Here is a 56863-nt window from a genome sequence, read left to right as displayed (position 1 = left end):
GCATGGGCGCGGACTCCGACGCCTTGTCCTTGTCCTTGTCCGTCGGGGGATGCGCGTTCCCGGCCTGCTTCGGCGCCGGCTCGGGGGCCGGTGCCGCGCCGGGGGGCTGGGCGACCGCCGTGCCGTAGCCGCCGTAGGGCTGGTCCGCCTGTGGCTGCCGGGGGATCTGGGGCGGGTACTGGGCCTGGGACTGCCCTGGCTGCTGCGGGATCAGCTGCCCGACGGACTGCTGGGGCGCCGCGGGCGGGTGGCCGTACTGCTGTCCGTACGTCTGCCGCTGTTCCTGTTGTCCGTACCCCTGTTGCCCGAATGGCTGCTGTTCGTGGCCGTCAGGGCCCGGGTGTTCAGTGGGCGGCTGACGATGCATGGGGTACTCCAGAGTGAGCGGCGGCCTGCGCGGTGCAGGGAGTCGGGGAAGCGGAGGTCCGGACGCCATGGGCCGGCAAGTAAGCTCCGCAGGCGATGCGCAGACCCGGCGGGAGTTCGTTGCCCTCGGCCACCCGGGCGCCGTCGCCGACGACGACGGCGTCCAGCACGCTGTCCTCGCCGATCACAGCGTGGCGTCCCACCACAGAGGCAGACAGATGGGCGCGGGCGGCGACCCGGGCGCCGGTCAGCAGCACGCTGCCGTCGACGACCGCGCCCGCGCCGACCTCGGCGTCGGGGCCCACCACGGTGCCCCCGATGAGCACGGCGTCGGGGTGCACCCGCGCGCCGGGCAGCACGAGGGCCTCACCAGTCGGGCCGGGCAGCGCCGGAGAGGCGACGCGACCGCGCACCAGGTCGGCCGAGCCCTGGACGAACGCGGCAGGAGTGCCCAGGTCGAGCCAGTAGCTGTCGTCGACGACTCCGCGCAGCAGGGCGCCTGAGGCCAGCAGTTCGGGGAAGGTCTCGCGCTCTACAGAAACGTTTCTGTCGGCCGGGATCCGGTCGATCACGGAGCGAGTGAAGACGTAGCATCCCGCGTTGATCTGGTCGGTGGTGATCTCCTCGGGCGTCTGGGGCTTCTCCAGGAAGGCCCGGACACGTCCCTCGGTGTCGGTGGGCACCAGGCCGAAGGCGCGCGGGTCCGCCACGTGCTTCAGGTGCAGGGTGACATCGGCCCGCGAGGCGACATGGCTGTCACGCAGCGCGGCGATGTCCACGCCGGAGAGGATGTCGCCGTTGAAGACCAGTACGGGCCGGTCGGGGGCGCTGCGCAGTCGCCCGGCCGCGTTGCGGATGGCTCCGCCGGTGCCGAGGGCCACCTCTTCGGTGATGTACTCCAGCTCCAGCCCGAGGCGGGAGCCGTCGCCGAACTCCTCCTCGAACAGCTCGGCGAGGTAGGAGGTGGCGAATACGATCCGGGTGATCCCCGCGGCCGCGGCTCGTGCCAGCTGGTGCGTGAGGAACGGGACTCCGGCCACGGGCAACAGTGGCTTGGGAATGTGGCTGGTCAAGGGCCGAAGCCGGGTGCCCTGACCGCCGACGAGAAGGATCGCTTCAGTCATGTGGTGTCCGCCTTGGGTCGCGGGGACGGGTCATGGATGCGTGGGGGGATCTCTCCATCACTGGGTGGCCGCGCTGCCGGGCCCGGCGTAGGCGGAGGTGAAACAGGTCTTGACGGCCTTCTCGGACTTGGGGCGCCCGGCGAAGTCCAGGCGGGAGGCCGTCTTGTCGTCCGGTGGGGTGTTGGGGTCGTCGTCGAAGTAGATCGACCACCAGTAGACGCCGCTCATCCGGCGCTCCTGGACGACCTTGCAGACGGCCGTGTACCAATTGGCCTGCACCTGCGGGTTGACGGCGTTCTTCGTGTAGAAGTCGCCGGGTGCCTTGTACGCGCCGTTCATCGCGCCGATTCCGGCCTCGGCGAGGGTGATGTTGGGCAGGTCGCCCGTGGACTTCTTGTCGAGCCAGGTGTTCCAGCCCTCCGCCAGCCGGTCGACGGAGGCGTTGTCGGGCACCTTGACGGGGAAGTAGGCGTCGACGCCGAGGTGGCTGACCGGCATGTCGATGCGGCCGGAGACGTAGTTGTCCCAGTTGGCGTCGTAGGCGACCTCACCGGAGAACGCCTTCTCCGCCGAGGCCACCAGGGAAGCCCAGCCCGGGGCACCCTCCAGGGAGTTCAGCTCGGTGCCGATCACGAAGGTGTTCGCCTTGTCCTGTTCGGCGACTTTGAGATACGGGGTGAGGAGCTTCAGGTAGGAGGCGAACCAGGCGGAGCGGGAGGCGGGTTCGATACTGCCGCGCCAGCCGGTCGGCGGGTTGAGCGAGGCCTCGTCCATGATCGGCCGGACCGTGGTGCGGAAGCCGGCGTCCTCGAACACCCTCAGCACCTTCTGCACGCGCACCGGGGACGGCGTCTTCGCTCCGGCCATCAGGGTGTTGGACGTCGGGCCCCCGGTGTAGAAGGGGAACGAGAGCGACACCGAGTTGGCGCCCAGGCCGATGAGGTACTTCGCGTGCTTGCGTGCCTGCTGGATGATGAAGTCGTCCGACCGCTTCTTGGTCTCCTCCTCCCAGTAGAGCTGCACGCCCCACTGAGGCATGCCTTCCTTCCAGGCTTTGGCGACCTTGAGGGTGTCCTCGGAAGCGGCGGCGGAGGAGGACGGGGACTCGGAGTTCTTGATGCCGGTAGCCGGGGCGGAGTCCCCGGAACCGGAGCCGTTGTCGCCGAAGACGAGCCGGGGCAGGGCGGAACCGGCGTCCCAGCGCACCGGCTGATTGCCGACGAACAGGGGCGTGCCGACCACGAGGGCGAGGACGGACAGGGGAAAGACGGCCAGCATGGGCAGTCGCGAGCGCTTCATCACGGGTGCTTTCGTGCGGTCAGGCGGGCTTGGCGATCACGACGAACTTGTTCTCCTCGCGCCGGAGGAACTTCAGGAAGCCCTTGAAGCCTCCGAGTCCTTCCAGAATGGAGAAGACGGGGATGAGGCCGATCACGACGACCGGCTCCCACCACTTGCGCCGGCCGCTCGCCGAGGCGATGGCGTTGAGGCGCAGTCCTTCCCAGTAGGTCCAGATGACGTAGGCGAAGTTGAGAGCCCACAGGATGACGACGGACTGGGTGACGGGGGAGGTGTTGAGGTCGCCGACGAGGAGTCCGATGCAGAGCACCGCGACGATGTGCTGAAGCGGGCCGAGGATCCAGGTGGCCACACACACGGAGAGGAACCAGCGGTAGCGCCACGGGATGGTGCGGTTGAAGCAGAGCGCCACCAGGCCCCAGGCCCAGCGGTCGCGCTGCTTGACGAAGTCCTTGGTGGTGGCCGGGGAGGCGCCGTAGCAGCGTCCGTTGAACCAGTCGCTGCGGCCGGGGTAGCGACGGCAGAAGCTGAGGGCGAGCTGGGCGTCCTCGACGATCGCCTTCGGCCCGAAGTCCCAGCCGATGGTGGCTTCGATGGACGCGCGCAGCACCAGCAGCTCGCCGTGGACTCCGGCAGCCGGGGTGCCCATCCCGGTCAGCGCCCGGAAGCGGGCGATGTCGTCGGCGGGGCGCACCGCGTCGGCGAGCCAGGTGAAGCGGTTGACCGCCGCCTCGCGGGGATACGTGAGGATGCCCTGGGCCATGTGCTTGGCCTCGTCGGGGTGGGCGCGGCGCTGGCGGTTGATGAACTGGGCGAGCGAGGCGGCCGTGTCCGGACCGACGCCGGTGTCGTCGTCCATGTGCAGCACCCACACGTGGTCGAGGGCCTCGCCCTCCTCGATCCGCAGCTCGTGCGCGTAGTTGTTGGCGCGGGCCTTGAAGCGGGTCCCGTTGGCGGTCACGTATGCCTTGGGGGTCTCCACCACGCGGATGAGCGGGTTGGAGGCGGCGAGGCGGTTGATCGTCTCGGTGGCCTCGCAGCCCTCCTCGGTGAGGACGTCCACGCGCATGTAGGGGAAGTACTCGGGGAGGTGCTCGACGTAGGAGAGGACCGAGCGCTCCAGCGCCGGGTAGGTGTCGTGGCGGCCGATCGTCGGCACGAGGACGATCAGGAAGTCCTCCTCGACCGGGGCCGGCGGGACCATACGGGCGCTCTGGCGTACCCGGCGCCGGATGAGCAGGGCGCCCTGGATACCCACCATCACGCCGATCACCGGCAGCGACCAGACGATGGTGAGCGCCCAGCTCAGGGGCGAGGAGCTGGGGCGATAGGTGTACAGCCCGAAGAACAACAGCAGCACGAAAGGCAGGAGGAACGGCAGGATGCCGGGTCTCCAGGCTTCAGTGCGCTTCGCCAGTTTCGCGTTGTGACGAGAGTGCGAGGCACTCCCGTCGACCATTGTCGACGCCATGACGACTGCTCAGCTCCCGTGAAATCAGTGGCGCGTCGGAGCAGTGGCGATTTCACGGCATGACTCAGAGGGCGCGCGTAGGCGCGACTCTGTCCCCGGGCCCCCGCCCTCCAACACCTTCTTCGGTGCGTCGGCCTCTCAGATGCCCCCCCAGGCGCCCGAAGCTCAGGCCGAACAGAAACATGAGTCTGCCACGCAAGTCATTGATTATGGAACTACTGTGAGTGTGATGTGTTCAAGAAGTAACAAATCTAGGTCTTGTGCAGTGATCTCCAGTCGAAGTCGGACCCAAGGCCTCTCCCGCCACCGGTGGTGATCCTTGGTGAGCCGTAGGTGAGCTTCACGTCGGCCGCGGTGTTCTTCCCCCGCGGCGAGGAGACGTTGTCGTACGTCAGCGCCTGGCCCCACACCGTCCACATCGTCCACGGCGTCCTGCTCAGGGTCGCCGGCTGGGCCGCGTTCAGCGGTACGTGGAAGGACTCGGCGAGGACGCGCGGCTTGCGGTACTCCTCCAGGCCGCGGTACCAGACCTCGGTCCAGGCGTGGTTCCCGAAGGGCTTCGCCGGGCCGTCGCTGTAGTCGTCGACGCCCACCACGTCGACGTACCGGCTGCCCGGGAAGTAGGCCCGCGGCTGCTTCCCGTAGGACCCGTCCCAGGAGTGCGGGGCCCAGACGAGGATCAGGTTGTGCAGCCTTCTCCGGTGCACGAGGAAGTCGTACGTCAGCCGCCACAGCTTCCGGTACACGGCCGGATCCTGCCCTGCCCACCAGAAGCCGTGGCCGGGGGCCGTGTTCATCTCGTGGTAGGGGCGCAGGAGGACCGGCACCCCGCGGTCGGCGAGGTAGCCCAGGTGGTCCGCGAGATAGCCGAGGTCGTGCAGCAGGTCCCGGTGCTCGGAGCTGCCCTCGGTGACCACGCGGCCGAACCACCCGGGGTCCTTCGCGGCGGGCGAGTTGCGTCGCAGTGTCTGGGCGAAGCCCTTGACGGGGCTCCCCGGGTAGGGCTGATGGAAGGAGAAACCGACCAGGCCCGCCGGGCCGCCCCCGTTGTGCGGCAACGAGACCTCGGTGCCGGAGGAGCAGTCCGCACGGGTGCCGGACGGGTGGTACGAGCCGTCGTCCGCCCGGGGCAGGCCCGACCACACACCGACGGCGAGATCCACGGCGTCCTCGGCGTATCCCCACTGTTTGCGGCAGCTCGGCCAGGCCCCGGAGTAGGAGCGGGGCTCGCCCACCGCCCAGCCGGGCCGGCCGTAGCCGGGGCCGAGATCCAGTTCCACGAAGCCGGGCAGCCGGCCGGTGATGTCCCGCGCCTTGCGGTAGTAGTAGCCCGGCTGCTTGGTGCCCTGGAAGTCGCCGTACCGCTCGTTGTAGCGCTCGTTGTGCAGCTCCACGTGCTGGCCGATCACCGTGCGGCCCGGACGGCCACGGCGGGCGTCGTTCTCCAGGCCCGCGAGCAGCGCGTACACGCGGCGCGCGGCGGGCGTGGCCTCCGGGTCGCGCCCGCGCAGGTCGACGGGGACGGTCCCGGGGCCGTCCCCGTCGGGCCAGGCCCACACGGCGAGGGGCGACAGCAGGGCCGTGCCCGCCGCGGCGGCGAGCAGCCGGGCCCGCCCTCGCATCCGCACGACCCGCGCCCTCGGACTATTCGCCGGCTGCCGCGGCCGAAGCCTGGGCCTCGCCGCGCCTGCGGATCTGCTGGAACGCGAACTGGGCGAGGTCGTCACCGGCGCCGAACACCTTGGTGTCCTTGGTGGTGACGTCCTTGCCGGCCGGGAAGCCGGCGATGGTGAAGTAGGCGTAGCGGCCGTAGGCGTTCGTCGTGGAGCGGCAGACGGCGCCGCTGCAGAAGGCCTTGACGCCCTTGCCGGACAGCGCCTTGACGATGCTCTTGCTGTCCGCCTGGACCTTGGCCTTGGTGGCCTGCGCCTCGGTGTCGAAGACGGCCACGCCGACCGTCACCGCGACGTCGTCCTTGGTGTAGGTGACGCGCATCAGCCGGGTGCAGCCGTTGGCCGTGAGGATCTTCGGCAGCGTGCCCTGGGCGTCGGCGGCGCACTTCTTGTTGTCGGCCGTCGCGCTCTTCTTGTACACGGTCGCGTTCATGGTCAGCTGCGTGCCCGGGAAGAGGATGTCCGGGCCGAGCGGTGCCGTGTCCTTCTTGGCGCTGGCGACGAAGTCCTTCGGGTCCAGCGGGGGCGGCGCGGTGGTCGGGGCGAACGACGGCGTCGACGAGCCGTCGCTCGGTATGTCCGCGGTAGCGGGCAGCTGCGAGGACGGTTGGTTCGACGCCTTGGAGTCGCCGTTGGCGGAGACCACGCCCATGGCGACGGCGGTGCCTATGCCGACCGTGGCCAGGACGCCGCCGGTGATGAAGAGGACCCGCCGCCGTTTGTTGCGCGACTCCGACGCCTCGGCGAGCGCCGCCCAGTCCGGGGAGTGCCCGTCGCTGCCGGGGGTCCACGGCTGATCTGAATTCGGTTTCCAGGGATCCCACTGGGACTGGGGTCCCCCCTGCCCATAGCTCATGGGGCGCATCTTAGACGGGAGACGGGGTATGCGGTCCCGCCCCAACGGGCCCTGGAGTCACGGCCGTTCGGGGTGTATCAAGGGATATGGGCGACATGTCGGAGTGATCCGCGCCGAGTGGGGCGGGCCCGACCTGCGGTGACGTGAAGGCGACTACGGAAAGTCACATGGCGTGTGCAGACATCCGGCCGTCCGTCGGGCGCACCGGAGGCCCGCGTGCCAGGCTGTGAGTGAGTGAGTGAGGGTCGAGATGAGGAGTGGCCCGTTCCTCGCCGGGTTCGGTGGGGTGATGTGATCCACTCCTGCGGATCGGCCCCCGTGATTCCCCCTGTGGACCGGTGCGGCCCGGCCGGAGTGCCCGATGTCACATCGGCTGCCGTGGCGGTTCCCCGGATCCGGGCGTCGGCCCGTGTGTGGCACGGTGCCGACCAGGTGACGGTGGGGTGGCGAGTGGGTTGCCGGCGCCGGAGCGGGGCCGTGCAGGGGGCGCGCGAAAGGTCTGTGCGCCCTCGTTTTGACCCGCCCATGGAAGCCCGGGTATTCTGACTCTTCGTTGTGTATTGGCTCGCTCATTCTCACGGGAGTGGCCTCTACCTAGGTTCCCTGGAGCAGTTACCAGTGGGCGGCATACGGGCAGCGTCCCCGGCATTGTCGTCCCGAGCTGCACGATCGCTTCAGTGATGCCATGTGTCAGCACCCATCCACTGAAGAAGAAGGCTGCGAAGTGCGTACGTACAGCCCCAAGCCCGGCGATGTGACTCGCCAGTGGCACGTCATCGACGCTCAGGACATCGTCCTGGGTCGTCTCGCCACCACCGCCGCGTCCCTTCTGCGGGGCAAGCACAAGCCGATCTACGCCCCGCACGTCGACACCGGTGACTTCGTCGTCATCATCAACGCCGACAAGGTGCACCTCTCCGGTAACAAGCGGACCCAGAAGATGGCGTACCGCCACTCGGGTTACCCGGGTGGTCTGCGCTCCGTCCGCTACGACGAGCTGCTCGCCAAGAACCCCGAGAAGGCCGTCGAGAAGGCCGTCAAGGGCATGCTCCCCAAGAACACCCTGGGCCGTCAGATGCTCTCGAAGCTGAAGGTCTACTCGGGCGACCAGCACCCCCACGCTGCCCAGCAGCCGGTGCCGTTCGAGATCACCCAGGTCGCGCAGTAGTTCCGGCCACCCCCTAAGACGAAAAGAAATCTGAGGAGAATCGTGGCCGAGACCACCGTTGAGCAGCCGGTCGAAGAGACTGAGCTCGTCGACATCGACAGTTACACCACCGAGTCCGAGGTCCCCGTCGAGGGCGAGTACACCTCGGAGTCGATGGCGTCCCGCTTCGGCGACCCGCAGCCGGCCGCCGGCCTGGGCCGTCGCAAGAACGCCATCGCCCGCGTCCGGATCGTCCCGGGCACCGGCAAGTGGAAGATCAACGGTCGCACCCTTGAGGACTACTTCCCGAACAAGGTGCACCAGCAGGAAGTCAACGAGCCCTTCAAGGTGCTCGAGCTCGAGGGTCGCTACGACGTCATCGCCCGCATCGCGGGTGGCGGTGTCTCCGGTCAGGCCGGCGCCCTGCGCCTCGGCGTGGCCCGTGCCCTGAACGAGGCGGACGTGGACAACAACCGCGGCGCCCTGAAGAAGGCCGGCTTCCTCAAGCGCGACGACCGTGCGGTCGAGCGCAAGAAGGCCGGTCTGAAGAAGGCCCGTAAGGCCCCGCAGTACAGCAAGCGTTAATCGCCAGCTGCCTCTGCACGTACTCCGAACGCCCCGGCGGCACGCCATAGTGCCGCCGGGGCGTTCGTTTATCACAGCCTTCGGGCGTATAACGGCACAAGACGCTCAACAGCTTGTGTTATCGGATGTTCAGGCATCGAATGTCTGGGACGCGGAAGTCCCGTGCGTGGGCCGCACCGGCACACGGCTTCCGTGACTGAAGCTTCCTCAGGAGGACACGTGGGACGACTCTTCGGCACGGACGGTGTGCGCGGTGTCGCCAACGCGGATCTGACAGCCGAGATGGCGCTCGGTCTGTCCGTCGCGGCGGCACATGTACTGGCCGAGGCCGGTACGTTCGCCGGTCACCGCCCGACAGCTGTGGTCGGACGGGACCCACGCGCGTCCGGGGAGTTCCTGGAGGCCGCGGTGGTCGCGGGCCTCGCGAGCGCGGGCGTGGACGTGCTGCGTGTCGGCGTGCTGCCGACGCCGGCCGTGGCGTACCTCACGGGCTCGCTCGGTGCCGACCTCGGCGTGATGCTGTCCGCCAGCCACAACGCCATGCCCGACAACGGCGTCAAGTTCTTCGCCCGCGGCGGCCACAAGCTCGCCGACGAGCTGGAAGACCGCATCGAGACCGTCTACGAGGAGCACCGCACCGGCGCTCCCTGGGAGCGGCCGACGGGTGCGGGCGTCGGCCGGGTGCGGTCGTACGACGAAGGGTTCGACAAGTACGTCGCGCACCTCGTGGCCGTACTCCCGAACCGACTGGACGGTCTGAAGATCGTCCTGGACGAGGCGCACGGCGCCGCCGCCCGGGTCTCGCCCGAGGCGTTCGCGCGGGCCGGCGCCGAGGTGATCACCATCGGTGCGGAGCCGGACGGGCTCAACATCAACGACGGCTGCGGCTCCACCCACCTGGGTCCGCTGAAGGAAGCCGTCCTCGCGCACGGCGCCGACTTCGGTGTCGCCCACGACGGCGACGCCGACCGCTGCCTCGCCGTGGACCACACCGGCGCCGAGGTCGACGGCGACCAGATCCTCGCCGTGATCGCGCTGGCGATGCGGGAGCGTTCCGCACTGCGCTCCGACACCGTCGTCGCGACCGTCATGTCCAACCTGGGCTTCAAGCTGGCGCTGGAGCGCGAGGGGCTCAAGCTCGTCCAGACCGCGGTCGGCGACCGCTACGTCCTGGAGGAGATGAAGGAGCACGGCTACGCCCTCGGCGGCGAGCAGTCCGGGCACGTGATCATCCTCGACCACGCGACGACCGGTGACGGCACGCTGACCGGGCTGATGCTGGCCGCGCGGGTCGTCGAGACCGGGCGTTCGCTGCGGGATCTCGCGTCGGTGATGGAGCGGCTGCCGCAGGTGCTCATCAACGTCCCTGACGTGGACCGGAGCCGGGTCGGCACGTCGGCGGAGCTGGCCGCGGCGGTGACCGAGGCGGAGCACGAACTCGGCTCCACGGGACGGGTGTTGCTGCGCCCGTCCGGTACCGAGCCGCTGGTGCGTGTGATGGTCGAGGCGGCGGACATCGACCAGGCGCGGTCGGTGGCGGGGCGGCTCGCGGACGCGGTGAAGTCGGCGCTGGGCTAGGCCGGTCACCGCCCGAACACGCCGGACGTGCCGTACGTCTGACGGACCTTACCTTCGGCGCCGCCCACCTGGTGGGCGGCGCCGAGGGCTTTTTCGGGGCGGGCGGTCGTCCTCCGGGGCGGGCGGCGCTTTCCGGAGGCGGGCCGTCGTCAGAGTTTGCGCAGGCTGAGCCGCTGGACCTTGTGGTCGGGGCCCTTGCGCACGATGAGGGTCGCGCGGCCGCGGGTGGGGGCCACGTTCTCCACGAGGTTGGGCTTGTTGATGGTGCGCCAGGTCGTACGGGCGTAGTCGAGGGCCTCCTCCTCGGAGACCTGGGTGTACCTGCGGAAGTACGAGGACGGGTTCTGGAAGGCGGTCGCGCGCAGCTTCTTGAACCGGTTGAGGTACCAGCGTTCGATGTCCTCGGCGCGGGCGTCGACGTACACGCTGAAGTCGAAGTAGTCCGCGAGCCCCACCCGGGTGCGGCCGTCCTTGCCGGGCAGGGCGGGCTGCAGGACGTTCAGCCCCTCGACGATCAGGATGTCGGGGCGGCGGACCGTGAGCCTTCGGTCGGGGACGATGTCGTAGATGAGGTGCGAGTAGACGGGGGCCGTCACCTCGTCCTTGCCGGCCTTGATGTCGGCGACGAAACGGGTCAGGGCGCGGCGGTCGTAGGACTCGGGGAACCCCTTCCGCGACATCAGGCCGCGGGCCTCCAGCTCCCTGGTCGGCAGCAGGAAACCGTCCGTGGTCACGAGTTCGACGCGCGGGTGTTCGGGCCAGCGGGACAGCAGCGCCTGGAGGAGCCGGGCGACGGTCGACTTGCCGACGGCGACCGAGCCCGCGACCCCTATGACGAACGGGGTGCCGGCCTGCGACCCCTGTTCGCCGAGGAAGGTGTTCAGCGCGCCTCTGAGGCCGTCGGTGGCACCGATGTACAGGTTGAGCAGCCGCGACAGCGGGAGGTAGATGTCGCGCACCTCGTCGAGGTCGATGACGTCACCGAGACCGCGGAGCTTCTCCACCTCCTCGGCGGTGAGGGGCAGCGGCGTCTTCTCACGCAGCGCGCTCCACTCGGAACGGGTGAGGTCGACGTAGGGAGTCGCCTCCGGCCTGTGCCGGTGGGCGCTCCGGGGCATCGAGGAGACCGGAGAGATCACAGTCCATTGTGAACGGAGTTTGAACGGGGTGGGGGGTGGGGTGCGTCACGCCACCCCGTGCGGGATGCGCGCGGACGGCCGAATCACGCCCCCGTCACGATCGGATGTCGAGTGATCTTCGTGGGCGGGGCGGGTTGATCTTCCGCGTAGCGTGCTGGGGATGTGCACAGCCTGTGCACAAGAGACAGAAAGAAAGAGTTTCCTTCGTGACAGCCACCGCCGTTCGCCGTACCGCCCTCGTCGCCTCCGCGGCCGCCCTCGCCCTGTTCGCCACCGCGTGCGGTGGGGACGACAAGGCCGCCAAGGCCGACGGTGAGAACAAGGGCGGCGCGACCGCCGCCTCCGCCCCGGCCGCCAAGGCGCTCACCGCCGCCGAACTGGAGAAGGCCGCGCTGACCCAGGCGGACGTCAAAAGCGGCAAGGTCACCGAGAAGGTGCCGGCGGCGGACCTGGTCACGCCGGACAAGGTGAAGGTCGCCGACGACGCGGCGTGCGCCCCGCTCGCCCACCTCCAGATCGGCTCCTACGTGGGCAAGCCCGCGGCCACCGCGACGCGTGAGTGGAAGGGCGACCCGAAGAAGCCCGCCGCGGGTGCGAGTGACGAGGAGAAGTTCCTCGCCGGTGTGGACGCCCCCTCGGTCCTGGTGACGCTGGCCACCTACGAGAACGGCGGAGCCGAGCAGGCGATGAAGGACCTGACCGCGGCCGCCACGAAGTGCGCCGGCGGTTTCACCTTCACGGTGGCCGGTGACACGACCAAGAACCTGAAGGTCGTCACGACCGACGCGCCCAAGGGTGCCGACGACGCGATCGCCCTGACCACCACCTTCGAGGCCGACGAGGGCATCGAGGCGCCGGTCAAGGGAGTCGTCGTCCGCAAGGGCGCCACCCTCGCCTACCTCCCCGCCATCAACATCGCCGCGGCCGCGTCCGGCAAGGACTTCGACTTCCCCACGGAGATCGTCGACGCCCAGCTCGCCAAGCTCGGCTGACGTCGCATCAGCGCACCGGGGCCTTCGTGCCCCGGTGTGAATTTCCGATTTCGGGCACGCTTCGGCTCTTTTCGGCGGGCCCCGGCGCTTAGGCTGCCGGGCATGTGCGGAATCGTGGGATACGTGGGGTCGCAGTCGGCGCTCGATGTCGTGATGGCCGGACTGAAGCGGCTGGAGTACAGGGGGTACGACTCGGGGGGCGTCGCCGTGCTGGCGGACGGCGGCCTGGCCGCGGCGAAGCGGGCAGGGAAGCTGGTCAACCTGGAGAAGGAGCTGTCCGAGCGGCCGTTGCCGACCGGCACGACGGGCATCGGACACACACGCTGGGCCACGCACGGCGGGCCCACGGACGCCAACGCGCATCCGCATCTCGACAACGCGGGGCGCGTCGCGGTCGTCCACAACGGGATCATCGAGAACTTCGCCGCCCTGCGCGCCGAGTTGGCCGAGCGCGGGCACGACCTGGCCTCCGAGACGGACACCGAGGTCGTCGCCCACCTGCTCGCCGAGGAGTTCTCCTCCTGCGCCGACCTGGCGCAGGCGATGCGACGGGTGTGCGGCCGTCTCGAGGGCGCGTTCACCCTCGTCGCGGTGCACGCGGACGAGCCCGACGTCGTCGTCGGGGCGCGGCGCAACTCCCCGCTCGTCGTCGGCGTCGGCGAGGGCGAGGCCTTTCTCGCCTCGGACGTCGCCGCCTTCATCGCCCACACCCGGGCGGCGATCGAACTCGGTCAGGACCAGGTCGTCGAACTGCGCCGGGACGGCGTGACGGTGACCGGCTTCGACGGCCGGCCGGCCGAGGTGCACGCTTACCACGTCGACTGGGACGCGTCCGCCGCCGAGAAGGGCGGCTACGACTACTTCATGCTCAAGGAGATCGCCGAGCAGCCCAAGGCGGTCGCCGACACCCTGCTGGGCCGTATCGACGCGGCCGGCTCGCTGACCCTGGACGAGGTGCGGATCCCCCCGAGGGTGCTGCGGGAGATCGACAAGGTCGTCGTCGTCGCCTGCGGTACGGCCTTCCACGCCGGGATGATCGCCAAGTACGCCATCGAACACTGGACCCGCATCCCGTGCGAGGTGGAGCTCGCGAGCGAGTTCCGCTACCGCGATCCGATCCTCGACTCGCGCTCCCTGGTCATCGCCATCTCCCAGTCCGGCGAGACCATGGACACCCTGATGGCTCTCCGGCACGCCCGTGAGCAGGGCTCCAAGGTCCTCGCCATCTGCAACACCAACGGCTCGACGATCCCCCGCGAGTCCGACGCCGTGCTGTACACGCACGCCGGTCCCGAAGTCGCGGTCGCCTCCACCAAGGCGTTCCTCACCCAGCTCGTCGCCTGCTACCTCGTGGCCCTGTACCTGGGCCAGGTACGCGGCACCAAGTGGGCCGACGAGATCCGGGCCGTCGTCCGTGACCTGGCGAGGATGCCCGCCGAGGTCGAGCGGGTCCTGGAGACCATGCAGCCGGTACGGGAACTCGCGCGCACGCTGGCCGACAAGAAGACCGTGCTCTTCCTGGGGCGGCACGTGGGGCACCCGGTCGCCCTCGAAGGCGCGCTGAAGCTCAAGGAGTTGGCGTACATGCACGCCGAGGGCTTCGCGGCCGGCGAGCTCAAGCACGGACCGATCGCGCTGATCGAGGAGGACCTGCCGGTGGTGGTCGTCGTGCCGTCGCCGCGTGGCCGGTCCGTCCTCCACGACAAGATCGTGTCCAACATCCAGGAGATCCGGGCCCGGGGCGCGCGCACGATCGTCATCGCGGAGGAGGGGGACGAGGCGGTGGTGCCGTACGCCGACCACCTGATCCGCATCCCGGCGACCCCGACCCTGCTCCAGCCGCTGGTGGCCACGGTGCCGCTCCAGGTCTTCGCCTGCGAGCTGGCCACGGCCCGGGGCAACGAGGTGGATCAGCCGCGCAACCTCGCGAAGTCGGTGACGGTCGAATGATCCGCTGCCGCTGAGGCCCTCGCCGCCGCGGGAGTCGGCGCGGCCGGGAGGGTGGAGGCCGGGGCCGCGCTGGGGGCCGGGCAGGGTGTCGTACGCTCTGGCTGCCCCCCTCGACTGAACGAGAGAAAGCGCCGCTTGTCATGGCCGAGAGACCGTCCGACGCGTCCAGACCCGGAGACTCCGGTTCGGGTTCCATATCCGATGCGGAATGGGCGAAGTTCATTCAGGACAGCGAGGGCGCGATACGCGACTCCGCGCCCAAGGAGCCGTCCGCGCGAGCCCGTATGGTCACCGAGCGGCTGCGGCGGCAGGACGCGCAGGGCGGGGCGCCCGAGGGGTGGCGGACCGGGCCCGCGTGGCGGGAGATGGACGGGCGGGCGGCCCGGCGGCGGAGGTTGTGGGCCGTCCTGGGGGTGCCCGTGGCCATCGCCGTGGCCGTGGTGGCGGTGCGGCCGTCGTTGATTCCCGGTGATCCCTTCCGTACGGCGCGGGAGCCGGACGCTGTCGCCGCCTCACCGCTGCCGGCGGAGACCGCGGCCCCGACCGCCGCCCCGGAGGCCGTGGATCCCGATGTGCCGACGCTGGACCGGCCGTTCGCGGGTTCCCCGGCGCTCGCCTGGGCCGACGGCGCCAAGGGGATCGTGCTGCCGCAGGCGAAGGCCGTCGGGCCGAAATCCAAGGCGCAGGTGGCGCAGGCACTGCGGCTGACCCGGACGCTGCTGATCGACGCGAACCTCGACCCGGCCACGCTGCGCGGCGAGCGGCCCGCGGCCGCGCTCGGTGCGATCGAACCCCATCAGACGGACCTGCTCCGCCTGCTGAACACCTCGCTCCGCAAGCCGGACAAGAAGCACGACCCGCGGCTCATGTTCAGCCGGTTCGATCCCCACGAGGTGCGCCTGGTCGGCGATGTGGTCAAGGACCGCGGGCGCATCACGTTCAAGGCCGGCACGCAGGGCTCCGTCGCCATACACGCCGACTACACCTTCGTCTATCCGCTCACCCGCGCCGACAACAGCAGCACCGAGGTGGCCCGGACCATCGTGCGCCGGGTGCTCGACGTCGAACTGTCCGACCCGGCCAAGTACCAGGTCACCCCGGGAAGGATCGCCGTCACGAACTACACCGAGGAGTTCGGCAACTCCTCCTGCGACGTCTACGACGGTTATCTGCACCCCGAGTTCTCGACGCCCGGCGCTCCCAGGGGCGCGTCCCCGACCGGGCCGACGATCGATCCGTACGACCGGAGCCGGGACCTGGAGAAGGAGCAGAGGGGGGAGTGCGGGACGGTGTCCCGCACCTGACCGGAGGATCGGACGGACCGGGCGGACCCGGCGGCGCGACCGGCGTCGCCCGCCGGGGACGGCGGGTCTCCCGCCGTAGGCTGCTCGGCATGAGCATCATCGGGGTCGGTATCGACGTGGCCGAGATCGAGCGGTTCGCGGCATCGCTGGAGCGCACCCCCGCACTGGCCCAACGGCTCTTCTTGGAAGCCGAGTTGTTGCTGCCGAGCGGGGAACGCAGAGGCGTCGCCTCGCTCGCGGCGCGGTTCGCGGCGAAGGAGGCGGTGGCCAAGGCGCTGGGCGCGCCGGCCGGCCTGCACTGGACGGACGCCGAGGTGGTCGTCGAGCCCAGTGGCCGGCCGCGGCTGCGGGTGACGGGGACGGTGGCGGCGCGGGCGGCGGAGCTCGGGGTGCGGTCCTGGCATGTGTCGCTCAGCCATGACGCGGGGGTGGCGTCGGCGGTGGTGGTGGCGGAGGGGTAGGCCCTGCCTCGCGGCCGGCCCGGGCCGGGTGGCCCGTGTGGTGTGTGCGTGCCCGTGGGACCAGGTGGCCCGCGAGGTCGACGTGCCCATGGGCCCAGGTGGCCCACGGGTGTGCGCGTGCCTGCGGGCCCGGCTGGTGCGCGTGGTGCGTGCGGTGCGCGTGAGGAGGGTCAGAACCTGCGTGGTGCGGGTGCGGTAGGGAAGACTCGGTCCCATGCGTACTGCGTACAGCGTGGAGACGGTAAGGGCTGCCGAGCGGGAGCTGATGGCGCGGCTCGCGGAGGGTGCGCTCATGCAGCGCGCCGTCGCCGGACTCGTTGCGGCCTGCGCGGACTTGCTCGGGCGGGTCTACGGCAGCCGGATCGTGCTGCTGGTCGGCAGCGGCGACAACGGCGGCGACGCCCTGTACGCCGGGGCCCGGCTGGCCCGGCGCGGCGCGGGTGTCACGGCGGTGCTGCTGGCGCCCGACCGCACGCACGCGGGCGGGCTCACGGCGCTGCGCCGGGCCGGGGGCGTGACGGTCGCCCCGGACGCCGCCGAGGGGCCGGTCCTGCGGGCCGACCTCGTCCTCGACGGCATCGTCGGGATCGGCGGCCGGGGCGGGCTGCGCCCGGACGCGGCGGCGCTGGCCGCGCTCGTCGCCGACTCCCGGGCGGCCGTGGTCGCCGTCGACCTGCCGAGCGGGGTGGAGGCGGACACCGGCGAGGTGAAGGGCGCCGCCGTACGGGCCGATCTGACCGTGACCTTCGGGACGCACAAGCCGGGACTGCTGATCGATCCGGCGCGGGAGTACGCCGGGTCGGTGCGGCTCGTGGACATCGGGCTCGGACCCGAACTGCCTGCCGAGGCGGAGCTGGAGGCGTTGCAGCACGCGGACGTGGCCGCGTTGTTGCCGGTGCCGGGCGCGGAGAGCGACAAGTACCGGCGCGGTGTCGTCGGCATCTCCGCCGGGTCGGCGCGCTATCCGGGGGCCGCCGTCCTGGCCGTGGCGGGGGCGCTGCGGGGCGGGGCCGGGGCCGTGCGGTACGTCGGGCCCGCCTGGGACTCCGTCATCGCCCGGTTCCCGGAGACCCTCGTGTCGGACGGCGGGCCGAAGCACGCCGGGCGCGTGCAGGCGTGGGTCGTCGGGCCGGGGGCCGGGGACGACGCCGCCGACGTGGCGGAGGTGCTGGCGGCGGACGTGCCGGTGCTGCTCGACGCGGACGGACTGCGGCTCGCGGACGCCGGGGCGGTGCGGGCGCGTACGGCGCCGACGCTGATGACGCCGCACGCGGGGGAGGCGGCGGCGCTGCTCGGGGTGGCGCGGGAGGAGGTCGAGGGGGCCCGGCTGGAGTCGGTCCGGGAGCTGGCGCGGCGGTACGGGGCGGCCGTGCTGCTGAAGGGGTCGACGACGCTGGTCGCCGGCCCCGGAGGCGGGCCCGTACGGGTGAACCCGACCGGGACGCCCTGGCTGGCCACGGCCGGGAGCGGGGATGTGCTGTCGGGGCTGGGCGGGTCGTTGCTCGCGGCGGGGCTGAGCGCGGTGGACGCGGGGAGTGTGGCCGCGTATCTCCACGGGCTGGCGGGGAGGTTCGCGTCGGACGGGGCGCCGGTGGGGGCGCATGATGTCGCCGAGGCGATTCCGGGGGCGTGGCGGGACGTGCGGGACTGAGGGCCCCGGGCTCTCGTCTTCTCGCCCCCGCCGCCTCTTTCCCTTCCCTTCCCGGGGGCCGCCGTCTCTCGGGGCCGCCGCCCCCGGACCCGCGCTTCGGCTTGGACGTCCTCGTCCTCGTTCTCGTCCTCGAACGCGGGACGGGCCGGCGCCGGGTGGCCCTCGGACGGGCTGGACGGGTGACCTCGCCGCGCGTCAGCCCCTGTCCCGCCCTCTCCTCGCGATTCGCTGATCGCATGATCAGCGTACGAATGCGAAGTGCCGCCGTCCTGCTCACCGCCCTCACCGTCCTGCCCGTCGGCGGAGTCAGTGGCGTCGGCGGCGTCGGTGCCGTCGCCCACGCCGTGTCCGCGCCGGCCGCGCCCGCGCCCCTGCCCGAGGCCGAGCTCGTACCGGGGGTGCCACCGGGGCCGTATCAGCCGTGGCGGATCGACACGCCCGACCAGACGCTCACGCCGAGGACGTACCTGCCCGACGGCGGCGAGGACGCCGTCGAGCCGCGGGACGCCGTCCGGGGGACGTACGAACTCGTCGAGTACGTGCCGATGGCCGAAGCGGTCGCGCGCGTGCCGTGCAGCGGGCAGGCCGGGCCGTACCAGCGCCAGGTCGAGCGGTGGCTGAAGCGGAAGGTGGACGGGAAGCAGTCGGCGGCCGACTGCCGGGCCGTGCGGGCGTTCCAGCTGAAGGAGGGGATCAAGCCCGCCACCGGGTTCGCCGGGCCCGCGACCTGGGCCCGGATGATGCTGAAGTCCGCGAGGAAGAACCTGGACGCGGCCGGGAAGTGTCCGGTGCGGACGTACCGCGTGGCCTGTGTCGACCTCGACCGGCAGGTGACGTGGGTGCAGAAGGGCAAGAAGGTGGTGTTCGGGCCCGTGTCCATGCGCAGCGGACGGACCGGCTACCGCACGCGGACCGGATGGCACACGATCTACTGGCGGCACAAGAACCACGTGTCGACGATCTACCACACCGCCATGCCGTACTCCCAGTTCTTCAGCGGCGGACAGGCCTTCCACGCCGTGTACGGCAGCATCTACACGACCGTCGGCTCCTGGGGCTGCGTGAACCTGACGCTGGGCGACGCGCGCAAGCTGTGGGGCGTGCTGAAGAAGAACGACCGCGTGTACGTGTGGGGGCACAGGCCGGGGCCCTGACCCGCGGACGGCCTCTGACCCCGCCCCGGACCCCGACCTGGACCTCGGCCCGGTGCCGGGGGGCTGTCATCCCCCTCTGAGACACTGGGGGCGCCATGAATGAGACAGCACCTTCGCCGACCGCGCCTTCGCCGACCGCACCCCTGCGTGCCCGTGCCGAGATCGACCTGGCCGCCCTGCGGGCCAATGTGAGGACCCTGCGCGCCCTCGCGCCGGGCGCGGCCCTCATGGCCGTCGTGAAGTCCGACGCGTACGGCCACGGAGCGGTGGAATGCGCCCGCGCGGCCGTCGAGGCGGGCGCGACCTGGCTCGGTACGGCCACGCCCGAGGAGGCGCTGGCGCTGCGTGCCGCCGGGCTGCCGGGACGGATCATGTGCTGGCTGTGGACGCCCGGCGGGCCCTGGCGGGCGGCGATCGAGGCCGACGTCGACGTGTCCCTCAGCGGGATGTGGGCGCTGCGTGAGGTCACGGAGGCGGCGCGGGCGGCCGGGGTGCCCGCGCGCGTCCAGCTCAAGGCCGACACGGGGCTCGGGCGGGGCGGCTGCCAGCCCGGCGACGACTGGGCCGAACTGGTCGGCGCGGCCCTGGCCGCCGAGGCGGAGGGGACGGTGCGGATCACCGGACTCTGGTCGCACTTCGCCTGCGCCGACGAACCCGGGCATCCCTCCATCGCCGCCCAGCTCACCCTCTTCCGGGAGATGGTGGCGTACGCCGAGGCGCGGGGCGTGTGCCCCGAGGTGCGGCACATCGCCAACTCGCCCGCCACGCTCACCCTTCCCGAGAGCCACTTCGACCTGGTCCGCACCGGGATCGCCGTCTACGGCGTCTCGCCCAGCCCGGAGCTCGGCACGCCCGCCGAATTCGGGCTGCGCCCGGTGATGACGCTGTCGGCGTCCGTGGCCCTGGTGAAGCGGGTCCCGGCAGGCCACGGCGTGAGCTACGGCCACCACTACGTCACCCCCGGCGAGACCACCCTCGGCCTGGTGCCCGTCGGCTACGCGGACGGCATCCCGCGGCACGCCTCCGGCAGCGGACCGGTCCTGGTCGACGGCAAGTGGCGCACGGTCGCGGGACGGATCGCGATGGACCAGTTCGTCGTCGACCTCGGCGGGGACGAGCCCGCGGAGGGTTCCCTCGCCGTGCTCTTCGGCCCGGGCGACCACGGCGAGCCGACCGCCGAGGACTGGGCGCAGGCCGCCGGCACCATCGCGTACGAAATCGTCACGCGCATCGGAACGCGTGTTCCTCGCGTCTATGTGAACGAGAAACCGGAAAGCGGTACTACGAGCACGACCGGTACGACCAGCACGACGAAGAACCCGACGAGTACGAAGAACACGACGAGCACGACGACTACGACGTCCAGTGCGGCCGCCACCGCCCCCACGGCTGGCCCGGCCGGTACGGCGAAGAGGAGCGGTACGTGAGCGAGAGCAGTGCGGAGGCCGTCGCGAGCGCCACAGCGGCCGTCGCCTCCGCGGCGGCGGCGTCCGGCGGCTGGCGCAGGACGACCGGTCTCGCGGGAGCCGCGATAGGTGTGCTGGCCGCGGGCGCGGCGGCCGGTGTCGCCGTCGAGCGGATGACGGTCGGACGCGGGATGCGCAGGCGTGCCCGGCTCGCGCTGGACTCGACCGGGCCGTACGGCGCGCTGCGCGGCACCCCCGGCAAGGCGTACGCCGACGACGGCACCGAGTTGTACTACGAGGTCGACGACGTCGAGCCCGAGGGAGGTCCGGCACCCCGCAGGCGCCGGCTCTTCGGCCGCAAGGCCCCCCTCCCGGTCACCGTCGTCTTCAGCCACGGCTACTGCCTCAACCAGGACTCCTGGCACTTCCAGCGGGCGGCGCTGCGCGGTGTCGTACGGACCGTGCACTGGGACCAGCGCAGCCACGGCCGGTCCGGGCGCGGGGCGGCGCAGATCCAGAACGGTGCGCCGGTCACCATCGACCAGCTCGGGCAGGACCTGAAGGCCGTCATGGACGCGGCCGTGCCGGACGGGCCGATCGTGCTGGTCGGCCACTCCATGGGCGGGATGACGGTGATGGCGCTGGCGGCCCAGTATCCGGAGCTGATCCGGGACCGGGTCGTCGCCGCGGCCTTCGTCGGCAGCTCGTCCGGGCGGCTCGGCGAGGTCAACTTCGGGCTGCCCGTCGCCGGCGTCAACGCGGTGCGGCGGGTGCTCCCCGGTGTGCTGAAGGCGCTGGGGCAGCAGGCGGAACTGGTGGAGAGGGGGCGCAGGGCGACGGCGGAGCTGTTCGCCGGGATCATCAAGCGGTACTCGTTCGCGTCCCGGGACGTGGATCCCGCTGTCGAGCGGTTCGCCGAGCGGATGATCGAGAGCACGCCGATCGACGTGGTCGCCGAGTTCTATCCGGCGTTCACCGACCACGACAAGACCGGGGCGCTCGCCCTGTTCCAGGACATGCCGGTGCTCGTGCTGGCCGGGGTCCGCGACCTGGTCACCCCGAGCGAGCACAGCGAGGCCATCGCCGACCTGCTGCCCGACGCCGAACTCGTCCTGGTTCCGGACGCCGGGCACCTGGTGATGCTGGAGCACCCCGAAGCGGTCACCGACCGTCTCGCCGACCTGCTGACCCGCGCGGGCGCCGTGCCCGCAGGCGCTACCGTGGGTGGCTATGGAAGCACCAGCAGCACCGCGCAACCCGGCTGACCTCGAACTGACCGTCACCTCGCCCGACCAGATGCGGGAACTCGGCCGGCGGCTGGCCAAGCTGCTGCGCGCGGGCGACCTGGTGATGCTCAGCGGGGAGCTCGGCGCGGGCAAGACCACGCTCTCCCGCGGACTCGGTGAGGGCCTCGGCGTGCGCGGCGCCGTCACGTCCCCGACCTTCGTGATCGCCCGGGTGCATCCCTCGCTCGGGGACGGGCCGCCGCTCGTGCATGTCGACGCCTACCGGCTGGGCGGCGGTCTGGACGAGATGGAGGACCTCGACCTCGACGTCTCGCTGCCCGAGTCGGTGATCGTCGTGGAGTGGGGCGAGGGCAAGGTCGAGGAGCTGACAGACGAGCGGCTCCAGGTGCGGATCCACCGGGCCGTGGGGGACACCACCGACGAGGTGCGGCACGTGACGGTGACCGGGCTGGGGGAGCGCTGGACGGCGGTCGATCTGAGTGTGCTCTCGGCCTGAGCGCGTCCCGCGGCCCGGGACGACCGTATGAAGGTTCCGACAAGGCGTCGGCAAGATATTGCGTCAGGCGCTCCGGGCGTGGTCACATGGTATCCAGTTCGTAGTTAGGTCTACCTAACCACGTCCGCCCCCGGCCCTGTGGAGGCGTCCATGCCCGCGCCCGCTTCGGAACCCCAGGCGCAGCCCGCGCAGCCGGGGCTGTTCATGCGCGAGCTGCTGGCGTCGTGCGTGGCGGCGGACGTGATCTCCACTCCACCGCGGGCGCCCGAGACCGTCGCGCCGGCGGACGACCACCGCGAGGCGGCGTAGCCGGCGGCTCCCGGCGGACCGGGCGGGCGGCGACGGTCGCGGTGGCTCCCCGCCGGACCGTGGCGGGCTGAGCGGCGGGCTAACGGATGACGACGATGCGCTGGCCGATCGTCGCGAACACCCACATCGCGTCGCCGTCCTTGCGGGACTCCCGGATACCGCCCGTCTTCACCGTCGTCTCGATCGGCGGCGGCGCGTTGTCCACGGCCGCGCTGAAGCCGATGACCACCTCGCCCACGCTGGTGAAACGCACGACGTGCTCGATGGGGGTGCCGTCGGTGCCGGTGACCGCCTTCGAGCGGGAGGTGACGACGTAGGAACCCGGGAGCGGATCGACGCTGCCCGGCGTGACCACGAAGGTGCGCTCGACCCGTCCGGTCGGGGCCACCAGCCACACCCGGTCGTCGTCCACCGAGTACACGACCCGTTCACCCGTACCGGAGCCCCCCGGCAGGGCGGTGGGGTTCTTCTTGTCCCGGGGCGCCTTCGCGGCCGCCGTGGGGGACGCGCTCGCACGGGCGTCGCCGCTGAACCCCGCCGGGACGGTCGCCGCGGCCTGGTAGGTGAGGAAGCCGACCGTCACCACGGCCACCGCGGTGAGCCCGGCCACGAATCCCGCGCTGCTGCTTGCCACCGCTGCCACCTCTGCATCTTTACCGAGCGTCGTACGCCGTGACTCCTCGCGACGTTAGCAGCGGGCTCCGCCCGACCGAGGCGTCCGGGCGCGGGGCCCGGGGCCGTGTCGGACGCCCCGCGGCAGGTCCCGCCCCCACCCGGGCTGAGCACAGCGCCTCCGACACGCCTCGCGGAGCCGTAGGCTGTTTGCGTGCTCTTGCTCGCTCTGGATACCGCCACCCCCGCCGTCACCGTCGCCCTCCACGACGGCACGGACGTCATCGCCTCCTCCAGTCAGGTGGACGCCCGCCGGCACGGCGAGCTGCTGCTGCCGGCCGTCGACCGTGTGCTCGCCGAGGCCGGGCTGAAGCTGGACGCCGTCACCGCGGTCGTCGTCGGCACCGGACCCGGTCCGTACACCGGGCTGCGGGTCGGCCTGATGACCGCCGACACCTTCGGGCTCGCGCTCGGCGTGCCGGTCCACGGCCTGTGCACGCTGGACGGCCTGGCGTACGCGGCCGACATCGACCAGGGCCCCTTCGTCGTGGCGACCGACGCCCGGCGCAAGGAGGTCTACTGGGCGACGTACGCCGACTCCCGCACCCGGCTGACCGGTCCCGCCGTGGACCGGCCCGCCGACATCGCCGACCGGGTGGCCGGGTTGCCGGCGGTCGGCGCGGGCGCGCTGCTCTACCCCGAGACCTTCCCGGTCGCCCACGAGCCCGAGCATGTGTCCGCCGCCGCGCTCGCCGCCCTGGCCGCCGGGAAACTGGCCGCGGGCGAGGAACTGGAGCCGCCCCGGCCGCTGTACCTGCGCCGTCCCGACGCGCAGGTGCCCAAGAACTACAAGGTGGTCACCCCCAAGTGACCGGACCCCTGACCCCGCGCCTGCGCGAGATGCGCTGGTGGGACATCGACACCGTGCTGGAACTGGAGAAGGACCTCTTCCCCGAGGACGCCTGGTCGCGGGGCATGTTCTGGTCCGAGCTCGCCCATTCGCGAGGCCCCGAGGCGACCCGGCGGTACGTCGTGGCCGAGGCCGGTGACCGCCTCGTCGGCTACGCGGGCCTGGCGGCCTCCGGTGACCTGGCGGATGTCCAGACCATCGCCGTCGCCCGCGACCACCAGGGCACCGGCCTGGGCGGACGGCTGCTGACCGACCTGCTGCGGGCCGCGACCACCTTCGAGTGCGCCGAGGTCATGCTCGAATGCCGGGTCGACAACGTCAGCGCCCAGAAGCTCTACGAGCGCTTCGGCTTCGAGCCCATCGGTTTCAGACGCGGCTACTACCAGCCCGGCAACGTCGACGCCCTGGTGATGCGGCTGACCACGGAATCCCACAGCGGCTCCGCCGCGGGTTCCACCCCCGAACAAGGAACCGAGATCAATGACTGACGAACCGCTGGTCCTGGGGATCGAGACCTCCTGCGACGAGACCGGCGTCGGCATCGTGCGCGGCACCACCCTGCTCGCGGACGCCATCGCCTCCAGCGTCGACGAGCACGCCCGGTTCGGCGGGGTCGTACCGGAAGTCGCGTCCCGTGCGCACCTGGAGGCGATGGTCCCCACCATCGACCGGGCGCTGAAGGAGGCGGGCGTCGCCGCGAGCGACCTGGACGGCATCGCCGTCACCGCGGGTCCCGGCCTCGCGGGCGCCCTGCTGGTCGGCGTCTCGGCGGCCAAGGCGTACGCGTACGCGCTCGGCAAGCCGCTCTACGGCGTCAACCACCTCGCCTCGCACATCTGCGTCGACCAGCTGGAACACGGCGCGCTGCCCGAGCCGACGATGGCCCTGCTGGTCTCCGGCGGCCACTCGTCGCTGCTGCTGTCCTCGGACATCACCTCGGACGTCCGCCCCATGGGCGCGACCATCGACGACGCGGCGGGCGAGGCCTTCGACAAGATCGCCCGGGTGCTGAACCTCGGCTTCCCCGGCGGCCCGGTCATCGACCGCTACGCCAAGGAGGGCGACCCGCGCGCCATCGCCTTCCCGCGGGGCCTGACCGGGCCGCGCGACCCGGCCTACGACTTCTCCTTCTCCGGGCTGAAGACCGCCGTGGCCCGCTGGATCGAGGCCAAGCGGGCGGCGGGGGAGGACGTGCCGGTCCGTGACGTGGCGGCCTCCTTCCAGGAGGCGGTCGTGGACGTCCTGACCCGCAAGGCCGTACGGGCCTGCAAGGACGAGGGCGTCGACCACCTGATGATCGGCGGCGGCGTCGCCGCCAACTCCCGGCTGCGGGTGCTGGCCCAGGAGCGCTGCGAGGCGGCCGGCATCCGGCTGCGGGTACCGCGCCCCAAGCTGTGCACCGACAACGGGGCGATGGTGGCCGCGCTCGGCGCGGAGATGGTCGCCCGCAACCGGCCGGCCTCCGACTGGGACCTCTCGGCGGACTCCTCGCTGCCGGTGACGGACCCCCATGTGCCGGGCCGCCACCACGGCCACGACCACGTTCACGAGGTCAGCAAGGACAACCTCTACTCATGACCGTCGCGTTGATGTGGGAGGCGCGGGCGGTCACCGGGCGCGGGGAGGACCTGCTGACCTGGGCCCGCGCCCAGTCGCTGACGCCCCCGCCACTGCGCCGGGAGACCTTCCGGGCCCCACAGGACCGGGTCCTCGTCATCACCTGGTGGGACGCGGCCCACGACGCCGAGTTGCCCGAACTTCCCGAGCCGGCGGACGGGTTGGTGACCCGGGCCGTGCATCGGTGGCGGTTCGAGCAGGTCGCGGAGGACTGACCGCGCCGGGTGTCCGCTCAGGGCTGCGGCGCGGAGAGGGCCCAGGACGAGAAGAACAGGGGCGGCAGGCACAGGAGGAACCCCACCACCGCGACCAGAGTTCCGCCGCCGACCGCGAAGCCCAGGACGACGCCGAACACGGCACCCAGGCCCGCGAAGACGGCGCCCTCCCGCCACCAGGGACGGGCGGGGCGCAATTCGGCGCCGGCCGGGATGACGAAGGTGTCCCGCAGGTCGGCCCGCACGGCGTGGTCGCCGATGTCGAACGCCGACGGCGGCTTTTGGCGCAGCCGTCCCAGCGGCACCAGTCGGGTGCCGTCGGGCAGTCGCACCACGGCGGGCCGCTTCCCGCGCGCGTGCACGGTCACCGGCACCGGCCCGTCGGGGAGTTCGGCGAGCGCCGGGTGCCACATGACCCGCTGCCAGCGCTTGGGCAGCTTGGACAGCTCCGCGTGGTCCCCGTGGTCCGACCGGTCCGCCGGCGTCAGCGCCAGCCACGTCGTTTCCTCGGTCCGCCACAGGCTCCCTCTACGCCTGCCGCAGTGCACCGTCACGGTCATGGGGCCTCCCGGCCGCCGTGACGCCCAGCGGAACCGCACCCCGCGCCAGACCCAGATCCCGATCAGCGGTACGACGGCGATCGCGCCGAGCGCGACGGGCACTTCGAGGTCGTCCTCGGCCGAGGTCTCGTCGGGGTCCGCCGGGAAGCCCCGCGGATCCGCCCGCGCGGGGTCGTAGGCGACGGCGAAGTGCCTGCCCTCGGCGTAGCGATCGGTGTCGTACACGCCGAAGCGCTGTACATGCGGGTGACCGGCCGCGTCCGTCCAGCGCACCCGGATGTCCGCGTCGTCGCCGATACCGTCCTCGACGACCACCCCCGTCGCCGTCGCGGAGGCCCGGTCGCGGGCGTTCTCGTAGGCGTAGGCGTGACAGGCGAGCCAGGCGGCGAAGAGGGCGTAGCCGACGACGGTGACCGCGATGCCGAGGAGCGCGACGCGCAGGGCGGGGCCGGGGTGTCTCACGCCGCCGTCTCCTGTCGGGTTCCGGCGGTCGCCAGCAGCGCCCGTACGGGACCGGGGTCCTCGTCCGCCATGGCGTCAAAGACCAGTTCGTGCAGGTCGACGACCACCGTGCCGTCGGGCGCGGTGAGGACGCTGTTCAGCCAGCGGTCCGCATAGGCCCAGCCCGCCTCGCGCAGCGCCGATGCCAGCCCGGCGGTCAGGACGGAGGTCAGCACCCTCCGGGCGGCCACCGGGCGTACCGAGGCCGGCATCCACCGCAGCCCGGGTTCGAGGCGGCGGGCCAGCCGCGGCCAGGTGCCGTCGGTGACGGAGTCCAGGACGGCGGCCACCGCCCGCTCCGGTGCCTCCTGGCCGGTCGCGTGCAGCAGCAGCGTGCGGGCCTCGTCGTCGCCGAGGGCGTGCAGCCGGTCGGCGGGCAGATCGAGGAGGCGTACGGGACGACGGTCGGCGGCCGACCCGCCCTCCATCTCCGCCACCTCGTTCACGCACCAGCTCTCGACGGACTCGGCGGTGCGCAGCACGACGGGCGCGTCGCCGTAGGGCGGGGACGCCTCGACATCGGCCGGCAGTGCGGCGATCCGCGCGGCGACCGGCGGGTGGCCCTCCATGGCGTACGGGTCGGGCGCGGCCTCCTCCTGGTCCGCGGCGGCGACGCGGGCCATGTGCCGGGCCACGAGCGGGTCGCGCAGGGCGGTGTCGAGGGCGTCGTAGAAGTCCTCGGGGTAGGTGTCCTCGTCGGTGCACGCGGGCCACCACGTGCCGCCGAGCCCCTCGAACGCCGCGTGCAGCAGTCCGCTGCGGCGCAGTGCCTCGGCGGTGGCCGCGGTGCCGGCGATCCGGACGGCGTCGGCGTCGGCCGCCGTCTCCGCCCGCCACACCCGAGGCCGGGTCGCCCGCAGGAGCGGCGCGGCCAGCGGCGCGAGCGGGCGGAAGCGGCGGTCCAGGCGGTCCGTGAGGACGCCGCGGGCCAGCTGGATCAGGTTCGTGCGCCGGTCACGGATGTGCCGCTCGTGCCCCAGCTCGTGCGCGATCACCGACGCCAGCTCGGCCTCGGTCAGGGTACGCAGCAGGGGCAGACCGAGCAGCAGGACGTAGGTGCGGACACCGGCCACCCTCACCCGGCCCAGCGACGCGTCCACATCGGGGACGACCTGGACGAGCAGCGGCTCCCGGAATCCCGCCCGCTCCGCCACGTCCCGCACCAGCGCGCACAGTTCCGGTTCGTCCTTGGGACGCAGGGGCCGCCCGGGAATCGCGTCGCGTCCGGTGACGGCACCCACCAGCCTGGACATGACCGTCCCGACCGGCCCCAGGATCAGTGTCAGGAGGGGCCACGGGGCGTCCCACAGCACGATCGCGAGGATCACCCCGAGTGTGAGGAGGACCGTCGGCAGACCGGCCACGGCCAGCATCGCACTGATGAGCAGCCACTCACGGAGGGGCTGCGGTCGTATGTCCATGGAGCGGGTGTTCCTGTCACGTGCGGCGCGAGTGTCGGCGGATTGTGGCACACGGAGATGGCCGGATCCCGTCGCCGTCCCGCTCGTCGACCGTGGGACCGGCACCACCGCCGACACCGCTTCGGCCCCTCACGCACCGCGCCGCCGTGCGCGGCGGACAGCGCCGGGCACGGGGTGACGTGCCCGGCCGCTCACGCGTCTACGCCGACTTCGCACCGCAGGTGGCGGTCCGGCCCCAGGACCCGTACCGGACCCGTGAGGGTCAGCCGGGCCGTCCGCCGGATCTCCGTGCTGGAGACGCCCAACCGCAGTTCCAGGGCGCCGGGTTCGACCACCCGTTGTCCCCGCCGGTCGGTGAAGGCGGACAGGTCCGCGTGGAAGCGGAACGTCACGCGCCGCGCCGCGCCCGGCGCCAGCTCCACCCGCTGGTAGCCGATCAGGCGGACGTCCGGGCGGGTCACCGACGCCACCGGGTCGTGCAGGTACAGCTGGACGACCTCCGTGCCCGCCCGGTCGCCCGTGTTGCGGACGGTCACCGAGACGTCGTACGAGCCGTCCGTGCCGATCTCCGCCGCGGGGCCCGCGAAGTCCTCCCACGCGAACGCCGTGTACGAGCGTCCGTGCCCGAAGGCGTACAGCGGGGTCGGGTCCAGGCTGCTGACCTCGCCCGCCAGTCCCAGCGGCGGCTGGAGGTACGTCCACGGCTGGCCCCCCGGCTCGCGCGGCACGCTCACCGGCAGGCGGCCCGACGGGTTCACCCGGCCCGAGAGGACGCCCGCCACCGCCGGGCCGCCCTCCTCGCCCGGGAAGAACGCCTGGACCACCGCCCCCAGCCGCCCGTGCCAGCGGCCCAGCGCGTACGGGCGGCCGGTCAGCAGGACCAGCACCACCGGGACGCCCGTCGCCACCAGCCGGTCCAGCAGGTCGCCCTGGATCCCGGGGAGCCGCAGGTCCGGCACGTCGCAGCCCTCGCCTGAGGTGCCCCGGCCGAACAGCCCGGCCCGGTCGCCCAGGAACGCCACGCACACATCCGCCTCCGACGCCCGCGCCACCGCCTCCGCGAAGCCCGAGTCGTCCGGGTCCGAGACCCCGCAGCCCTCGGCGAACGTCACCTTCGCGTCCGGCAGTTCGGCACGCAGCGCCTCCACGGCCGTGGGGATCTCGATCCCCATCGGTACCTGGGGGTGATGCGTCAGCACGTGCGAGGGGAACGAGTAGCAGCCCAGCATCGCGAGCGCGTCCGCCGCACGGGGGCCGACCACCGCGACACGGGTGCCGGGGGCCAGGGGCAGGATGCCGTCGGGGTTGTCCAGCAGGACCACCGACTCCTCGGCGAGGCGCCGGGCCAGGGCCCGGTTCACCGCCGGGTCCAGGTCGACGGGGCCCGCCGGTTCGGGGGTCCAGTCCTCGTCCAGCAGGCCCAGTCCGCACTTCTGGAGCAGCACGCGGCGGACCGCCCGGTCCACCAGGTCCGCGGCGACCGTACCGGCGCGGACCGCCGCGACCAGCTCCGGCCCGTAGCACTTCAGCGTCGGCAGTTCGACGTCGATGCCGGCCGTGAGGGCCAGGCGGGCCGCCTCGGCGGGCGAGCCGGCGACCCGGTGCAGGGTCTGGAGGAAGCCGATGCCGAAGTAGTCGGCGACCACCGTCCCGGTGAAGCCCCATTCCTCCCGCAGGAGTTCGGTCAGCAGCCACGGGTCCGCCGACGCCGGTACGCCGTCCGTCTCGTTGTACGCCGCCATCACCGAGCGCGCCCCGCCCTCGCGCAGCGCCATCTCGAACGGCGGCAGCGTGATGTCGGCGAGCTCCCGGACCCCGGCCCGCACCGGGGCCAGATTGCGGGCGCCCGCCGAGGACGCGTACCCGGCGAAGTGCTTGAGCGTGGCGATGATCCCGGCCGACTCCAGGCCGCGTACGTAGGCGCTGCCGACCGTGCCGACCAGGTACGGGTCCTCGCCGATGGTCTCCTCGACCCGGCCCCAGCGGGGATCGCGGACCACGTCCAGGACCGGTGCCAGCCCCTGGTGCACGCCCACCGAGCGCAGGTCGTGGCCGATGCGCCGGGCCATCTCCTCGACGAGCGGCGGGTCGAAGCTCGCGCCCCAGGCCAGCGGCACCGGATACGCGGTGGCCCGCCAGGCCGTGAAGCCGGCCAGGCACTCCTCGTGCGCGACGGCCGGGATGCCGAAGCGGCCCGCCGCCACGATCCGGCGCTGGGCGCGGGCCAGGGCGCGCGCGCCGAGGTCGGGGTCGACGGGGGCCGTGCCGAAGGAGCGGGTGAGCTGGCCCAGGCCGAGGGTGATCAGCTCGTCCCATTCCCGGTCGGGGCGCTCGGCGGTCATGTCGTGCTGGTGCGGGGCGACTCCGTCGCCGTCCGTGGCGGCGCCCACCCACACGCCGTACAGCTGGGCGGTCTTCTCCTCCAGGGTCATCCGGGCGAGGAGGTCGTCGACACGGGTGGCGGCGGGCAGAGCGGGGTCACGCCAGGGGGCGGTGGTCATGAAGCTCCACTCGTAGTCCGAATGTTTCGACTGAAAATCCGAATGTTCCGGGAACCTATGGCGCGGCAGGGGGTTCGTCAAGAGGTCGCGCAGGGATACGATCGCCGCCATGACAGCCCCGGAGCCCGCCGAATCCCAGACGACAGCGCGGTCCGCCCGGACCGCGACCCTCGCCGAGATCGCCAGCGAGGCAGGCGTGTCGGCGCCGACTGTTTCGAAGGTGCTCAACGGCCGCGCGGACGTCGCCTCCGCCACCCGGCTCCGCGTGGAGGAACTGCTGCGCGCCCACGGCTACCGCCGCCGCCGGGCCGAGGCCAGCCGTTCGCCGCTGATCGACCTGGTCTTCCACGAGTTGGAGAGCGCCTGGGCGATGGAGGTCATCCGCGGGGTGGAGAACGTGGCCCGGGACGCCGGGCTGAGCGTGGTGCTCAGCGAGAGCGCCGGGCGGCTCACTCCGGGGCGGACCTGGGCCGACCAGGTCGCCGCCCGTCGTCCGCACGGCGTGATCCTCGTCCTGTCCGGGCTGGACGAGTCCCAGCGCGCGCTGCTGAACAGCAGGTCCATCCCGTTCGTGGTGATGGACCCGGCCGGTGACCCGGGCGCCGACGTGCCGTCGATCGGCGCCACCAACTGGCAGGGCGGACTCGCCGCCACCCGGCACCTGGTCGACCTCGGGCACACGCGCGTCGGCGCCATCAGCGGACCGGCGACCATGATGTGCAGCCGCGCCCGGGTGGACGGCTACCGGGCCGCTCTGGAGACGGCCGGCCTGCCCGTCGACCGGGGACTGATCAAGACCGGGGACTTCCATCACGAGGCCGGCTACCGCCTCGGCCGCGAACTGCTGAGCCTGCCGGACCGGCCCACCGCCGTCTTCGCCGGCAACGACCTCCAGGCGCTCGGACTCTATGAGGCCGCCCGCGAGATGGGTCTGCGTATCCCGGACGACCTGAGCGTGGTGGGGTTCGACGACCTGCCGGTGGCGCGCTGGGTGGGGCCGCCGCTGACCACGGTCCGGCAGCCGCTCATGGAGATGGCGGAGACGGCGGCCCGGCTGGTGCTGGAACTGGCGCGCGGGGAGGGAGCGCCGACGGCGACCCGGGTGGAGCTGGCCACCAGCCTGGTGGTGCGGTCCAGTACCGGGGCGCCCGTGGCGGGAAGCTGACGTGTCGACAGGTGGGGCCGGGGCCCGCCCACTTCACCGAAGCCAGTCGGCGGGATGACCGAAACTTTCGGAAGCCCGCCGCCTGATCCTCTCCTGGATCAGGTCGATCAGGTCGATCAGCTCGATCAGCTCGATCGGCTCGATCCGGTCGACGGAGCGGTCCCGGACGGCGGCGGTTCGGTGACGTCGGGATGGCGGGCGCCTGTGTTCGTCCTGAGAAAAGTGAGATTTTCCCAAGAAAGCCACCCCGGGCACGGCCGTTGAAATAATTCGGACTTACGTTCCTCTTCGTGACCGGAGACGACGAGAACAAGGACGAGAACGAGAAGGACGCGGACAAGAAGGACGAGGCGGGGGCCAAGAACGGGCACGTGGGCGGACGTGGAGGCCGGCGGTCGACCCTCCTCAAGGCCGCCGGCCTCACCCTGGCGGGCGCCCTGGTGCTCGGGGTCGGCACGGCGGGCTGGGCCTACTGGCGTCTGAACAGCAACATCAAGAGCGTCGACATCGACAGCGCGCTCGGCGACGACCGGCCGGCCAGGCCGGGGACCACACCGGCGCCCGCCGGATCGGCGTCCCCGTCGGCCGCCGCCTCCCCGCCGCCGACCGGGGCGCTGAACATCCTGGTCCTCGGCTCGGACTCGCGCAGCGGCGCCGAGAACCAGGAACTCGGCGGCGGCAGCAGCTCCGGCGCCCGTTCCGACACGGCGATGGTCGTGCACATCGACGCGGGGCGCACGACGGCCACCGTCGTCAGCATCCCGCGCGACACCCTCGTCACCCGTCCGTCCTGCCCGCTGTCGTCCGGGGGTTCCACGGCGGTGGCGTACGGCGCGATGTTCAACAGCGCGTACGCGGTGGGCGGTCCGGTCTGCGCGGTGAAGACCGTCGAGTCGCTCACCGACGTGCGCATGGACCACTACATCGAGATCGACTTCTCGGGCTTCGCGAAACTGGTGAACGCCCTCGGCGGGGTCACCGTCACCACGGACGAGGACATCGACGACGACGACAGTCACCTGCGCCTGGCGGCGGGCACCCACCACCTCGACGGCAGGCGGGCCCTCGCGCTCGCCCGCACCCGGCACGGCATAGGCGACGGCAGCGACCTCGGCCGCATCGGCCTCCAGCAGAAACTGGTGAAGGCCCTGCTGGAGCGGATCGCCTCGATCGACCTGCTGACCGACCCCGCCAAGTTCTACGAGGTCGCCGACGCCGTCACCGGCAGCCTGACCACCGACACCGGCCTCGACTCGCTGGGCGAACTCGGCGACCTGGGCACGAGCCTGCGGGACCTGTCGGCCGACGCCCTCAGGACGGTGATGATGCCGGTGGTCACCGCCCCCTCGGACCCCAACCGGGTGGTGGCGCGGGAACCCGCGGCGAGGGAGCTGTGGGAGTCGCTGCGCTGAACCGGGCTCAGGCGAGGGAGCCGGGGGAGCCGCCGCGCCGAACCGGGCTCGAGGGCCGGGAAGAGGCGGGCCTCGCGTCCCGGAAAAAGATTCCCGGAGGAACTTCGGCGCCCGTGTCGATCCGCCCGGCTCCCGTTCGACGCACAGGTGAGAGGCGGGGAGAGACCCCGCCCGGGAGACTCGTCACCGTACGGGTCGCCCACCGCCGTGAGGAGTCACCATGCCCCGCTATCTGTCGCTCGTGCGGATCGACGAGTCCGCCGCGCCCGCCGAAGGCCCCAGCCCCGAGCTGATGCGGCGGATGGGTGAGCTCATCGAGGAGGTCACCAAGGCCGGCGTCATGCTCGACACTGCCGGGCTGACCCCGACCGCGCAGGGCACCCGGGTGCGCTGGGAGGGCGGGCGGATCTCCGTCACCGACGGGCCGTTCACCGAGGCCAAGGAGGTCGTCGGCGGCTACGCCATCATGCAGTGCAAGGACCTCCCCGAGGCCATCGAGTGGACCAAGCGGTTCCTGAAGGTCCACGAGGAGTACTGGACGGTGACCTGCGAGGTACGGGAGATCGCCGAGGGCTGAGCCCTCCTTGGCCCAGGCCGGACAGGGCTGAGTCCCCCTTGGTCCGAGCCGGACGGGGCTGAGTCCCCCTTGGTCCGAGCCGGACGGGGCTGAGCCCTCCTTGGTCCGAGCCGGACGGGGCTGAGCCCTCCTTGGCCCGAGCCGGACAGAGGTGTTCGATGGGGGACTGTGAGCCCGCAGCCCCCCGCCGACCCGCGCGGCGCCATCGAGACCGTCTTCCGCCTGGAGTCCCCCCGCGTCATCGCCGCCGCCGCCCGGGTCGTGCGCGACGTCGGCATCGCGGAGGAGCTGGCGCAGGACGCGCTGGTCGCGGCCCTGGAGCAGTGGCCGCGCGACGGTGTGCCCGACAACCCGGGCGCCTGGCTGGTCACCGCCGCCCGCCGACGCGCCGTCGACCTGGTCCGCCGCCGGGAGAACTACGCCCGCAAACTCGCGGAGATCGGCCGCGACCTGGAGACCACCGTGCCCGCGGCGGAGCCCGCCGACCCGGACGACATCGACGACGACCTGCTCCGGCTCGTCTTCACCGCCTGCCACCCGGTGCTGTCCGCCGAGGCCCGCACCGCCCTGACCCTGCGGCTGCTCGGCGGCCTCACCACACCCGAGATCGCCCGCGCCTTCCTCACCCCGGAACCGACGATCGCCCAGCGCGTCGTCCGCGCGAAACGCACCCTGGCCGCCAGGAACGTGGCCTTCGAGGTGCCCCACGGCCCCGACCGTGAGGCCCGGCTCGGCTCGGTGCTCGACGTCATCTACCTGATCTTCAACGAGGGGTACGCGGCCACGGCCGGTGACGACTGGCTGCGCCCGGCGCTGTGCGAGGACGCCCTGCGGCTCGCCCGGCAGCTGGCGGCGCTGATGCCCAAGGAGGCGGAGGCGCACGGCCTGGCGGCGCTGCTGGAGTTCCAGGCCTCGCGCACGGCCGCCCGCACCGCACCCGACGGCACCCCGATCCTGCTCAGGGACCAGAACCGCCGCCGCTGGAACCGCATGCTCGTCGCCCGTGGCGTCGACGCCCTCGCCCGCGCCGACGCCACGGCCACCGGCGCCCCGGGCCCCTATGTCCTTCAGGCCGCGATCGCCGCCTGCCACGCCCACGCGTACACCTACGAGGAGACCGACTGGCCGGCCATCGCCACGCTCTACGGCCTCCTCGCCGCCCGCGCGCCCTCGCCGGTCGTCGAACTCAACCGCGCGGTGGCCGTGTCGATGACAGAGGGGCCGGCCCCGGCCCTGGCCATCGTCGACACGCTCGCCGCCGAACCCGCCCTGCGGGACTACCACTTGCTGCCCAGCGTGCGCGGCGACCTGCTGGCCCGACTGGGGCGTACGGCGGAGGCGCGCGCGGAGTTCGAACGGGCGGCGGCGCTGGCGCGCAACGAACGGGAACGGGAGTTGCTCCTGCGCCGGGCGGCGGAGCTGTCCTAACCGACCGGGGCGGGCCGGCCGATCAGCATCGTCGGCGCGCCCGCGACCCGGGTGAGGAACACCGTCGCCGCGTGGGGCCCCTGCGGCTTGACCTTGCGGCGCAGTTCCTCCGGCTCCACCGCCGACCCGCGCTTCTTGACCGTCAGCACGCCGACCTCCCGCTCGCGCAGCAGCGCCCTCAGCTTCTTCAGGTTGAAGTGGAGCTGGTCGGTGATCTCGTACGCCGAGGCGTACACCGTCGGGCGCAGTTCGTCCGCCGTGACGTACGCGATGGTCTCGTCGACGAGTCCGCCGCCGACCTCCTCGGCCACCTCGGCGACCAGATGGGCGCGGATGACGGCGCCGTCGGGCTCGTACAGATAGCGGCCGACGGGACGGACCCCGGGGTTCGGCAGGCCGCGGGAGAGCAGGCTGCGCGGGCCGGGCAGCAGGGTGGCGCGCACCGCCCCCGGGGCCGTCCCGAACCACAGCACCGCCTCCTTCACGTCCCCGCCGTCCGAGATCCACTCGGCCTCGGCCTCGGCGGGAACCGCCTCGTGCGGAATGCCGGGCGCGACCTTCAGAGCGGCGTGCGGGGCCTTGCGGGCCGCGTCCACCGCCCACGACAGCGGCGGCGAGTACGCCTCCGGGTCGAAGATGCGGCCACGGCCGCCCCGGCGTGCCGGGTCCACGAAGACGGCGTCGTAGGACGACGCGTCCACCTCCGTGACGTCCGCCTCCCGCACCTCGATCAGACCGGCCAGCCCCAGCGCGTCGGCGTTCGCGCGTGCCACGGCCGCCGTCGACGGGTCGCGGTCCACGGCGAGGACGCGGATGCCCGCGCGGGCGAGCGCGATCGCGTCGCCGCCGATACCGCAGCACAGGTCGGCGACCGAGGTCACGCCGAGCTCCGCGAACCTTCGCGCGCGGTACGTCGCCACCGACGCGCGGGTGGACTGCTCCACTCCGTTCGGGGTGAAGAACATCCGCTCCGCGTCCTCGGCCGCGAACTTCGCCGCCGCCCGCTGCCGCAACCGCGCCTGGCCGAGTGCCGCCGACACCAGCTCGGCGGGGTGGTCGCGGCGCATCCGGGTGGCGACGGCGAGTTCGTCGGCGGGGGCGGTGTCGCGCACCTCGTCGAGGAGGGCGCGGCCTTCGGGCGTGAGGAGGGCGTGCAGGTCGTTCACCGGCTCATTGTGGGCCAGTCGGTGGACGGTGTGCCTCCGGTGGCGGTGTCGGGGCGGGTTCGGGGCTGTGGCCTGGGAGGATCCGGCACCATGCGAGTGGTCGTACAAGATGACAAAAGTAGTTTTGTAGGGATGTCGAGGAGCTCCGGAGCTCGCCGGGCCGCCCGGTTCCGTCGGCTCTCCCGGCTCTCCCGGCTCTCCGGGGTCCGTCGGCTCTCCCGGCCCTCCCGGTTCCGTGGGGGCATCGCCGTGCTCGCCGTCGTCGCCGTCGCCTCGGGCTGTGCGCAGGGCGACGACGAGGGGGTCCGCCCGGCCCCCGGACAGCCGCGGCCCCTCCTGGCACCCCCGGCCCGCGCCCTCGACTCCTACGCGAGCAAGCTGCGTGCCGACTACGCGACCCGGGCCGCCGCGGCCAGGCACTGGGGTCTGAAGAAGGTCCCCCTGCTGCCCCCGCGGCCCCCGGCGCGCAAACCGAAGATCATCGCGCGCGACGGCTTCGAGGTCGACGGCCAGGAGGAACTGGACCTGCCCCCGGTCTTCACCTCGATCCCCACCAAGAAGAAGATCGTCTTCCTCACCATCGACGACGGCTCCGACAAGGACCCGACGTTCCTGCGCATGATGAGCGACCTGAAGATCCCGTACACCGCCTTCCTCAGCGACTACCTGATCAAGGACGACTACGGGTTCTTCAAGAAGATGCAGCGCAGGGGGGTGGTCCTGAACAACCACACCCTCCACCACCCCTACCTGCCCGGGCTGTCGTACGACGAGCAGAGGCACGAGATCTGCGCCATGCAGGACGTGATCGAGAGGCACTACGGCAAGCGCCCGACCCTCTTCCGCCCGCCGTACGGCAACTACAACCAGGACACCCTGCTCGCCGCGAAGTCCTGCGGCATCAAGTACGCCCCGATCTGGGACGAGGAAGTCTTCGTCGACCACTGGGAGTACCGCGAGTGGGACCAGGACCTGCACCCCGGGGACATCATCCTCACCCACTTCCGGGGCCGGTCCGACTGGGACGGCACGATGCCCGACATGATCCGCCGGTTCATGAAGAAGGTGACCGGCGAGGGGTACGCGGTGGCCCGCCTGGAGGACTACCTGTGAGGCTGCGGGCGCTGACCGCGGGAGCGCTCACCACGGGACTGCTGGCGTCGGCCCTACTGCTCACCGGCTGCGCCCAGTCCGTCGACCCGATCGAACGGCTGGGCAAGAAGGCGGCCCAGCGGGTACGGCCGCACGGCCCGGCCGGCCGGCCGGGCTACCGCCACTGGGGCCTCACCGCTCCGCTGGCCCCGGCGCCCAGCCCGGCGGCCCGGCCGCTCGCCGGTACCGAGGGCCGCGGTCTTCCGCCGGTGGTCGACCATGTGGCGACCCGGGACAAGGTCGTCTTCCTCACCTACGACGACGGCGCCGAACGCGATCCGCTGTTCGTCGACATGGTCCGTGAACTGCGGCTGCCGGTCAGCATGTTCCTCACGGACAGCGTCGTCGGACCGGCGTACGGCCACTTCGCGCGGCTGCGGTCGGTCGGCGCGAACCTCCAGAACCACACCCTCGACCACCCCTCCCTGCGGGGGCTGCCCTACGCGGGCCAGCGCGCGGAGATCTGCGGCCAGCAGGACAAGCTCAAGTCCCGCTTCGGCGTGCGCCCGCGCCTGTTCCGGCCGCCGTACGGGACGTACGACGACACCACCCTGCGGGCCGCGGCCGACTGCGGGATCGCGACGGTGGTGCTGTGGCGGGTGTCGATGGGCACCGACGACCTGACCTACACCGGGGACGGCGCCCACCGGCTGCTGCCCGGCGACATCGTGGCCGTCGGCCCGGACGAGACCCCGACCCCGACCCTGCGCGAGCGCACGACCCGCCTGCTGCGCGCCATCCAGGAACAGGGCCTGACGGTGGCCCGACTGGAGGACTACGTCTGATTCCCCCTCCGCGAGCCCGGGGGTGGTTCAGGGCCGGCCAGGGGGCCCGACGCACCCGAATACCGACGCCGCGCCGCGATCAATTGGCACTCCGCTTGACCGAGTGCTAATCGCGGTCATAGTCTCGGCCCTGGCACTCCCCACTGGAGAGTGCCAACAGCGACGGGCAGGTCCGGCACCCGCGACGACGGATCCACCTGGTCGCCACCTCAGACAGTTAACCCCGTGAGATCTCCGAAGGGGGAGGTCGGATCGTGACGACCACCAGCTCCAAGGTTGCCATCAAGCCGCTCGAGGACCGCATTGTGGTCCAGCCGCTCGACGCCGAGCAGACCACGGCCTCTGGCCTGGTCATCCCGGACACCGCCAAGGAGAAGCCCCAGGAGGGCGTCGTCCTGGCCGTGGGCCCGGGCCGTTTCGAGGACGGTAACCGTCTTCCGCTCGACGTCGCCGTCGGCGACATCGTGCTGTACAGCAAGTACGGCGGCACCGAGGTGAAGTACAACGGCGAGGAGTACCTCGTCCTCTCGGCTCGCGACGTTCTCGCGATCATCGAGAAGTAGTCACCTCGCTTCTTCGCGAAGCACTTTGCTTTTCAGCTGCGCCCCTGGCCCCCGCGACCATTAATCAGCCGGGCGTCGGGGGCGCAGCGTCGTTCACCCTGAGATTCACCTCGAGATTTCCGAGAGGGCCAACGCTCCCATGGCGAAGATCCTGAAGTTCGACGAGGACGCCCGTCGCGCCCTCGAGCGCGGCGTCAACAAGCTTGCCGACACGGTCAAGGTGACGATCGGCCCCCGCGGCCGCAACGTCGTCATCGACAAGAAGTTCGGCGCCCCGACCATCACCAACGACGGCGTCACCATCGCCCGCGAGGTCGAGATCGAGGACCCGTTCGAGAACCTCGGTGCCCAGCTGGTGAAGGAGGTGGCCACCAAGACCAACGACGTCGCTGGTGACGGCACCACCACCGCCACCGTGCTCGCCCAGGCGCTCGTGCGCGAGGGCCTCAAGAACGTCGCCGCCGGCGCCTCCCCGGCCTCCCTGAAGAAGGGCATCGACGCGGCCGTCAAGGCCGTCTCGGAGGACCTGCTCGCCTCGGCCCGCCCGATCGACGAGAAGTCCGACATCGCCGCCGTCGCCGCGCTGTCCGCCCAGGACCAGCAGGTCGGCGAGCTCATCGCCGAGGCGATGGACAAGGTCGGCAAGGACGGTGTCATCACCGTCGAGGAGTCCAACACCTTCGGTCTGGAGCTGGACTTCACCGAGGGCATGGCCTTCGACAAGGGCTACCTGTCGCCGTACTTCGTGACGGACCAGGAGCGCATGGAGGCCGTCCTGGAGGATCCCTACATCCTCATCAACCAGGGCAAGATCTCCTCCATCCAGGACCTGCTGCCGCTGCTGGAGAAGGTCATCCAGACCAACTCCTCGAAGCCGCTGCTGATCATCGCCGAGGACGTCGAGGGCGAGGCCCTGTCGACCCTGGTGGTCAACAAGATCCGCGGCACGTTCAACGCCGTCGCCATCAAGGCCCCCGGCTTCGGCGACCGCCGCAAGGCGATGCTGGAGGACATGGCGATCCTGACCGGCGCCACGGTCATCGCCGAGGAGGTCGGCCTCAAGCTCGACCAGGCCGGCATCGACGTGCTCGGCTCGGCCCGCCGCGTCACCATCACCAAGGACGACACCACGATCGTCGACGGCGCGGGCAACACCGCGGACGTCCACGGCCGCGTCGCGCAGATCAAGGCCGAGATCGAGAACACGGACTCCGACTGGGACCGCGAGAAGCTCCAGGAGCGCCTCGCGAAGCTGGCCGGCGGCGTGTGCGTGATCAAGGTCGGCGCCGCCACCGAGGTGGAGCTGAAGGAGAAGAAGCACCGTCTGGAGGACGCCATCTCCGCGACCCGCGCCGCGGTCGAGGAGGGCATCGTCTCCGGTGGTGGCTCCGCTCTGGTCCACGCCGCCAAGGTCCTCGAGGGCAACCTCGGCAAGACCGGCGACGAGGCCACCGGTGTCGCCGTCGTCCGCCGCGCGGTCGTCGAGCCGCTGCGCTGGATCGCCGAGAACGCCGGCCTGGAGGGCTACGTCATCACCTCCAAGGTCGCCGAGCTCGACAAGGGCCAGGGCTTCAACGCCGCCACCGGCGAGTACGGCGACCTGGTCAAGGCCGGCGTCATCGACCCGGTGAAGGTCACCCGCTCCGCCCTGGAGAACGCGGCCTCCATCGCCTCCCTCCTCCTGACGACCGAGACCCTGGTCGTCGAGAAGAAGGAAGAGGAAGAGCCGGCCGCCGGCCACAGCCACGGCCACTCGCACTGACGCACACCGGCAAGCAACACCGGTAGGCCGTGCCGCCCAGGCACCCCTCACCGGCCCGGTCGCTTCGCCCCGTCGCACCGCGGCGGGGCGAAGTGCTGTCCCGCGGCCTGGACATCGACCTCCGGCGCAGTGAGCCTCGCTCGGCACCGAGGGACCGTCCGAAACCGGTCCCGGCTCCGGACAGGCCCTCGGCCAGGTCGAAGGTCATGCCGAACCGCCCCGTCAGTCGCGGCGGATCAGCTCCGGATCGATCCGGCGCCCGGCCAGGGGCAGTGAGCCCGCTGCCGCTGCCGCCACCACTCCCGCCGCCGCCACCGCCAGCAGGGGGAGGCCGGCGACATCCCAGCGGATCGCCCCGCCACCGGTGATCAGATAGCTGGACTCCGCGAGCTTCCCGGTGACGACCGCCAGGGCGAGGCCGAGACCGAGCGGCAGCACCACCTGGAGGCACTGCACGGCCCGCATGGTCCGGGCCCGGGCACCGATCAGGGTGATGGCGGTGACCTGCGCACGGCGTTCGACCGCGCGGTCGGTCACGGACACCAGGAACGCGGCCACGCCGATGACCAGCCCCATGATCATGCCGAGGGCCAGCAGGGTCTCGACGACCGCGATCTGTTCGAGCCCCTGCACGTTCAGCCCGACCAACTCGACCTCGGCGACGGGCGCGATCGCCCCGATGCCGTCGAGGACCTGGCGGACCTGCCCCGGCTCCGAGCTGCTGGTGAGTACGAGGTCGGCGTCACGGGGCCGGGCGTGTGCGGGCAGCGCCGACGGAGGGACGAGGAGTTCGGCGTTGATCACGGCGGACGCGGAGTACCCGCTGTAGACGATCTCGTCGGTGGGGAAGCCGATGTCCAGGTGCCCGGTTTCGCTCCCCGACAGGCGGAACCGGAACGGTGTGCCCGGCTTCACCCCGGATCCGGAACCGGAGTTGGGGTCGACGAGCTGCATCACCTTGCCGTCCACACAGCCCTCGGAGCGCTGGACCATGCGCTCCAGTTGCGCGCAGCTGGCGACCAGGGCGATGGTCGACGACGCGAACGCGTCCTCGGGACTGTTTCTCGTGAGGTCGACCCAGGAGTTCATCATGACCGCGTGGGAGCGCACCCCGGCCAGGTCGTGGAGCTCGCCCTGCTCGCCCGGCGTGAGAGCGGACAGGGCCAGGGAGTAGTCCTGCACCGGTCCGGACGGCCGGCTGACCTGCTCCAGCTGGATGAGCACACCCTGGGCGAGCGAGGCGGCGTAGACGAGGAGCACGAGACCGGTGACGACCCTCATCGTGCTCCCGGGCTCCGCCTCGTTGCGGCGCATCGCCAGGTTGAGCGTGAGGGACTGCGTGGACGCCGCCAGGCGGCGGGCGAGGACGTACGAGATCAACGGGAGCGTGAGCACGAGCCCGACGCCGGTCAGTACGACGCCGCCGACCACGAGCAGCGCGTTCACGCCCAGACTCGACGCGGGGTGCCCGAGCGCACCGCTGACGCAGAAGCCGGACACGATGCCCATGCCGGCGATCAGGAGGAGAGCGCCCCATTTGGACGGCGGCCGCGGGAGCGCGGTGCGGCGTACCGCCAGCGGGTTGGCGGCGGCTTCCCGCGCGCTCCTGCGGCCGACGAACCAGGCCAGAGCCGGGCAGCCGATCAGACACACGGCGACGGTCGTCGCGGACAGGGCGCCGTCGCCGGGATACCACCGCAGCGCGGGCAGCCCCGTCCTGGCCATCACCTGGTTGAGGACCCCGTACTCACCGAGGCCGAGCACCGCGCCCAGCAGTGCGGCCATCACGGTCTCCGCCGCGTTCACCCGCTGGGTGCCCTTGACGCTGAGGCCGAGCAGGCGCAACGCCGCCAGGCGCCGCGTGCGGCTGGCGGCGGACAGCCGCGCGCAGACGGTGAGGAAGATCCCCAGGGGCAGCAGAACCAGCGTGGCCAGGGCGAACCGTACGTCCGTCAACGTGGACGGCTCCACGGCGGGGGACGGGGCGTAGTCGTACCCGAACCCCTTCAGGGTCCGGCCCTCGTGGGCGATCCGGTCGCGGGTGGTGCCGACGTACGCGTACAGCTCGTCCGGGTGCGCGAGCCCGGCCCCCGCGATGGTTCCCTTCTCCCGTCCCGGCAGCAGCCCCTTGACGGCGGGCGCCTCGCGCAGGAGGTCGTGGACCCGTGGCGAGACGAACACCTCGCCGGGGCCGGGGAGCCGGGTCAGACCAGGCGGGGCCGACCGCGTTCCCTCGGTGCCCCGGGCGATGAACACACGGGTGAACGGCCTGGATCCGTACGCGTCCGAGCGCTGCACGACGAGCGTGCCGTCCGCCGGTCCTCCGGAGGAGGTGACGGGCTGCCGTGCCGCGGCCCGGCCGTCGTGGGCGTGCAGGATCGCCGGCACGGTGAGGACGAGGGCCAGGCAGCAGACACCGAGGGAGCCGCCGGCCGCCATCAGGAAGAAGCGGGTGCGGTTGCCCCGCCCCGCACCGAAGAGCAGTCGCAGACCGAGCAGGAATTCCGTCACGCCGCACCTCGCGGCGTGAGCACCCCGTCCGCCATGGTGTAACGGGTGTCGGCCTGTGCGGCCACTCCGTGATCGTGCGTCACCAGGAGGACGGCGGTGCCCTGCGAGCGGGCCAGTCCGAGGAACTCCTTGAGCACGGCGGAGGCGTTGGCGCTGTCCAGGGAGCCGGTCGGCTCGTCCGCGAAGACGACCGCGGGCCGGTGGACCAGGGCGCGTGCCACCGCGACGCGCTGGCTCTGTCCGCCCGAGACCTGTGCGGGCCGGCGTTCACGCAGCTCGCCGAGGCCGAGCCGCTCCAGCACTTCGCCCGCTCTGGCGAGAGCGGGCCGCTTGCGCTGTCCGGCCAGGCGCAGCGGCAGCGCGGTGTTCTCCTCGATGGTCAGCTCCGGCAGCAGTTCGCCGTACTGGAAGACGAACCCGAAACGTTCCCGGCGCAGGGTGCTGATCTCGTCGTCGGAGAGGTCACCGAGTGAGCGCCCTTCGAAGCGCACCTGACCGCGGGTCGTCGGCAGGACGCCGGCGAGGCAGTAGAGCAGCGAGGACTTTCCGGAGCCGCTCTGCCCTGTGAGGGCCACGACCTCACCCGGGGCGACCGAGAGGTGGGCGTCGCGGACGGCCTGCTGGTTGCCGTAGGAGAGGTCGATCCCTACGGCCGAGATGATGTCTGACGTACTGATGGCTTCCCCCAAAGAAGCGAGCGGGCCCAGGGGTATGTGTCCCTGGGCCCGCGGTCCTGCCGGAGCTCCGCCTACCTCTGGTAGTGCTTCGTCGACGAACAGTTGTCAGGGTTGAGCGAGCCCTTGTCACGGCAGACGCGGATGTAGGCGTCGTCGGTGTGCAGAGCGGCGCCGTCCCAGTTCAGCTGGTCGAGCGGAACGGTCCGCTTCTGCTTGCCGTTGTAGCGGCTCCAGTCGTAGCCCTCGACGCGGACCTGCACGTAGACGTTGTGACCGTCATCGTTGTCGGTGTCTTTCAGCTTGCCCTTCCACTCGAAGGCGCCGTGGTTCTGGTGCGCGGGCCAGAAGGCGTACTGGCCGCTGGTGAACGAAGCGCCGCCGGTGGACAGCGTCGGAATGGTGTGCCACGAGACGGCTGCGGCCGTCCCCGCGCTGAGGGCGAACAGGCCTGCGGCTATCGCGCCGACTGCCAACTTGCGTATGTTTTCCTCCCGTTGTTCATGCATGGCGCCGGATGGTCAGGTCCGGAGCCGCCGTGAACCTAGCAGCCATGAACGGGGGTGAATGGCATGGTCAATTCAACTCTGTCCACTTTCGATCAGGTTTCCGAGTGGTCGGCTTTGCCTTCGCTCGACCTTTGCATGGCTTGGGCTTGGCCATCAGCTGAGCTTTATCTGAGGGATGGTGACGAATCGTCAGTGTTGAGCGGCACGGAACTCGATGCCGTCGTCCCACCGGTCACGACCACTCGGACGGTCCTGCCGGGGCCGCGGGGTCGTCGAGCGGAGCGTGAAGGTGGTCACGGGGAGGTCGGCGCCGCGTCCGGAAAAGCCCTCGTTCCCGGTGTCCGGGAACGAGGGCTTCGCCCCTCGCGGGTCCTTGGAACGGCGACGGCTCAGTTCTCCAGTGCGTCCAGCACCCCCAGCTGCGCCATCAGCCCCAGCCTGTCGTACTGCCACCACCCCTCGACGATCTTCCCGTCCGCCCCGCACCCGAAGACGGTCGTGCCGGTCATCGTGACCTGCCTGCCGGTGGCCGGGATCCCCAGGAAGTCGCCGCGGTGCGTGCCCTGCCACGTCCAGCGCGTGCACACCTGCTCGCCCTGGGCGATCTGGTCCTGCACGGTGAACGTGAAGTCGAAGGCGCCCCGCCACATCTCCAACTCGCGCCGCAGGCCGTCCAGGCCGAGGATGTCCTGCTCGTTGGCGGGATCGTGGTCGTGGTAGTTCTCCGTCATCACCTCGTTCAGCGACGGCAGTTCACCGCGGGTGGCGATCAGGTCGAAGAACCTGCGCGCGTTGGCCGCGTACAGCGGCTCGTCGCGTACCACCTCGAGATCCGTGAACGTCGGCATCTCGTCACAGAGGGCGACGATCTCCCGGAAGATCTTGTCGGTCTCGGGGAGGTTCGAGGTGCGCATGGCGTCCTCGTACGAGGGGAACTCCACGATCTCTATGAAGTGCGAGCCGTCGGATCTGTCCCTGGCGACCAGATCGTGCGTCGCGCCGCGCTTCCCCCTGGTCTGCTCGACCCAGGTGTCCATCAGCCGGTTCATCTCGTCGAACCGGCTCGTCTTGCACTCGATGAGCTGTACGAACGTCATGACGCCGCCTCCGGCCCCCCTGGGTCCGGGATCCCTCACTCCCATTCTCCCACCGGAGCGGCGACGTCACCCCCTTCGTACCGGGGTTCACTGGGGTCCGTACTTGCGCCCCGTCCTGGAGGTGACGCCGCCCAGCAGCCCCCGTGGTGTCACCTTCACCAGTCCCATCAGCGCCTTGTAGCGCGGATCCGGGACGGACAACGACTTCCCGCGCGCCAGATCGTCCAGCGCCGCCGCGACCAGTTTGTCGGCGTCCAGCCACATCCAGCCCGGGATGTTGTCCGTGCCCATACCGGCCCGCTCGTGGAACTCGGTGCGTACGAAGCCGGGGCACAGCGCCATCAGCCGAACGCCGGTGCCGGTCAGATCCCGCGCGACGCCCTGCGTGAACTGCACGACCCACGCCTTGGACGCCCCGTACGTCCCCCGGGGCACGAAGGCCGCGACCGAGGCCACGTTGACGACTCCGCCGCGGCCACGCTCCCGCATCCCCTCGGTCGCCGCCGCCGTCAGCCGCAGCACCGCCTCGCAGTGCACCTTGAGCATCTTCAGCTCGTCGGCCATCGACACCTCGAGGAAGCGGCCCTTGTTGCCGAAGCCCGCGTTGTTGACCAGCAGGTCGACGGGGTTCCTGCGGTCGGCGAGCCGGGCGGCCACCGTGTCGATGCCGTCGTCCGTCGCGAGGTCGGCCGTCAGCACCTCCGCCTCGATGCCGTGCCGGTCGTGCAGCTCGGTCGCCTGCTCCCGAAGCCGCTTGGTGTCGCGCGCCACCAGGACGAGGTTGTGCCCGTCCGAGGCGAGCCGCCGCGCGAACGCGGCACCGATGCCCGCGGTCGATCCCGTAATCAGAGCCGTTGTCATGGCCCAAGGGTAGTTACCCGGACCGTTCGCGTCCGCTCCGTCCGCCGGGCCGTGGGGACGGTGCGGTCGCGCTCGCGCGGGACGTGTGACAGCGGTTCAGGCTCCGTGGCGCTCGACGTACTTCCGCGCCGCCGCCAGCGCCTCCGGATGCAGTGCGGCGCCCGCCGGGAGCAGCCGCGGCAGCAGCTCCCGCTCGGTGGTCCCCGCCCTGAACTGAAGGGCCACCGTCACGTCGTGGTCCGGCCGGTGCACGATCTCGACCGGATCACCGGCCCGGATCTCACCGGGCTCGATCACCCGGAGGTAGGCGCCCGGGGCACCCTTCCGCGTGAACCGTTTCACCCACCCCCGCTCGCCCAGATGGCCCTGGAACGTGCGGCACGGGATCCGTCCGCAGGTCACCTCCAGCACCAGCGCGGGCCCGACCCGCCAGCGCTCGCCGATCAGGGCGCCGGACACGTCGAGCCCCGAGGTGGTGAGGTTCTCCCCGAACGCGCCGTTGCCCAGCGTCCGGCCGAGCTCGCGCTCCCAGTCGTCGAGGTCCTCGCGCGCGACCGCGTACACGGCCTGGTCGTCGCCGCCGTGATGGCGCTTGTCGCAGACCGCGTCCCCGGCCAGCCCGCTCGCGCCGATCCCCTTCGGCCCGGGCGCGCTCACCCGTACCGCCTCGTCCGTCGGCCGTTTGTCGATGCCGGTCAGGCCCTGCGGATGGTCCGCGTACGACACCGCCCGCGGACGGCCCAGGTTCACCGAGAGAAGCTTCATGGCCGCACGTTAGACGACCGTGACCCAAAGCGTCGACGCGGTATCGGGCAAAGTATCCAAGGTCCCCTTATGCTCGCAGGGTGATCGAGGCCCGTCATCTCCGTGTCCTGCGCGCCGTCGCCGCCACCGGTTCCTTCTCGGCGGCCGGGCGTGAGCTGGGCTGCACCCAGCCCGCGGTCAGCCAGCAGATGAAGGCACTGGAGTCGTCGGTCGGCACCCCGCTGCTCGTCCGTACCGGCCGCGAGATGCGGCTGACCCAGGCGGGCGAGGCCCTGGTCCGGCACGCGGCCGGCATCCTCGCCGGCCTCACCGCGGCCGAGGAGGAGGTCGCCGCCATCGCCGGCCTGCGGGCGGGCCGGGTCCGGCTGGTCTCCTTCCCCAGCGGCAGCTCCACGCTCGTCCCGACCGCCCTCGCCGCCCTGCGGGCCGCGCACCCGGGCACCCGGGTCTCCCTGGAGGAGGCCGAGCCGCCCGAGTCGGTCGAGAAGCTCCGCGACGGCGACTGCGACGTGGCGCTCGCCTTCCGCTACGAGGACGCGGCGGGCGAGGAGGAGTGGGACGACCTCGTCGTACGGCCGCTGCTGACCGACCGGCTGGTGGGCCTGGTGCCCGAACGCCACCGGCTCGCGCGCGCCGAGTCCGTCGCGATCGGCGAACTCGCCCAGGAACCCTGGATCGCGGGCTGCCCGCGCTGTCGAGGTCAGCTGGTGGAGGCGTGCGCCAAGGCGGGCTTCGCCCCGCGCATCGACTTCGCCACCGACGACTACCCGGCGGTGGTCGGGCTGGTGGGCGCCGGTCTCGGCGTCGCCGTCCTGCCCCAGCTCGCCGTCGAGTCCGTGCGGCCCCGGGGAGTACGGACCGTGACGGTGGAGCCGCCGGTACGGCGGAGGATCGTCGCACTCACACTGCCCGACCTGGCTCAGGTGCCGGCGGTGGCGGCGACGCTGGAGCAGCTGGAGCGGGCGGCCCTGCGCTGAAGCGCACTCCGAGGACGCGCGCTGGAGACCTGCGTCGAAGGGCCCGCGCTGATGACCTGCGTCGTGCTCAATGACGCGCCGAAAAGCTGAAGCACGCGCTGAAATGCGGAAATGGCGGCGGGCACGCGTACGCGTGCCCAGTATTCATCCGTACATCTGGAGTCACCCGAACATCTGGAGTCATCCGTACATCCGGACATCTGGACATCTGTTGCGACCTGAATAGCTGTGTTCAGCAGTACATCCGTGTTCATACACCTTTGAAGAAACGTTCCTTCAGTTGTTCGAGCCGCCGTCCCCGCCGGCGGCCGACGCCGATACCAGTCGGTTGCGCGCCCGGCCCATGAGCTCCTCGCGCTCGTCCTCGGTCAGTCCGCCCCACACGCCGTACGGCTCGCGCACTGCCAACGCGTGCGCCGCGCACTGCGCGCGGACCGGGCACCTCATGCAGACCTCCTTGGCCGAGTTCTCACGAGCGCTCCGGGCCGCCCCGCGCTCGCCCTCCGGGTGGAAGAACAGCGAGCTGTCCACCCCGCGGCAGGCGGCGAGGAGCTGCCAGTCCCACAGGTCCGCGTTCGGTCCGGGAAGGCGGGAGAAATCTGCCATTACGTGACCCCTTGCAGCCGTTCTGAGCGGATACGGTGCTCACGACCGTACATCTACGGTCTAAGGAGATGAAAATATGACTCATTGCGAATCTAGCCTCAGACACCAGCAGAAGGGAAGAAATAGGGCTAAATGGGGCGCGGGTTGTGGTGAAAGGGCGAGGGTCTGCCGCGCGCATCTGCGCCGTGTCCGTCCCCTCACGTAGAGTGCCGAAGATGGCACACGGCCCCGTAACTCTTTCGAGTGACCGTCGTTGAGAGTGCGGAGGCGGTTGAGAATGCAAACGCTCGGGCAGGCGTCCGAGACGGTCGACCGCACAGGTGACGATTTCGTACCAGCCTGGAGGCACAAGGTGACGCGCATCAGCTGCGGAGGGCGGCCATGACATCCGTCCTCGTCTGCGACGACTCCCCGCTTGCCCGAGAGGCGCTCCGCCGGGCGGTCGCGACCGTACCCGGTGTGGAGCGTGTGACGACGGCGGCCAACGGCGAGGAAGTCCTCCGCCGCTGGGGTGCCGACCGCTCGGACCTGATTCTGATGGACGTACGCATGCCCGGCCTGGGCGGCGTCGAGACCGTCCGGCGGCTGCTGTCCGCCGACCCCGGTGCGCGCATCATCATGCTCACCGTCGCCGAGGACCTGGACGGAGTCGCCCTCGCGGTGGCCGCCGGCGCCCGCGGCTATCTGCACAAGGACGCCTCGCGCGCCGAACTGCGTGCCACGGTCACGCAGGCCCTCGCCGACCCGACCTGGCGCCTCGCCCCGCGCCGACTGCGCTCGGCCGAGATGGGCGCCGCGCCCACGCTCACCGCGCGCGAGATCCAGGTCCTGGAGGGCATGAGCCACGGGCGCTCCAACGCGGAGATCGGCCGTGAGCTCTTCCTCTCCGAGGACACGGTCAAGACCCACGCGCGACGCCTCTTCAAGAAGCTCGGCGCCTCGGACCGGGCGCACGCGGTGGCGCTCGGGTTCCGCTGGGGCCTGGTGCGCTAGGCGTGCCGGGTGAGCGCAGTGTGTCGCCGCGGGGGCAGCAGGACCCGTAGGAAGTCCCAGGTAATCCCCGCCTACCTCATGGTGGGCGGGGGTGGCAACCGGGCTCGCCCGGTGCCCGCTGCTCGTTTCGCCGCGGATGCCGCATCCTTGAGGTGTGGAGTTCCTCGGGGACGAGTCGGTCAAGCGGAAGGGGAGGGCGCACGGGATGAGTTCCAGCGCACCTGCTCATAACGCTTCGGTGCACAACGATGGACGTGGTGCCACGGAGCAGTCGGCCGCAGGGCACCATGGTCCGATGCGCGAGGACGACGTGGCCACTGCCCCAGGGGCGATCGGTGCACTGGTCCATCGCGCCGTCGACGGGGACGAGCAGGCCACGCACGACCTGCTCGCCCATGTCCACCCCCTGGCGATCCGGTACTGCCGCACCAGGCTGTCCCGGCTGCCCGGCGACGCGCGCCACTTCGTGGAGGACCTCGCGCAGGAGGTCTGCGTGGCCGTCCTCCTCGCCCTGCCCCGCTATCGCGACACCGGACGCCCCTTCGAGGCGTTCGTCTTCGCCATCGCCGCGCACAAGGTGGCGGACCTCCAGCGTGCCGCGATGCGTCACCCGGGCTCGACGGCCGTCCCGTCCGACGAGATGCCGGAACGGCCCGACGACTCGCTGGGTCCCGAGGAGCGCGCCCTGCTCAGCAGCGACGCCGAGTGGGCGAAGAAACTGCTGGCCAACCTGCCCGAGAACCAGCGTGAGCTGTTGCTGCTGCGCATCGCGGTGGGGCTGACGGCGGAGGAAACCGGCCAGATGTTGGGAATGTCACCCGGCGCGGTCCGGGTGGCGCAGCACCGGGCGCTGAGCCGGCTGCGGGCGCTCGCCGAGCAGTAGCGGCCGCCGTGTCGAGCCCTGGCGGCGGCCCGTTCTGAACGGGCGCCCCGATGCTTCCGTACGAACATACGAAGCCAGGAGTCGGCGGGAACCGTGGAATGAGGGAGCTCCGCTTCCCGTTAGCATGGACATCCGCACCGATCAAGGCCATTTGGGGAAGGTGTCATGACTGCCAACGTCGACGGAGTGCCCGGTAAATTCGCGACACTCGGGCTGACCTACGACGACGTGCTGCTGCTGCCGGGCTCGTCGGACATGGCACCCGACGAGATCGACACCGCCTCGTACGTCTCCAAGAACGTGCGGGTCAACATCCCGCTGCTGTCCGCGGCCATGGACAAGGTCACCGAATCGCGCATGGCGATCGCGATGGCCCGCCAGGGCGGCGTCGGCGTGCTGCACCGCAACCTGTCGATCGAGGACCAGGCCAACCAGGTCGACCTGGTCAAGCGCTCCGAGTCCGGCATGGTGGCCAACCCGATCACCATCCACCCGGACGCCACGCTCGCCGAGGCGGACGCGCTGTGCGCCAAGTTCCGCATCAGCGGCGTCCCGGTCACCGAGGGCGCCGGCAAGCTGCTGGGCATCGTCACCAACCGTGACATGGCCTTCGAGAGCGACCGCGCCCGCCGGGTCCGCGAGGTCATGACCCCGATGCCGCTGGTCACCGGCAAGGTCGGTATCTCCGGCGTCGAGGCCATGGAGCTGCTGCGCCGGCACAAGATCGAGAAGCTTCCGCTGGTCGACGACCAGGGTGTCCTCAAGGGCCTGATCACGGTCAAGGACTTCGTCAAGGCGGAGAAGTACCCGAACGCGGCCAAGGACGCCAAGGGCCGGCTGCTGGTCGGTGCCGCCGTCGGTGTCGCCGGTGACGCCTTCGAGCGGGCCCAGGCGCTGGTCGAGGCGGGCGCCGACTTCATCGTCGTCGACACCGCGCACGGTCACTCCCGGCTGGTCGGCGACATGATCGCCAAGATCAAGTCGAACTCCGCCGGCGTCGACGTCATCGGCGGCAACGTCGCCACGCGTGACGGCGCCCAGGCCCTCGTCGACGCGGGCGCCGACGGCATCAAGGTCGGTGTCGGTCCCGGTTCCATCTGTACGACCCGTGTGGTCGCCGGCGTCGGCGTCCCCCAGGTCACGGCGATCTACGAGGCCGCGCTCGCCGCCCGCGCGGCCGGTGTCCCGGTCATCGGCGACGGTGGCCTGCAGTACTCCGGCGACATCGCCAAGGCCCTGGTCGCGGGCGCCGACACGGTAATGCTGGGCTCGCTGCTCGCGGGCTGTGAGGAGTCGCCGGGCGAGCTGCTGTTCATCAACGGCAAGCAGTTCAAGTCGTACCGCGGCATGGGTTCCCTGGGCGCCATGCAGACCCGCGGCGACCGCAAGTCGTTCTCCAAGGACCGCTACTTCCAGGAGGGCGTCGCCTCCGACGAGCAGCTGATCCCCGAGGGCATCGAGGGCCAGGTGCCCTACCGCGGCCCGCTGTCCTCGGTCGTCCACCAGCTGGTCGGCGGTCTGCGCCAGTCGATGTTCTACGTCGGCGGCCGGACGGTCCCGGCCCTCCAGGAGAACGGCCGGTTCGTACGGATCACGTCGGCGGGTCTCAAGGAGAGCCACCCGCACGACATCCAGATGACGGTCGAAGCGCCGAACTACAGCCGCAACAAGTGACGCGCACGCAGGCGTGAAGCGCCTGTCAGGTACGCCGAGGGCGGCCCCGGAACGCTCCGGGGCCGCCCTCGGCGTACCCGTCGGCGATACTGGAAGACGCTGAAACGCAGAGGAAAGGCCACAGACGTGACTGAGATCGAGATCGGGCGCGGCAAGCGCGGCCGCCGGGCGTACGCCTTCGACGACATCGCCGTCGTCCCCAGCCGCCGTACGCGGGACCCGAAGGAGGTCTCGATCGCCTGGCAGATCGACGCCTACCGCTTCGAGCTGCCCTTCCTGGCCGCCCCGATGGACTCGGTCGTCTCCCCGGCCACCGCGATCCGCATCGGTGAGCTCGGCGGTCTGGGCGTGCTCAACCTCGAGGGCCTGTGGACGCGGTACGAGGACCCGCAGCCGCTGCTCGACGAGATCACCGGGCTGGACGACGAGACCGCGACCCGGCGCCTCCAGGAGATCTACGCGGCTCCCATCAAGGAGGAGCTGATCGGGCAGCGCATCAAGGAGGTGCGCGACTCCGGTGTGGTCACGGCGGCCGCGCTCTCCCCGCAGCGCACGGCCCAGTTCTCCAAGGCGGTCGTCGACGCGGGCGTCGACATCTTCGTCATCCGCGGTACGACGGTGTCGGCGGAGCACGTCTCCGGCTCGCACGAGCCGCTGAACCTGAAGCAGTTCATCTACGAACTCGACGTCCCGGTCATCGTCGGCGGCTGCGCCACCTACACCGCGGCCCTGCACCTGATGCGCACCGGCGCGGCCGGCGTGCTGGTCGGCTTCGGCGGCGGCGCCGCGCACACCACGCGCAACGTCCTGGGCATCCAGGTCCCGATGGCCACGGCCGTCGCCGACGTGGCCGCCGCCCGCCGTGACTACATGGACGAGTCCGGCGGCCGGTACGTGCACGTGATCGCGGACGGCGGCGTCGGCTGGTCCGGCGACCTGCCCAAGGCGATCGCCTGCGGCGCCGACTCGGTGATGATGGGCTCCCCGCTCGCCCGTGCCACGGACGCGCCCGGCAAGGGCCACCACTGGGGCATGGAGGCGGTAAACGAGGAGCTGCCGCGCGGCAAGAAGGTCGACCTCGGCACGGTCGGCACCATCGAGGAGGTCCTCACCGGCCCGTCGCACACCCCCGACGGCTCGATGAACCTCTTCGGCGCCCTGCGCCGCGCCATGGCCACCACCGGCTACAGCGAACTCAAGGAGTTCCAGCGCGTCGAGGTGACGGTGGCGGACTCGCAGCACAAGCGGTAGGGCGTGTACGTCGGTACGACGGATGTGAACGCGCAGCGCAAGCGGTAGGGCGTACGTAGGTACGACGGATGCGAAAGGGCCGGCCACCTGTCGAGGTGACCGGCCCTTCGTCGTGCTCTGTGCCCCGTGCCCCGTGCCCTGTGCTCTGTGCTCTGTGCACTGTGTTCTGTGTTCTGTGTCTGCGCTCTGTGTCGAGGGCCCGCGGCCCGGTTCGGACGGGTGTGCACCCCGGCTCACAACCGGTGCGCCGCCCCCGTCGGCGTGGCGCCCCGGGTGTCCAGCAGGAGTTGGGCCTTCACCGACAGGCCCTGCATGTCGTACGTGCGGTGCTGCTGGAGCAGGATCGTCAGGTCGGCGTGGGCGGCGGCCTCGTAGAGGGAGTCCGCGCGCGGCACCGGGCGGTCAAGGACGCTCCACGACGGGATGTGCGGGTCGTGGTAGCTGACGGAGGCCCCGAGTTCCATGAGCCGGACCGCGATCTCCTGGGCGGGTGTGGCCTGCTGGTCGGCCAGGTCGGCCTTGTAGGTGACGCCGAGCAGCAGCACGCGTGCGCCGCGGGCGGACTTCCCGTGCTCGTTCAGCAGGGCCGCGGCGCGCTGGACGACGTACCGGGGCATCCGGCTGTTGACCTGCTGGGCCAGTTCCACCATCCGCAGGGTGCGGCCCGCGTGGGCGCTCAGGTCCTGGGGGACGGCGTGGCCGCCGACGCCGGGGCCGGGACGGAAGGCCTGGAAGCCGAAGGGCTTGGTCTCCGCGCAGCGGATGACGTCCCAGAGGTCGACGCCGAGGTCGTGGCAGAGAACGGCCATCTCGTTGACGAGGGCGATGTTGACGTGGCGGTAGTTGGTCTCCAGGAGGTGCACCGTCTCGGCTTCGCGTGGTCCACGCGCGCGTACCACCTTGTCGGTGAGCCGGCCGTAGAAGGCGGCGGCCGACTCGGTGCACGCGGGCGTGAGGCCGCCGATCACCTTGGGGGTGTTGGCGGGGGTGAAGTCCCGGTTGCCGGGGTCCACCCGGCCGGGCGAGTAGGCGAGATGGAAGTCGCGGCCGGCCCGCAGTCCGGAGACCTCCTCCAGCAGCGGGCGCAGGAATTCCTCGGTCGTCCCGGGGTACACGGGCGATTCCAGGATCACGGTGGTGTGCGGTCGCAGGCGTTCGGCCAGGGTGCGGGCGGCCGACTCCACCTGGTTCAGGTCGAACCCGCCGTCGGCGGCGCGTGGGGTCGGCGCGCAGATGACGGCGGTGCGGACCCGGCCGAGGTCGGCCGGGTCGGTCGCGTTCCGGAAGCCCCCCGAGAGCATCCGGCGCAGTTCGGCGGGGCTGAGGGAACCGGGCTCCGGCCCGGTCCGGTAACCGAGCGTGTTGATGCCGGCGGCGACGGCTGCCTGGGCGAGGGGCAGGCCGAGAGGACCGAGTCCGATGACGGCGAGGTCTGCGGGCATGGAGTGGGCCGTCCTTCCCAATAGCCGAAACGGGACAGGTGCGCAAGCCCTGTGGACAGGACGAGCGAAGCGCAATGTCAGACTAGGAGTAAATATGACCGTTATGTGGGATTGGTCGGCTGCGTTTTCCGGTAGTCCCGCGAATGTTGTCCACAGGCTGGGGGCGACTGGTGGCTGAAGTCGGGCAACCCGGTCAGGATTGGGGCATGGGGGCATACGGGCCGGGACGCGCCCCACGGGTGCGGCCGGCGCGACCGACGAGCGGGAGGCAGCGGTGAGGACAGCGACACTGGGACCGGCGCAGCGCGCCGAGTCACTGGCGGCCATGGCCGAGCGGGAACTGGACGTGCTGGTCGTCGGCGCCGGTGTCGTCGGCGCGGGCACCGCGCTCGACGCCGTGACGCGCGGCCTGTCCACGGGGCTGGTCGAGGCCCGTGACTGGGCGTCGGGCACGTCGAGCAGGTCCAGCAAGCTGATCCACGGCGGACTGCGCTATCTGGAGATGCTGGACTTCGCGCTGGTCCGGGAGGCGCTGAAGGAGCGCGGCCTGCTGCTGGAGCGGCTCGCGCCGCACCTGGTCAAGCCCGTGGCGTTCCTGTACCCGCTCCAGCACCGCGGCTGGGAGCGGCTGTACGCCGGATCGGGCGTCGCGCTCTACGACGCCATGTCGATGGCCCGCGGCCACGGCCGGGGACTGCCCGCACATCGTCATCTGTCCCACCGTCACGCCCTGCGTGTCGCCCCGTGCCTGAAGAAGGACGCGCTCGTCGGCGCCCTCCAGTACTACGACGCCCAGATGGACGACGCCCGGTACGTGGCCACGCTGGTGCGCACGGCCGCCTCGTACGGCGCGCTCGTCGCCAACCGCGCGCGGGTGACCGGCTTCCTGCGCGAGGGCGAACGCGTGGTCGGCGCCCGGGTCCAGGACGTCGAAGGGGGCGGGGAGTACGAGGTCCGCGCCAAGCAGGTCGTCAACGCCACCGGTGTGTGGACCGACGACACGCAGGCCATGGTCGGGGAGCGCGGACAGTTCCACGTCCGGGCGTCCAAGGGCATCCACCTGGTCGTGCCCAAGGACCGCATCAACTCCGCGACCGGACTGATCCTGCGTACCGAGAAGTCCGTCCTGTTCGTCATCCCGTGGGGCCGGCACTGGATCATCGGGACCACCGATACCGACTGGAGCCTCGACAAGGCCCACCCGGCCGCCTCCAGCGCCGACATCGACTATCTGCTGGAGCACGTGAACTCGGTGCTCTCGGTGCCGCTGACCCGTGACGACGTCCAGGGTGTGTACGCGGGACTGCGCCCGCTGCTGGCCGGCGAGTCGGACGCCACCAGCAAACTGTCGCGCGAACACACCGTGGCGCATCCCGTGCCGGGGCTCGTGGTCGTGGCGGGCGGCAAGTACACCACCTACCGCGTGATGGCCAAGGACGCGGTGGACGAGGCCGTGCACGGGCTCGACATGCGGGTCGCCGAGTGCGTCACCGAGGACGTCCCGCTGCTGGGCGCGGAGGGCTACCGGGCGCTGTGGAACGCGCGGGCGCGGATCGCCGCGAAGACCGGGCTGCACGTGGTGCGCGTGGAGCACCTGCTGAACCGGTTCGGCTCGGCGGCGCAGGAGGTGCTCGACCTCATCGCGGCCGACCCCTCCCTGGGCGAGCCCCTGCAGGCGGCCGACGACTACCTGCGTGCCGAGATCGTCTACGCGGCCTCGCACGAGGGCGCCCGTCATCTGGACGACGTGCTGACCCGGCGCACCCGCATCTCCATCGAGACCTTCGACCGGGGCACGCGCAGCGCCCGCGAGGCCGCGGAGCTGATGGCGCCGGTGCTCGGCTGGGACAAGGACCAGATCGAGCGCGAGGTCGAGCACTACGAGAAGCGGGTGGAGGCGGAGCGGGAGTCGCAGCTCCAGCCGGACGACCTGACGGCGGACGCGGCACGGCTGGGTGCGCCGGACATCGTGCCGCTGTAGGCCCCCGCAGCCCGCAGCCCGCAGCCCGCAGCCCGCAGCCCGCAGCCCGCAGCCCGCAGCCGGCCCGGCGGCCGGTCCGCGGGC

The 56863-nt window shown here is 71.5% G+C and carries 52 protein-coding genes (1 of these 52 cut by a window edge); 32 read left to right on the top strand and 20 right to left on the bottom strand.

Annotated elements, in window-relative coordinates; all coding sequences use genetic code 11:
- The 6 genes from ACWCQK_RS28850 to ACWCQK_RS28825 all read right to left on the bottom strand — a co-directional run.
- A protein-coding gene (locus ACWCQK_RS28850) for a DUF459 domain-containing protein (RefSeq protein WP_451159830.1) crosses the window boundary here: on the bottom strand, positions 1 to 367 show its start. It extends 1835 nt beyond the left edge of the window; 367 of the gene's 2202 nt are visible here — the first part of the coding sequence; the start codon lies at positions 365 to 367; its stop codon lies beyond the left edge, outside the window.
- Positions 345 to 1490 (bottom strand): sugar phosphate nucleotidyltransferase, encoded by a 1146-nt coding sequence (locus ACWCQK_RS28845; RefSeq protein WP_451159828.1) that lies wholly within the window; start codon positions 1488 to 1490, stop codon positions 345 to 347. Before ACWCQK_RS28845 ends, ACWCQK_RS28850 begins: the two co-directional genes overlap by 23 nt.
- 57 nt (positions 1491 to 1547) lie before the next feature.
- Positions 1548 to 2789 carry a glycoside hydrolase family 113 gene (locus ACWCQK_RS28840; protein ID WP_451159826.1) on the bottom strand — a complete coding sequence of 414 codons (1242 nt, stop codon included), beginning with the start codon at positions 2787 to 2789 and terminating at the stop codon, positions 1548 to 1550.
- A gap of 19 nt (positions 2790 to 2808) precedes the next feature.
- Positions 2809 to 4260 carry a glycosyltransferase family 2 protein gene (locus ACWCQK_RS28835; RefSeq protein ID WP_451159824.1) on the bottom strand — a complete coding sequence of 484 codons (1452 nt, stop codon included), beginning with the start codon at positions 4258 to 4260 and terminating at the stop codon, positions 2809 to 2811.
- Between the two features lie 251 nt (positions 4261 to 4511).
- Positions 4512 to 5882, bottom strand: coding sequence for a glycoside hydrolase family 26 protein (locus ACWCQK_RS28830; protein ID WP_451159942.1), 1371 nt, complete (start codon positions 5880 to 5882; stop codon positions 4512 to 4514).
- A 22-nt stretch (positions 5883 to 5904) separates the two neighbouring features.
- On the bottom strand, positions 5905 to 6789 hold the full coding sequence (locus ACWCQK_RS28825) for a hypothetical protein (protein ID WP_451159822.1): 885 nt from the start codon (positions 6787 to 6789) through the stop codon (positions 5905 to 5907).
- Between the two features lie 724 nt (positions 6790 to 7513).
- Between ACWCQK_RS28825 and rplM the strand changes: the two genes are divergently transcribed.
- The 3 genes from rplM to glmM all read left to right on the top strand — a co-directional run bounded on the left by rplM (position 7514) and on the right by glmM (position 10099).
- Positions 7514 to 7957 carry a 50S ribosomal protein L13 gene (gene rplM, locus ACWCQK_RS28820; RefSeq protein WP_162468603.1) on the top strand — a complete coding sequence of 148 codons (444 nt, stop codon included), beginning with the start codon at positions 7514 to 7516 and terminating at the stop codon, positions 7955 to 7957.
- Positions 7958 to 7999: 42 nt separating this feature from the next.
- A complete protein-coding gene (gene rpsI, locus ACWCQK_RS28815) occupies positions 8000 to 8521 on the top strand; it encodes a 30S ribosomal protein S9 (protein WP_385776369.1) in 522 nt (173 codons plus the stop codon).
- Between the two features lie 219 nt (positions 8522 to 8740).
- Complete coding sequence (gene glmM / locus ACWCQK_RS28810; protein ID WP_451159820.1) at positions 8741 to 10099, top strand: phosphoglucosamine mutase; 1359 nt, start codon at positions 8741 to 8743, stop codon at positions 10097 to 10099.
- Positions 10100 to 10248: 149 nt separating this feature from the next.
- Here glmM and coaA read toward each other — a convergent pair whose 3' ends face one another.
- Positions 10249 to 11217: a type I pantothenate kinase gene (coaA, locus tag ACWCQK_RS28805; RefSeq protein ID WP_451159818.1), complete on the bottom strand. Its 969-nt coding sequence runs from the start codon at positions 11215 to 11217 to the stop codon at positions 10249 to 10251.
- A gap of 227 nt (positions 11218 to 11444) precedes the next feature.
- Between coaA and ACWCQK_RS28800 the strand changes: the two genes are divergently transcribed.
- From ACWCQK_RS28800 to ACWCQK_RS28755, 10 genes are all read left to right on the top strand, one after another.
- A complete protein-coding gene (locus ACWCQK_RS28800) occupies positions 11445 to 12230 on the top strand; it encodes a hypothetical protein (protein ID WP_451159816.1) in 786 nt (261 codons plus the stop codon).
- A gap of 102 nt (positions 12231 to 12332) precedes the next feature.
- The gene (gene glmS / locus ACWCQK_RS28795) at positions 12333 to 14180 is read left to right on the top strand and encodes a glutamine--fructose-6-phosphate transaminase (isomerizing) (RefSeq protein WP_451159814.1); all 1848 of its coding nucleotides are present in this window, start codon (positions 12333 to 12335) and stop codon (positions 14178 to 14180) included.
- 140 nt (positions 14181 to 14320) lie between these two features.
- The gene (locus ACWCQK_RS28790) at positions 14321 to 15484 is read left to right on the top strand and encodes a hypothetical protein (protein ID WP_451159813.1); all 1164 of its coding nucleotides are present in this window, start codon (positions 14321 to 14323) and stop codon (positions 15482 to 15484) included.
- A gap of 89 nt (positions 15485 to 15573) precedes the next feature.
- Positions 15574 to 15945, top strand: coding sequence for a holo-ACP synthase (locus ACWCQK_RS28785; protein WP_451159811.1), 372 nt, complete (start codon positions 15574 to 15576; stop codon positions 15943 to 15945).
- Between the two features lie 214 nt (positions 15946 to 16159).
- Positions 16160 to 17596 carry an NAD(P)H-hydrate dehydratase gene (locus tag ACWCQK_RS28780; protein WP_451159809.1) on the top strand — a complete coding sequence of 479 codons (1437 nt, stop codon included), beginning with the start codon at positions 16160 to 16162 and terminating at the stop codon, positions 17594 to 17596.
- Between the two features lie 236 nt (positions 17597 to 17832).
- Positions 17833 to 18750, top strand: coding sequence for a L,D-transpeptidase family protein (locus ACWCQK_RS28775; protein WP_451159807.1), 918 nt, complete (start codon positions 17833 to 17835; stop codon positions 18748 to 18750).
- 95 nt (positions 18751 to 18845) lie between these two features.
- Entirely contained in the window at positions 18846 to 20177 is a 1332-nt protein-coding gene (alr, locus tag ACWCQK_RS28770) for an alanine racemase (protein WP_451159805.1), read from the top strand.
- Complete coding sequence (locus ACWCQK_RS28765) at positions 20174 to 21421, top strand: alpha/beta fold hydrolase (protein WP_451159803.1); 1248 nt, start codon at positions 20174 to 20176, stop codon at positions 21419 to 21421. Before alr ends, ACWCQK_RS28765 begins: the two co-directional genes overlap by 4 nt.
- The gene (gene tsaE, locus ACWCQK_RS28760) at positions 21387 to 21899 is read left to right on the top strand and encodes a tRNA (adenosine(37)-N6)-threonylcarbamoyltransferase complex ATPase subunit type 1 TsaE (protein ID WP_451159801.1); all 513 of its coding nucleotides are present in this window, start codon (positions 21387 to 21389) and stop codon (positions 21897 to 21899) included. The genes ACWCQK_RS28765 and tsaE overlap by 35 nt, the downstream gene beginning before the upstream one ends.
- Positions 21900 to 22049: 150 nt before the next feature.
- A complete protein-coding gene (locus tag ACWCQK_RS28755) occupies positions 22050 to 22208 on the top strand; it encodes a hypothetical protein (RefSeq protein WP_451159799.1) in 159 nt (52 codons plus the stop codon).
- Positions 22209 to 22287: 79 nt separating this feature from the next.
- Here ACWCQK_RS28755 and ACWCQK_RS28750 read toward each other — a convergent pair whose 3' ends face one another.
- A complete protein-coding gene (locus ACWCQK_RS28750) occupies positions 22288 to 22842 on the bottom strand; it encodes a hypothetical protein (protein WP_451159797.1) in 555 nt (184 codons plus the stop codon).
- A gap of 192 nt (positions 22843 to 23034) precedes the next feature.
- Between ACWCQK_RS28750 and tsaB the strand changes: the two genes are divergently transcribed.
- The 4 genes from tsaB to ACWCQK_RS28730 are packed head-to-tail and all read left to right on the top strand — an operon-like array spanning position 23035 to position 25562.
- The gene (gene tsaB, locus ACWCQK_RS28745; RefSeq protein ID WP_451159795.1) at positions 23035 to 23691 is read left to right on the top strand and encodes a tRNA (adenosine(37)-N6)-threonylcarbamoyltransferase complex dimerization subunit type 1 TsaB; all 657 of its coding nucleotides are present in this window, start codon (positions 23035 to 23037) and stop codon (positions 23689 to 23691) included.
- On the top strand, positions 23688 to 24218 hold the full coding sequence (gene rimI / locus ACWCQK_RS28740; RefSeq protein ID WP_451159794.1) for a ribosomal protein S18-alanine N-acetyltransferase: 531 nt from the start codon (positions 23688 to 23690) through the stop codon (positions 24216 to 24218). The genes tsaB and rimI overlap by 4 nt, the downstream gene beginning before the upstream one ends.
- Positions 24211 to 25308: a tRNA (adenosine(37)-N6)-threonylcarbamoyltransferase complex transferase subunit TsaD gene (tsaD, locus tag ACWCQK_RS28735; protein ID WP_451159792.1), complete on the top strand. Its 1098-nt coding sequence runs from the start codon at positions 24211 to 24213 to the stop codon at positions 25306 to 25308. The genes rimI and tsaD overlap by 8 nt, the downstream gene beginning before the upstream one ends.
- Positions 25305 to 25562, top strand: a complete 258-nt coding sequence (locus tag ACWCQK_RS28730) for a hypothetical protein (protein WP_451159790.1) — start codon at positions 25305 to 25307, stop codon at positions 25560 to 25562. Before tsaD ends, ACWCQK_RS28730 begins: the two co-directional genes overlap by 4 nt.
- Before the next feature lie 17 nt (positions 25563 to 25579).
- On the opposite strand, the gene ACWCQK_RS28725 is transcribed toward ACWCQK_RS28730, so the two are convergent.
- The 3 genes from ACWCQK_RS28725 to ACWCQK_RS28715 form a co-directional block, all read right to left on the bottom strand.
- Complete coding sequence (locus ACWCQK_RS28725; RefSeq protein WP_451159788.1) at positions 25580 to 26584, bottom strand: hypothetical protein; 1005 nt, start codon at positions 26582 to 26584, stop codon at positions 25580 to 25582.
- Positions 26581 to 28044 carry a M48 family metallopeptidase gene (locus ACWCQK_RS28720; protein ID WP_451159786.1) on the bottom strand — a complete coding sequence of 488 codons (1464 nt, stop codon included), beginning with the start codon at positions 28042 to 28044 and terminating at the stop codon, positions 26581 to 26583. Before ACWCQK_RS28720 ends, ACWCQK_RS28725 begins: the two co-directional genes overlap by 4 nt.
- Before the next feature lie 191 nt (positions 28045 to 28235).
- On the bottom strand, positions 28236 to 30545 hold the full coding sequence (locus tag ACWCQK_RS28715; protein WP_451159784.1) for a beta-xylosidase/alpha-l-arabinosidase: 2310 nt from the start codon (positions 30543 to 30545) through the stop codon (positions 28236 to 28238).
- Positions 30546 to 30654: 109 nt separating this feature from the next.
- On the opposite strand from ACWCQK_RS28715, the gene ACWCQK_RS28710 reads away from it, so the two are divergent.
- From ACWCQK_RS28710 to ACWCQK_RS28690, 5 genes are all read left to right on the top strand, one after another.
- Positions 30655 to 31710 (top strand): LacI family DNA-binding transcriptional regulator, encoded by a 1056-nt coding sequence (locus ACWCQK_RS28710; protein WP_451159782.1) that lies wholly within the window; start codon positions 30655 to 30657, stop codon positions 31708 to 31710.
- Between the two features lie 54 nt (positions 31711 to 31764).
- The gene (locus ACWCQK_RS28705) at positions 31765 to 31974 is read left to right on the top strand and encodes a hypothetical protein (protein WP_451159780.1); all 210 of its coding nucleotides are present in this window, start codon (positions 31765 to 31767) and stop codon (positions 31972 to 31974) included.
- A gap of 107 nt (positions 31975 to 32081) precedes the next feature.
- The gene (locus ACWCQK_RS28700; RefSeq protein WP_451159940.1) at positions 32082 to 33122 is read left to right on the top strand and encodes an LCP family protein; all 1041 of its coding nucleotides are present in this window, start codon (positions 32082 to 32084) and stop codon (positions 33120 to 33122) included.
- Positions 33123 to 33342: 220 nt separating this feature from the next.
- Entirely contained in the window at positions 33343 to 33699 is a 357-nt protein-coding gene (locus ACWCQK_RS28695) for a YciI family protein (RefSeq protein WP_451159778.1), read from the top strand.
- A gap of 168 nt (positions 33700 to 33867) precedes the next feature.
- Complete coding sequence (locus ACWCQK_RS28690) at positions 33868 to 35127, top strand: RNA polymerase sigma factor (RefSeq protein ID WP_451159776.1); 1260 nt, start codon at positions 33868 to 33870, stop codon at positions 35125 to 35127.
- On the opposite strand, the gene ACWCQK_RS28685 is transcribed toward ACWCQK_RS28690, so the two are convergent.
- Positions 35124 to 36293, bottom strand: coding sequence for a class I SAM-dependent methyltransferase (locus ACWCQK_RS28685; RefSeq protein WP_451159774.1), 1170 nt, complete (start codon positions 36291 to 36293; stop codon positions 35124 to 35126). The two genes, ACWCQK_RS28690 and ACWCQK_RS28685, sit on opposite strands and share 4 nt — an antisense overlap.
- 132 nt (positions 36294 to 36425) lie before the next feature.
- Here ACWCQK_RS28685 and ACWCQK_RS28680 point away from each other — a divergent pair, with 132 nt between their 5' ends.
- From ACWCQK_RS28680 to groL, 4 genes are all read left to right on the top strand, one after another.
- Positions 36426 to 37406, top strand: a complete 981-nt coding sequence (locus ACWCQK_RS28680; protein ID WP_451159772.1) for a polysaccharide deacetylase family protein — start codon at positions 36426 to 36428, stop codon at positions 37404 to 37406.
- Positions 37403 to 38230: a polysaccharide deacetylase family protein gene (locus tag ACWCQK_RS28675; protein ID WP_451159770.1), complete on the top strand. Its 828-nt coding sequence runs from the start codon at positions 37403 to 37405 to the stop codon at positions 38228 to 38230. The genes ACWCQK_RS28680 and ACWCQK_RS28675 overlap by 4 nt, the downstream gene beginning before the upstream one ends.
- A gap of 254 nt (positions 38231 to 38484) precedes the next feature.
- Positions 38485 to 38793, top strand: coding sequence for a co-chaperone GroES (gene groES / locus ACWCQK_RS28670; RefSeq protein WP_171145943.1), 309 nt, complete (start codon positions 38485 to 38487; stop codon positions 38791 to 38793).
- Between the two features lie 139 nt (positions 38794 to 38932).
- Positions 38933 to 40555 carry a chaperonin GroEL gene (groL, locus tag ACWCQK_RS28665; protein WP_451159768.1) on the top strand — a complete coding sequence of 541 codons (1623 nt, stop codon included), beginning with the start codon at positions 38933 to 38935 and terminating at the stop codon, positions 40553 to 40555.
- A 222-nt stretch (positions 40556 to 40777) separates the two neighbouring features.
- Here the strand turns inward: groL and ACWCQK_RS28660 are convergent, their stop codons facing one another.
- The 6 genes from ACWCQK_RS28660 to ACWCQK_RS28635 form a co-directional block, all read right to left on the bottom strand.
- Positions 40778 to 43066, bottom strand: coding sequence for an ABC transporter permease (locus ACWCQK_RS28660; RefSeq protein ID WP_451159766.1), 2289 nt, complete (start codon positions 43064 to 43066; stop codon positions 40778 to 40780).
- A complete protein-coding gene (locus ACWCQK_RS28655; protein WP_451159764.1) occupies positions 43063 to 43755 on the bottom strand; it encodes an ABC transporter ATP-binding protein in 693 nt (230 codons plus the stop codon). The genes ACWCQK_RS28660 and ACWCQK_RS28655 overlap by 4 nt, the downstream gene beginning before the upstream one ends.
- A gap of 59 nt (positions 43756 to 43814) precedes the next feature.
- On the bottom strand, positions 43815 to 44216 hold the full coding sequence (locus ACWCQK_RS28650) for a hypothetical protein (protein ID WP_451159762.1): 402 nt from the start codon (positions 44214 to 44216) through the stop codon (positions 43815 to 43817).
- Positions 44217 to 44638: 422 nt separating this feature from the next.
- Positions 44639 to 45346, bottom strand: coding sequence for an ester cyclase (locus ACWCQK_RS28645; protein ID WP_451159760.1), 708 nt, complete (start codon positions 45344 to 45346; stop codon positions 44639 to 44641).
- Positions 45347 to 45433: 87 nt separating this feature from the next.
- The gene (locus ACWCQK_RS28640) at positions 45434 to 46207 is read right to left on the bottom strand and encodes an SDR family NAD(P)-dependent oxidoreductase (protein ID WP_451159758.1); all 774 of its coding nucleotides are present in this window, start codon (positions 46205 to 46207) and stop codon (positions 45434 to 45436) included.
- Between the two features lie 96 nt (positions 46208 to 46303).
- The gene (locus ACWCQK_RS28635; RefSeq protein ID WP_451159756.1) at positions 46304 to 46972 is read right to left on the bottom strand and encodes an MOSC domain-containing protein; all 669 of its coding nucleotides are present in this window, start codon (positions 46970 to 46972) and stop codon (positions 46304 to 46306) included.
- A gap of 80 nt (positions 46973 to 47052) precedes the next feature.
- On the opposite strand from ACWCQK_RS28635, the gene ACWCQK_RS28630 reads away from it, so the two are divergent.
- Positions 47053 to 47949, top strand: a complete 897-nt coding sequence (locus ACWCQK_RS28630; RefSeq protein WP_451159754.1) for a LysR family transcriptional regulator — start codon at positions 47053 to 47055, stop codon at positions 47947 to 47949.
- Positions 47950 to 48225: 276 nt separating this feature from the next.
- Here ACWCQK_RS28630 and ACWCQK_RS28625 read toward each other — a convergent pair whose 3' ends face one another.
- On the bottom strand, positions 48226 to 48555 hold the full coding sequence (locus ACWCQK_RS28625; RefSeq protein WP_451159752.1) for a WhiB family transcriptional regulator: 330 nt from the start codon (positions 48553 to 48555) through the stop codon (positions 48226 to 48228).
- 381 nt (positions 48556 to 48936) lie between these two features.
- On the opposite strand from ACWCQK_RS28625, the gene ACWCQK_RS28620 reads away from it, so the two are divergent.
- The 4 genes from ACWCQK_RS28620 (at position 48937) to ACWCQK_RS28605 (ending at position 53356) form a co-directional block, all read left to right on the top strand.
- Positions 48937 to 49548: a response regulator transcription factor gene (locus tag ACWCQK_RS28620; protein ID WP_003948568.1), complete on the top strand. Its 612-nt coding sequence runs from the start codon at positions 48937 to 48939 to the stop codon at positions 49546 to 49548.
- Between the two features lie 295 nt (positions 49549 to 49843).
- Positions 49844 to 50431, top strand: coding sequence for a sigma-70 family RNA polymerase sigma factor (locus ACWCQK_RS28615; protein WP_451159750.1), 588 nt, complete (start codon positions 49844 to 49846; stop codon positions 50429 to 50431).
- Between the two features lie 165 nt (positions 50432 to 50596).
- Complete coding sequence (gene guaB / locus ACWCQK_RS28610) at positions 50597 to 52105, top strand: IMP dehydrogenase (protein WP_451159748.1); 1509 nt, start codon at positions 50597 to 50599, stop codon at positions 52103 to 52105.
- Positions 52106 to 52231: 126 nt separating this feature from the next.
- Positions 52232 to 53356, top strand: a complete 1125-nt coding sequence (locus ACWCQK_RS28605; RefSeq protein ID WP_385776443.1) for a GuaB3 family IMP dehydrogenase-related protein — start codon at positions 52232 to 52234, stop codon at positions 53354 to 53356.
- A gap of 233 nt (positions 53357 to 53589) precedes the next feature.
- Here the strand turns inward: ACWCQK_RS28605 and ACWCQK_RS28600 are convergent, their stop codons facing one another.
- Positions 53590 to 54798: a nucleotide sugar dehydrogenase gene (locus ACWCQK_RS28600; RefSeq protein WP_451159746.1), complete on the bottom strand. Its 1209-nt coding sequence runs from the start codon at positions 54796 to 54798 to the stop codon at positions 53590 to 53592.
- Between the two features lie 274 nt (positions 54799 to 55072).
- Here ACWCQK_RS28600 and ACWCQK_RS28595 point away from each other — a divergent pair, with 274 nt between their 5' ends.
- Complete coding sequence (locus ACWCQK_RS28595) at positions 55073 to 56779, top strand: glycerol-3-phosphate dehydrogenase/oxidase (RefSeq protein ID WP_451159744.1); 1707 nt, start codon at positions 55073 to 55075, stop codon at positions 56777 to 56779.
- Positions 56780 to 56863 lie beyond the last annotated feature (84 nt).

Source organism: Streptomyces sp. NPDC002306, assembly GCF_053593435.1.
This window is presented reverse-complemented; position numbering and strand designations above follow the sequence as displayed.

What these genes read in the sequence shown, in the direction of transcription:
- ACWCQK_RS28845 (WP_451159828.1), bottom strand. Translation starts at nt 1,490, where the DNA reads ATGACTGAAGCGATCCTTCTCGTCGGCGGTCAGGGCACCCGGCTTCGG.
- ACWCQK_RS28840 (WP_451159826.1), bottom strand. Translation starts at nt 2,789, where the DNA reads ATGAAGCGCTCGCGACTGCCCATGCTGGCCGTCTTTCCCCTGTCCGTC.
- ACWCQK_RS28835 (WP_451159824.1), bottom strand. Translation starts at nt 4,260, where the DNA reads ATGGCGTCGACAATGGTCGACGGGAGTGCCTCGCACTCTCGTCACAAC.
- ACWCQK_RS28830 (WP_451159942.1), bottom strand. Translation starts at nt 5,882, where the DNA reads ATGCGAGGGCGGGCCCGGCTGCTCGCCGCCGCGGCGGGCACGGCCCTG.
- ACWCQK_RS28825 (WP_451159822.1), bottom strand. Translation starts at nt 6,789, where the DNA reads ATGAGCTATGGGCAGGGGGGACCCCAGTCCCAGTGGGATCCCTGGAAA.
- coaA (WP_451159818.1), bottom strand. Translation starts at nt 11,217, where the DNA reads ATGCCCCGGAGCGCCCACCGGCACAGGCCGGAGGCGACTCCCTACGTC.
- glmS (WP_451159814.1), top strand. Translation starts at nt 12,333, where the DNA reads ATGTGCGGAATCGTGGGATACGTGGGGTCGCAGTCGGCGCTCGATGTC.
- ACWCQK_RS28790 (WP_451159813.1), top strand. Translation starts at nt 14,321, where the DNA reads ATGGCCGAGAGACCGTCCGACGCGTCCAGACCCGGAGACTCCGGTTCG.
- ACWCQK_RS28785 (WP_451159811.1), top strand. Translation starts at nt 15,574, where the DNA reads ATGAGCATCATCGGGGTCGGTATCGACGTGGCCGAGATCGAGCGGTTC.
- ACWCQK_RS28780 (WP_451159809.1), top strand. Translation starts at nt 16,160, where the DNA reads ATGCGTACTGCGTACAGCGTGGAGACGGTAAGGGCTGCCGAGCGGGAG.
- ACWCQK_RS28775 (WP_451159807.1), top strand. Translation starts at nt 17,833, where the DNA reads ATGATCAGCGTACGAATGCGAAGTGCCGCCGTCCTGCTCACCGCCCTC.
- alr (WP_451159805.1), top strand. Translation starts at nt 18,846, where the DNA reads ATGAATGAGACAGCACCTTCGCCGACCGCGCCTTCGCCGACCGCACCC.
- tsaE (WP_451159801.1), top strand. Translation starts at nt 21,387, where the DNA reads ATGGAAGCACCAGCAGCACCGCGCAACCCGGCTGACCTCGAACTGACC.
- ACWCQK_RS28755 (WP_451159799.1), top strand. Translation starts at nt 22,050, where the DNA reads ATGCCCGCGCCCGCTTCGGAACCCCAGGCGCAGCCCGCGCAGCCGGGG.
- tsaD (WP_451159792.1), top strand. Translation starts at nt 24,211, where the DNA reads ATGACTGACGAACCGCTGGTCCTGGGGATCGAGACCTCCTGCGACGAG.
- ACWCQK_RS28730 (WP_451159790.1), top strand. Translation starts at nt 25,305, where the DNA reads ATGACCGTCGCGTTGATGTGGGAGGCGCGGGCGGTCACCGGGCGCGGG.
- ACWCQK_RS28720 (WP_451159786.1), bottom strand. Translation starts at nt 28,044, where the DNA reads ATGGACATACGACCGCAGCCCCTCCGTGAGTGGCTGCTCATCAGTGCG.
- ACWCQK_RS28715 (WP_451159784.1), bottom strand. Translation starts at nt 30,545, where the DNA reads ATGACCACCGCCCCCTGGCGTGACCCCGCTCTGCCCGCCGCCACCCGT.
- ACWCQK_RS28710 (WP_451159782.1), top strand. Translation starts at nt 30,655, where the DNA reads ATGACAGCCCCGGAGCCCGCCGAATCCCAGACGACAGCGCGGTCCGCC.
- ACWCQK_RS28705 (WP_451159780.1), top strand. Translation starts at nt 31,765, where the DNA reads ATGACCGAAACTTTCGGAAGCCCGCCGCCTGATCCTCTCCTGGATCAG.
- ACWCQK_RS28695 (WP_451159778.1), top strand. Translation starts at nt 33,343, where the DNA reads ATGCCCCGCTATCTGTCGCTCGTGCGGATCGACGAGTCCGCCGCGCCC.
- ACWCQK_RS28680 (WP_451159772.1), top strand. Translation starts at nt 36,426, where the DNA reads ATGTCGAGGAGCTCCGGAGCTCGCCGGGCCGCCCGGTTCCGTCGGCTC.
- groL (WP_451159768.1), top strand. Translation starts at nt 38,933, where the DNA reads ATGGCGAAGATCCTGAAGTTCGACGAGGACGCCCGTCGCGCCCTCGAG.
- ACWCQK_RS28645 (WP_451159760.1), bottom strand. Translation starts at nt 45,346, where the DNA reads ATGACGTTCGTACAGCTCATCGAGTGCAAGACGAGCCGGTTCGACGAG.
- ACWCQK_RS28640 (WP_451159758.1), bottom strand. Translation starts at nt 46,207, where the DNA reads ATGACAACGGCTCTGATTACGGGATCGACCGCGGGCATCGGTGCCGCG.
- ACWCQK_RS28635 (WP_451159756.1), bottom strand. Translation starts at nt 46,972, where the DNA reads ATGAAGCTTCTCTCGGTGAACCTGGGCCGTCCGCGGGCGGTGTCGTAC.
- ACWCQK_RS28625 (WP_451159752.1), bottom strand. Translation starts at nt 48,555, where the DNA reads ATGGCAGATTTCTCCCGCCTTCCCGGACCGAACGCGGACCTGTGGGAC.
- ACWCQK_RS28620 (WP_003948568.1), top strand. Translation starts at nt 48,937, where the DNA reads ATGACATCCGTCCTCGTCTGCGACGACTCCCCGCTTGCCCGAGAGGCG.
- ACWCQK_RS28615 (WP_451159750.1), top strand. Translation starts at nt 49,844, where the DNA reads ATGCGCGAGGACGACGTGGCCACTGCCCCAGGGGCGATCGGTGCACTG.
- guaB (WP_451159748.1), top strand. Translation starts at nt 50,597, where the DNA reads ATGACTGCCAACGTCGACGGAGTGCCCGGTAAATTCGCGACACTCGGG.
- ACWCQK_RS28600 (WP_451159746.1), bottom strand. Translation starts at nt 54,798, where the DNA reads ATGCCCGCAGACCTCGCCGTCATCGGACTCGGTCCTCTCGGCCTGCCC.